Below are 53,578 nucleotides of genomic sequence, written 5' to 3' on the forward strand. Positions count from 1 at the left end.
CTCACCGGCCTGCGCCAGACCCAGCGTGAACAGCCAGCCATTGCTGCCACGGACCCGGAAAAGCAACGCCAGGCCAAGCAGAATCGCCGCCTTGACGAGGATGACCGCGACCGCAAGGGACACCACCATCCCCCATTGCTCAGACAGAATGTCGAAATTGATTCCGGCGCCCACGGTGATGAAAAACAGTCCCAGCAAAAGCCCCTTGAACGGCTCGATGTTCGCTTCCAGCTCGTGCCGGAACTCACTGTTCGCCAATACCACGCCGGCCAGGAAAGCCCCGAGCGCCGGAGACAGGTTCACCAGGCTCATCAGGGCGGCAATCCCGATCACCAGCATCAACGCAGTGGCTGTAAAAACTTCTCGCAAACCTGACTGCACCACATAACGAAACAGGGGCCGGCTCAGATAATGGCCGCCCACGATCACCGCTCCGATGGCCGCCACCACAACTAGCCCGTGGGCCCAGCCCGGAAGACTGTCTACTGGACTCAGGCTGGCGCCGTGGCCACCCGAGGTGCCCACTGCATCCATGAGCTCCGGCAACGCGAGCAACGGTATCAGCGCAAGCATGGGAATAACGGCGATGTCTTGAAACAACAGAACCGAGAAGGCACTTCGCCCGCCCTCGGTTCTGCCCAGGCCCTTCTCGTTGAGGGTCTGCAGCACAATCGCGGTGGAGGACAGAGCAAAGATCAGACCAACCGCAAGCGCCGTCTGCCACTGGAGACCGAACCATACCGCCACGGCCATGCCGGCTGCCGATGTCAGCACCACCTGAAGTCCACCAAGGCCAACCAGCCGAACCCGCATGGCCCAGAGTGCCTTGGGATCAAGCTCCATGCCGACCAGGAACAGCATCATCACCACGCCAAACTCGGCAAAATGCTGAATGGTATTGGCCTCCTGGCCAACCAGTCCTGTTACCGGGCCAATCACCACGCCCGCCACCAGATAGCCGAGCACAGACCCCAGACCAAAACGTTTTGCCAGTGGCACGGCGATCACCGCAGCAACCAGGTAGATAAAGGCCTGAACGAAATAGGCAGTCATTGAGTGCTTCCTTGATCTGTTGTCAGTCCGGCTGCCGCTCCTGATGGCAGTCGTCCCTGACGGTGTTATTCAGCGTAGACTCTGGAAAGCATCTTTCACATGAGAAGCAAGCGCGTCGTTAACGGGATTTGAACCCCGCCGTACCAGCGCCAGCTGATAGAAGCCGATTTCCGGCAGGGTATCACCGGCTACCTCTTTCAGAGGCGGACGGATCAGGCTTTGCGGAAACGGGGCCACGGCAAGGTCTGCCAGCATAGCGGCCTCCTGACCGGAACAATGCTCGCAGGTGTACGCAATCCTGTAGGGGATACCCGCTCTGTCCAGTGCCCGCAGCGTCATGCGCCGCCAGGCACAACCTTCATGGGCCATGGCAATCGGCAGCGGCGAACGCTGGTAGGCCGAAGACCCCTCCCGCCCGGCCCAGACCAGCGGTTCTTCGTGGACCACCTCACCCCGGGGAACACGCCCCTCATCGGCCACGGTCACCAGAGTCATATCCAGTTCACCGGCGTCCAGACGAGCCAGATTCTGTTTACTGGAGCCGACCACGACGTCCACAAGCACTGCTGGATAGGATCTGGCAAACTCTGCAAGGACTTCCGGCAGAATCCGGGTACCGACATCGTCAGAGGTGCCAATACCCACCTTCCCCTCAAGAGTCGGCGAAATGAAATACTGCACGGCTTCTTCATTCAGGCGCAATAACCGGCGCCCGTAGTCGAGGAGAACCTCCCCTTCTGCGGTCAGAGTGGCTCGCCTGGGTTCACGGATAAACAGGGTTTTCCCAAGGTTCTGCTCAAGCTGTTTAATCTGCATGCTGAGGGCCGAGGGTGTTCGGTGCACGGCTTTGGCGGCACTGGTAAACGTGCCATGTTCCGCAATGGCGACAAAACTCCGGAGCACATCGTTATCAAGCAGAGGCATATTCATCGGCGGACCTTACGGGTAGGTTTTTGGCCTGCAAGTGCCTTAAGCATAGCTGAACGAGATCTTAAATTCTTTTCGTTTGATTGAAAGGAAAGAGGATACGAAACTACGTCTTGTAGGCACCCGTAAGCGAGTTACACGACGTCTCCAAACGAGCTGCTGCAAGCCATTCATCAACAGTCGGGGCCGTAAACATGTTGAAGAGCACAGAGCATCACGCAAACTCTGCAATGCAGCCGATTACCTCCTGGCTTGAGGGATATTCCAGACGCCAGCAATTCCGGCGAATGGCGGAGTCATTGCTGAAAGAAAAAGATGATACGCTTTCGGATCTCGGCTACGACCGCCATGATCTGGAAGGCGCCCTGCACCTTCCAATCCGGAACGACGCCATGCAATACATCGAAGCACGTCGTTCCAAACGGGCCATGGAAGCACGCAAGACAAAAGGTCCCCGATTGGCCGGCTAATTGCCGGCCAACTCAGAGAACCGCACCAAGTTGTAGTCGCCCGTCAGTACATCGGCCAGCTGACAGATGTGCTCGGGTGTAATTTCACAGCAGCCACCCACAACTCTGGCACCATCTGCCAACCATTGTTTCACCTGCAATGCATAAGCCCCCGGAGAGACGTCCGGCCTGGTTTCCAGTTCGTCCACCAGAGCACCTCCGGCCATCGGCTCAACGGTTTTGAACGCGTTAGCGTATCCGCCAGTGCACGGAAACCGTCCCGCAAGCTCAGGTATTGCCCGCGAAATCACCTCAGGATCACAGCAATTGAGCATGATCGCTGTTGGCCCGAACGGTTTAACCGCTTCGACAGCCTCTCCAAGCGTTTCGCTTGAGCGAAGCTTGCCATCCGACTCCAGCCGGAACGCCACCCCAAAGGGCTTACCTGATTCACCGGCGGCGGCACAGGCGGCTTTCGCCTCAAGGGTGTTGGTCATGGTTTCAATGAGGAAGACATCTGCGCCGCCCTGCAGTTTTACCAGAATGTCGAACTCCGACTTCAATTCATCGAACGTCCGGGCGGGCTGGCCCCGATAGCTGCCAACCAGAGGCGGAAGGCAGCCGGCAATATCAACGTCTGCGCCGGTTATTGCGATGGCGCGTTCCAAAACCTCGAACGCTCGTTGATGTATGGCCCCTATCTCGTCGCCAAGCCCTTCTCTGGCCAGTCGCGAGGGCGTTGCCGCATAGGTGTTCAGTGTCAGGGTCCGGGCACCTGCCCTGATAAAATCAGCATGAACATCGGTAACAACGTCCGGCTGCTCTCGCATGACCGCCACCGACCAGAGCAGTGACGTAACATTTATGGCCCTGCGGTAGATTTCCTGGCCCAGGCCGCCATCGAGAAGTGCAACAGATTTCATAGAGTACTCGTCAGGGTGTAACGATATTGAACCGGCCCTGAGGCTTGTCCAACATACTGAAAAAGCCTATCAGGTCGAGCCTGCTTCCCTCAAAGCTGATCTCGTCACTGAACAGAAGTTCCTTCAGGCCGGCCCGGCCGATCAACAGATCTACAAACAGTGGTCGGGTCAATCTCAGTGTCGCGTCAGCGGGAGTGGCCTCACTAACCAGATGGTTGTGCAGTACCGAATGTTTCAGCGTCAGCAGATAACTTTCCTGCAGATCCGTAAAGGTAATCTTGATGGTGGTGCTCTCGCCTTCTGCGTCCTCGGCCTTCAGCCGCACCGCCATGCTGTCGAAGAAGAGCGCCACCGGAGTATTAAGCAGGACTTCTCTCATCATGGCGGGGCCCGCAATAACATTCTCGCCGGTCGCTTCTTCCTCAAAGCCTTTGGGCGCGATGATGCGCAATATTGCTCTCGATAAGGGACATGTTCGCCAGATCGTAACCCCGGATCTGGTAAAGGCCATCGGTGACTTTGAATAAACCGTGGATATTATTCAGGGCCGCCTGGCGCCAGAGGCTGGGGTTCACCGAAGCCGGTGCATTCTTCCCTTCACCATCGATGAAGGCATAGTCCGGCATGTTCCAGACCGCACCACCATTGAGATGATCAATCACCAGGTTCGGGTCCTGGGCAATCAGACCACGCCACGCATTCTCAAAATCGTGGCGGTTGGCAAAGGGCCGTTGACCAAGCACCTGCGAATTTGCCTGGACGGTTGCGGCCGTTGGCGCACTGTGCCCGGCGCGGTTGACGTGAGATGACGAATCCGGACCGGCATCACAGCCGGCGATGGCCAACAATATACAGAAAAGGGGAACAAGGTGAGCCTTGCGACATAAAACCATCAGAGAACCCATTGATCTGTTGTTATTGGTCGCCCCGCGTTTCCTTCAGCATCGGCAAACGTTCTGATTCCGTCAGGAAAAATAGTCGTAGATCCAGTCAAAGAGCTTTCCGGACGTCAAATCACTCAACGCCATCTGCTGAAAATCATCACCCACTTCATCTTCTATGGTCACGAACTGGTACAGAAGATTGCCGGGCTGCTCATCGTGAAGGATCAGCGTGATACGCCGGCGGGTGCGCAAACAATCGATGGTCATCACATCCGCTGGAATACCGGCGTCACGCATGCCCCGGCGAACCTCCACAACCGGATTGATGTGTTCGTGGGTTGCCTGAATACGGGCATGGGCATCACTGGCAAGGTCGGAAAGGGTCTTCAACGGATCGTCAGGCATGAGGGTAAGCTCACTCCGGTCATTCATAGACATCATGCAAAGTAAGCATTGTGAAGTCCGGGACCACGCCGAGTCCAGGCCGGTCACTGAGGGTCATCCGGCCGCCAGACACCTCCGGAGCGCCGGTCGCCAGCTGAGTCGTATTGTAATTGTGAAGGTCGGTCGTATTGAGCAGGGCTCTTGACGGCGTACTCGCCGCCAAGTGGGCATAGGCTGCAGTTGCGATTCCACTGCCCCAGGCGTCCTCAATGGTCATCGATATTCCCGCGTCCACGCACACATCCCGAATAACGCGGGACGGTGTCAGTCCACCGAACTTGCTAACCTTCAGCGCAATGGCGTCCATGGCGTCATCCCGCAGGGCGCGCTGAAGATCGCCGAGAGAGTTCAGGCTTTCATCGAGCTTGATCGGGTGGCGCACCCGGTGCCTCAACGACAGACACTCCTCATACCCCCTGCAAGGCTGCTCCAGATACAAATCCACAGATTCAACGGCCCGGGAAAAACGCAGTGCCTGATCCCGGCGCCAGGCGGCATTCATGTCGCCTATCCAGACCTCATCGGGCTGCTTGACGTTGCTCAGAGTCCGGACCAGGTCGATGTCCTCCTCAACTCCATGGCCGAGCTTGATCTGAATGTGGCGGAAGCCTTCCGATCGGTATTGGCACAGCGACTCCTGCATCTCCGCCGGGGTCGCCAGGGGAACAATCCGGTGCAGCGGCATGGAAGGCGTCTGAAGCCCCCCAAGTAGGGTATAAACCGGGAGGCCAGCTGCCTTACCGAGAATGTCCCAACAGGCGATATCAATCGCTGCCTTGGCAACGGCCTGACCGGTAAGTGCCTGATTCATCCGCTCGTGAATAGAGGAAATTTGCCTCGGATCTTCTCCGAGCACGGCGGGAGCCAGCATGGACAGACAGGCGGGAATTCCCTCGGCAAACGCTGGCATATAATTGGGACCGCAGGGGCACACCTCGCCATAGCCTTCCAGTCCCGAGTCCGTAGTTAAAACGACAACGGTGCTGGTGAATTCCTGATGGGAGCGGCCGCCTGCAAAGGCATAGGCCTTACCGGTATATTCAAGATCTGCAGTGTAGACAGCAATACTGGAGATACGCATGGTTCCCCTCGGGTTCTGCCCGTGAAAATAAGTTACGGAACATCCAGTCGAAGTGTAGCCCCTCAAACCCAATGTCGCGCTGAGCAATTAACTGTTGGAAAAGCCGGAATCCGATGGCAAGCTTCCCTGAACTCAGAAGGCTGCGCACAATCGCGCATAACAAGGAGAATTGAATGGGAAGTTCGAAACTGATCGGTATCGTTTTATTCGTGGTTGGCATTGGGCTGCTCTATTTCGGCTACCAATCAACGCAGTCTCTCGGCAACCAGCTGACCGAGACAGTCACAGGTCGCTTTACCGACGATACCATGTGGTACCTGATTGGCGGCGCCGCCGCGACTGCCGCGGGCGTTTTTCTGACATTCTTCAAGAAATAGATCTACCCGGGTTTTCCGGCAGATCCCCGCTAGCCCCTGTGGCGACTGGGCCTGACCAAGAACCAAGCGGCCAGGACCAGCGCCCCGAAAACCGTGTAAACCAGAATAAATACCCAGTCCGGGGCGCTGTAATACAGGATGGATTGCAGCCAGTACTGGATAAACGATCCCTCGTAGCCCGACTCACCGGCCTTTGCCCGAAGGGCCATCTCCCAGGCTGTGAGCGGGCATAGCACGCCCAACCAGGATTGCAGAACGACGATAGCGATTACAATCAGATGGCTCACGCGAAACCAGAAATTATGCACCCACCGCCATCCGAAGAAATACCCAGCCAAAGTTGTTACCAGTCCCAGGATCACGAAGGCCACCAGCATCGCGTGCAAGATCAGGAGCAGGTCCGCCGCCACCACAAGCCACTGGCTTTCCATAACCAATCTCCAAAACTGTCGTGTTCTCAGTTTTCGTCTATTGTAAAGGCACGTCAATCACTGCCAGTGAGAGAGCGATCAATGAGCCACGCATTACCTCCAGCCAGACTCGGATTCCTCTACCCAGGCCACGCGGCTGAGGATGATTATCCGCGGATGGCTTCCATGATAGAGCCACCGGCCCAGGTCACTCTTGTCCACACCGAGTTTCTGGAAGATGCTCACACCGTTGAGGCGCTCAGTGAAATGGGCAGTATCAGCCGACTTTCCAAAGGCGCCGAAGGCCTTGCCGGCTCGGGCATTGAATCGGTGGTGTGGACCTCCACCAGCGCCAGTTTCGTTCTTGGCCTGGACGGTATACGCCAGCAGATCGAAGCTCTTGAGAAACTTCTCGGTGTACCCGCATCCACCACAGCCATGGCGTTTGCCAGAGCGGTCAAAGCCATTGGCGCAAAGCGGGTGGCCATTGCCGCCACCTACCCGGAGGATGTTGCGCAGCGATTCCGGGCGTTCCTCAACCATTTCGATATTGAGGTGGTGCATCTTGCAAGCCGTGGCATCTTAACGGCGGCTGAGGTCGGCACACTGGGCAAAGATGACGTAATCGCCTTTGCGCAGGCAAACACCCGCAAGCACGCCGACGCTCTGCTCATTCCCGACACCGCCCTTCACTCCGCCGCCTGGCTGACCGATCTGGAAGAGGCCACTAAAGCACCGGTGCTGACGGCCAATCAGGTCAGTTTCTGGGAGGCCCTGCGCCTGTGCGGAAAGCTGGCGACCCAGACTGGACTGGGGCGGCTGTTTGAGTCGGTGCCGTGACCAGAGTTTGAGGCAGACTGGACTTACCCTTCGACCGGCCAAGAATTCGACCAAGTCAGCCAATTCATGATCCAATCTGCCTTAATAAGGCTATCCTAACCCATTGATGAACCAATAACGGAGGTTAGACCATGAAACTCGCGACGCTTTCCCATCCAGGGGGGCTGGAACAATTGCAGGTCATCAACGGCCCAGAGCCTTCAGAACCGGGCCCCGGGGAAATACGGGTCCGGATTCACGCCAGCTCCCTCAACTATCATGATTACGCCGTAGTCGCTGGCGCCATACCTACCGAGGATGGCCGCATCCCGATGGCTGACGGCGCGGGTGTGGTTGAAGCGGTCGGCGTCAACGTTAGCGAATTCCAGATTGGGGACCACGTCGTCTCTACCTTCTTCCCACAGTGGGAAAACGGCCCGGCACCCATCGACAACTTCACCACTACACCAGGCGATGGCCAGGACGGCTATGCCCGTGAGCAGGTCACCCGCCCAACAAACTGGTTTACCCACGCCCCTGAAGGCTACAGCCACGCGGAAGCCGCAACACTCACCACCGCAGGCCTTACCGCTTGGCGGGCTCTGGTCGTTAACGGCGGCTTAAAAGCGGGCGACACCGTGCTCACTCTCGGTACCGGTGGCGTGTCCATTTTTGCCCTGCAGTTCGCCAAAATGATGGGCGCTCAGGTGATATCAACCTCTTCATCCGACAAAAAACTTGAACGGCTGAAGACCTTGGGCGCTGACCACACCATCAACTACAAAGCCATACCCGCCTGGGGACAGCGAGTGCTGGAGCTCACCGGCGGCCTGGGGGTTGATCATGTGATTGAAGTCGGTGGCCCGGGAACACTGCCCGAATCCATTGACGCTGTGCGCATCGGCGGACATATCTCTCTGATTGGCGTCCTGACCGGACGCGCAGGTGAGGTTCCAACCGCAAAGCTCATGGCAAAACAGGCTCGCCTCCAGGGCCTTATCGTGGGAAGCCGGGCACACCAGCAGGAAATGATCCGTGCGTTAGAGGCAAACAACATGCACCCGGTGATCGACCGCGTCTTCCCCCTGGCGGAAATTGCGGATGCATTCCGCTACGAAGAGTCGGGCAAGCACTTTGGCAAAATCTGCCTGGAATTCTGAATAAACCCGACTTAGAAGACCAGTGTCAGGCCACCGGCAATAGCCCCTAACAGAATGGAGAGCCAGAGGACGGCCATCCACGGGAAGGACGGCGGCGGTGGCTCCACCGCCAGCTGCGTCTCCAGGTAGTTTCGCAGCAACCGGGTGTTGCGAATATTGGCTTTGTAAACGACATCAAAAGCATCGCCCACGACCGGCAGCAGGCCACCGACAAAATCGAGACCTATATTGCGCAAAATACGTAGCTTGACATCCTTGCTCGCTCCGGCCCGATGAGCCTCAACCAGAACGTAACCGGACAACACCAGGCCCGCCGCGTCTCCCACTACCGGCAGCAAACCGATAATCGACTCCGCGCCAATCCGGACTCTGGTAAAGGGTATACCCATACTGTTGTCGGTAAACCGACTGAACTTGTCCAGTCGCGCCAGTATGGCCCGCTGTCGGGCTTCGGAAGCTTTTGGCATTTCATCTCCCGTGCGCGACGCGGACTTCACTCAGACTTTGCCCCAATCTCCTCGAACGCCTGCACCAGGGCACTGGGCTCCTGAGCTCCGGAAATGAGGTATGTGCTGTTCACGATAAATGCCGGCACGGCTGAGACGCCCGCCTGCTGATAGGTGGCTTCGTCGTCCCGCACCATTCGGGCGTAATTATCAGAATTCAGCACTTCCCTGGCTTTGGCCGGATCCAACCCCAGACTCTCAACGCAGCCAACCAGAACATCGTGGTTGGAAACATCCTCTGCCCTGCCGAAATAGGCCTCGAACAGCGCCTGTTTCATCTCAGTCTGCCGGCCCTGCTCGCCAGCCCACTTCACCAGACGATGCGCATCGAAGGTGTTACAGGTGAATCGCTCCTGCATCTTCTCGAAGTGGAGGCCGAGATCCCTGGCGATTGTCATCATCTGGTTCTGGGTGGCACGCATCTCTTCCTCGCTGCGCCCATACTTTTGCGCCAAAGCCGGCAGGATAGGCTCACCCTCGCCGCTGTGGTCCGGATTCAGTTCAAACGCATGCCATTGAATGCTGAACTCATAGTCTGACGTGAGCTGACCCATGGCCTGCTCCAGGCGGGCGTAGCCTATTGCACACCAGGGGCATGCGATGTCGGAAACGATATCGATGTGCATCTTTTTCATAGAAGATCCTGTCAGTTGGAGCTCTTCGATTATCTGCGGCTCTTGTTGCCGGATTGCAAGAGATGGAGAAGTAGCCTAACACGATGGCTTGCGTAGACTCTTCCCCTGGCACATACGGGGGCTTAGCAAATACGGGGCAGCTGTTCGCCGGAGAGCCTGTCGATGACCCGGCTGGCACCAATCATGCTAGATGCGGTAACCAGGCCGGCGGCACCCTCGACAAAATGGCCGATTTCAACGGCCGCCTCGCTCACCGGATACCTCCGGAGCACATCCAATGCCCGGGCAACATCCTGTTCGGCCACGATGGCGATAAAGCGGCCTTCGTTGGCCACATGCAGTGGGTCCAGGCCCAGCAGCTCGCAAAAGGCAGACACATCTTCGCGAACCGGGATATCAGCCTCACGGATTTCCGCCGCCAGCCTGGCACTTTCCGAGACTTCCACCAGGGCACTGGCCAGGCCTCCGCGGGTAAGGTCACGGAGACAACGCACGTCTATTCCCGCTTCCAGCAACGCCAGGATAGGCGGCGCGACCGAAGCGCAGTCGCTCTCTATCGCCGATTCCAGGTCAAGCTTCTCCCGCGCAGTCATTACCGCAACGCCGTGCCGGCCCAGATCGCCACTGAGCAGAATTCGGTCCCCGGACTGCACCCTGGCGGGTTCCACCGGCTGAAGCGCCACAACCTGCCCGACTCCGGCGGTGTTGATGTACACGCCATCGGCTTTGCCGCGTTCCACCACCTTGAGGTCACCGGTGACGATGTGCACGCCAGCTTCGACGGCAGCGGCTGCCATGGAATCAACAACCCGGCGCAAGGTCGCCAGCGGCAAGCCCTCTTCGAGAATGAAGCCGGCACTCAGGTATTGCGGCCTGGCGCCGCACATGACGAGGTCGTTGACCGTGCCATGCACCGCCATGGCTCCGATATCAGAGCCGGGGAAAAACAGCGGCCGCACGACGTAGGAGTCCGTCGTAAACGCCAGCGCGCCGGGCATATCTACCACGGCACCGTCATGCTGCTTTGCCAGCCAGGGATTATCGAACGCCGGACGAAAAATACCATCCAGCAACTGAGCCATCGCCCGACCGCCACCGCCATGGGCCATTTTCACCACATCATGATCATCGTTCGTCGGCGGGCAATGACCGTCGCAGTCGTTATTCACGGGTTGCACCTCCATTCGGCCGCCGGTAACGGTAGTAGGCGGCGCAGGCGCCCTCGTCGGATACCATTGTCACCCCGAAGGGGCGTTCCGGAGTGCAGCGGGAGCCGAAGGCGGGGCATTGGTCTGGGCGGATTTCGCCCCGCAAAATCGCCCCGCTGAGGCACTCGCCCTGCGCCTCAGCCTCGCCGTTCACTGTGCCAAAACGGGTTTCGGCGTCGTAGAATCTGTAGGCAGGCGACAACCCCAGACCACTGTCAGGAATATCCCCCATGCCCCGCCATTGCCTGGGCACCACCTGAAAGACCGCCTGAATCACGTGCTGGGCCATGGCGTTCCCCGGGCGACCGACAGCCCGGCTGTACTGGTTTTCAACAAGGCTCTCACCCTGCTCCAGCTGACGCACACAGCGGTAGACTCCCTCCAGGATATCCAGCGGTTCAAAGCCGGTCACCACAATCGGAACACCGTGCGCCCGGGCAATGGGTTCATACTCTTCATACCCGGTGATCGCGCAGACATGGCCGGCAGCGAGGAAACCCTGAACCCGGTTACCCGGGCGCTGCAGCAAGGCGCGAATCGCCGGCGGCACCAGCACTTGTGAGACCAGCACCGAGAAATTCTCAAGCCCCTCCCTCTGGGCAAGGTAGACCGCCATGGCATTGGCCGGGGCTGTGGTTTCGAATCCGACGGCAAAGAAAACGACGTCATGCTCCGGGTTCTGCCGGGCCACCGTCAGCGCCTCAAGCGGCGAATACACCACCCGGACATCCGCCCCCTGCGCCCGGGCAGCGGCCAGGTCTGAGTGCGCCCCGGGCACTCGCAGCATATCGCCGAAAGTGCAGAGGATAACGCGCGGCAGCGCGGCTATTTCCAGGGCCTTGTCAATGTAGGCGATGGGAGTCACACACACCGGGCACCCGGGTCCGTGGATCAGGGTGATCGCTTCCGGCAGCAGCTGATCAACTCCGAAGCGCACGATGGCGTGGGTCTGCCCCCCGCATACCTCCATGAGAGTCCAAGGGCGGGTGGTAATACGGGCAATGGCATCGGCATACCCCCGGGCCGCGTCAGCCGTGCGATATTCGTCACGATACTTCATCGCGGCGCTGGCCTCCCTGATTCCGGGTCGTCCGTTTCCTGTTCGAGGGTCTCGAGATACTCGAAAACGCGTTCAGCCTCATGCGGGTCCACAATGGTAATGGCAAATCCCACATGCACCAGCACATAGTCCTGCTCTCGCACATCCGGCACGTAGGCCAGATTGACCGACTTGACGATGCCGCCGAAATCGACGCGCCCCTGACGCGTGAGTGGATCGTCACCGTCAATACTGATCAATCGCCCCGGCACGGCCAGACACATGGCGCCTCCCTGCCCTGAAGAACCCCGGCCGCCCAGGCCAGCTGACCCACCGCCAGACCGCCATCATTGGGCGGCAGCCGGCACGGCCAGAACACCTGGAACCCGGCGCCCTCCAGTGCTGTTATTGTCAGTTCCAGCAGGCAGGCGTTCTGGAAACACCCACCAGCCAACACAACTCTCGACAGCTTAGCCTGTTTTGCCACCGCCACAATGGCGTTGACCAATCCGTGATGAAAGCCCGACGCTATCCCGGATACCGGTCTCCCCTTCTGAACGTCTTCCAACAATGCGGAAATCGCCGGGGCCCAATCAATTTGCCAGGGGCCGGCAGCATCCGGTGCCGACAGCGCGAACCGGTATGGAACCCCGTCGTCTTCGGGGCCCAGCACTGCCTCCAGTTCGCCCGCTGCCTGCCCCTCGTAGCTGGTCTGCTGGCAGATCCCGGCCAGCGCCGCTACGGCGTCAAAAAGCCGGCCCACACTGGAGGTCTCCGGCGCGTTCAAGCCTGCCTTGAGGGATTGAATCAACAGACGTCTTTCCACTTTGGAAAAGCTGTTCATCGGGCGCACGGCCTCGCACTCCACAACCTGCTCACCCATCAACGCGTATAGCAGCCCGAAGGCGCAACGCCGGGGTTCTCTCATGGCCATCTCGCCACCTGGTAACCGGAAACGCCGCAGATGCGCTACGCGCTCGTAGCCTTGTGAGTCCAGGCGCAGGAATTCCCCTCCCCACAAGGTGTTATCGTCGCCAAGCCCACTGCCGTCCCACGCCACCCCGAGTACCGGCGCACTGACTCCATGCTCAGCCATTACCGCCGCTATATGGGCCACATGATGCTGGACAGCGCAGGTTTGCTGACCGCGGGCCTGGGCGTAGCGCGTTGTATGATAGTCCGGATGGCTGTCGTGCGCCCAGTGCCGGGGCAGGGTGGCAAACAGTTGCTGAAAATCAGCCATAGTGCGGTCGAGTGCTTGCCGGCTCAAGATACTGTCCATATCGCCCAGGTGCTGGCTCAACACCACCCCCGCGCCGGTGCTCAGGGCCACGGCGGTTTTCAGGTGACCTCCGGTGGCGCCCCAGCCGGGGGGCAGCTGAATGGGCAGGACCAGGTTGGGTGAATACCCACGTGCACGTCGAAGCAACTGCGGATGCCCCGCCACCACCCGGGCCACGGAATCATCCAGGGGACGCAAAATGGGACGATCGTGAACCAGAAACCCGTCCGCCAGGTCACCCAGTCGCACCAGCGCTTCCTCGTTGTCGATAGTAATTGGTTCGCCACTGCGGTTACCGCTGGTGGCAACAATGGGAAACCCCAGCTCGGCGAGCAGGAGATGGTGTAATGGGGTACAAGGCAGCATCACACCCAGATCTGCCCTGCCGGGTGCAATATTGGACGCCAGATCATGGTTAGGTGCATGGAGCAGGACAATGGGCCGCTCAGCCCCGGTGAGCAACAGGCTTTCAGGCTCAGAGACCGGGCACATCTGCTGGACAGCCGCCAGTGAACCGTACATGACAGCCAGCGGCTTTCGTGGCCGCCCTTTGCGCGCGCGTAATGTCTGCACCGAATGGCTGTTGCGGGCATCTGCAAGTAACTGAAATCCACCCAGCCCTTTAAACGCGATGATGTCCCCGGACCTCAGGCGGCGGACCGCCTCTGACAATGCGGCCTCACCTGCCGCCAGAATACGGCCGTCACGGTGACAAAATGCGATACGCGGACCGCATTCCGGGCAGGCATTGGGCTCAGCATGAAAGCGCCGGCTGTGCGGATCCCGGTACTCCGCCAGGCAACGCGAACACATTCGAAAATGCTTCATCGCCGTGCGGGCGCGATCGTACGGCAAACTCTCAATCAGGCTGAAACGGGGGCCGCAGTCGGTGCAGTTGATGAACGGATATCGGTAACGCCGATTATCGGGATCCTGCAGCTCTTCGGTACACTGACGGCAGGGCGCTGTGTCCGCAGGTAACCGGGTTGTTGCTGCGCCCTCCTCCTCACTCTGGCGTACGCAGAACGCCTGAAGCGCCTCTAGCCTGGCCAGCGGTTGGGCACAGACCTCCTCCACCCAGGCATTTTCCGGAGCCTGTTGCTTGAGCGCATAGACCAGGTTCTGCAATGCCTTCGGATGACCCTGAGCCTCAATGATCACGCCCTCCGGGGAATTACCGACCCATCCCGTCAATCCCAACCCTGTCGCCAGGCGGTAGACGAAAGGCCGAAAGCCAACGCCCTGCACCACACCGAAAACGCGAACACGCCAACGAACTGGCGAAGCCTGCGCCCGGCCTCTGTCATTCATGGGCCGGCCCCACTCTCCGTTTCCAGCTCCAGGCTCTGCAACAGGACATCCTGGGCATTGGGGTGATTGATGTCATCAGACGTTTCAATCCGAAGATGGGCCTGGTCAGCGCAAGTACCGGACGCCTCCTGACGGAAGTGATCGGTGAAATGTTCCGACGACATGTGGCACAGTGCGCCCAGCCATACCGCAACCTCCACCACCCGCTCGGCCTCTTCGTCCGCGCACAGCTGCTCCACCCTGTGAATCAGGTTCCGGACCAGCGCCGTTTCATGCATCACCACGCTCCCGTTCAATGGCATCAATCACCGCCCGAGTCACTCCAGTAATCGTGTCCGCAACGGGTTCTGACAGCCCCTCACCCGGCTCGAAGCTGGCCGCCTCCACCGCGAATACCCGGCATACCGGAGGCAGTACTTCGAGGGCGCGCGCCAGTTCGATCGCCTCAGACAACCCCAGCGCGTGGGACGAAAACGCACCGCCCAGGGCTGGCAGCGGCGCGGCGCTGGCATCGAACTCCCGCAGGTGCCCCGGCTCCAGCCCCATGACAGCAGCATCGACCAGATACACCGCTTCGGCGCCCGTCATCAGGTCCACGAGCCCGGCCACTTCACCGCTGTGCTCAGTCACGTCGACGGTTTCCGGCAAACAGTTGGCGAGGGCATTCGCCACCAGCGGCCCAAGGGCATCGTCCCCCCGATCCCGGTTGCCGATACCGATAACCCGGACAGGCGGAGGAACATTACTCATGGCGGACGTCCAGTTTGAGAAAGTGCGTTGCACAGGAGATGCAGGGGTCGTAGTTGCGGATAGTCTGCTCACAGCGTTCGCGGAGGGTATCGGCCGGTAAATCGAGCCAGCCACCCACCAGTTGCTTCAGGTCGGCCTCGATGCTCGGCTGGTTCTGTGCCGTGGGCGGAACAATCTGCGCCTCGAGGATGCCACCCTTGTCATCAAGCCGGTAACGGTGAAACAGCAGACCGCGTGGGGCCTCGGTGCAACCGAAGCCTTCCGAGGCCTTCGGCTCGGCCGGTTCGAACGGTCGCTCAGGTTCCTGGTATTCGGCAATCACCCGCAAAGCTTCATCGCAGGCATACACAACCTCGACACTGCGCACCACAATGCTCTGAAACGGGTTGTTGCAAGTGGCCCCCAAACCAGCCTCTTTCGCTGCTTCCCGGGCCAGTGGGGAGAGCTGGTCAAAATTGAGGCTGTAGCGGGCGAGGGGCCCGACCAGATAACACTCGTGCTCGCGCAAGTGTGAGTGCAGTGCCGTCGAGCGCTGAACGTGGGACTCCACAAAATGGCGATTGTAATCCGCTACAGCGATATCCAGCCCACGATTGGAAACAATACGCCCGAGGTTCATGGCGTACTCGCCCGGATGGTGCAGTGCGACCAGATGATAGTCCCGTTCAGCCTCTGGCATGTCCAGCCCGGCCGTCCAGCGCACGGTTTCCAGGGCGTCCTCCCGGGCCTGTTTCAGGGTTTCGGCCAGAGGCTGCAGCTCCTTGCGGGTCGGCGTTCGATAGAATCCGCCCACGCGCACATTGATGGGATGAATCTCTCGGCCGCCCACCAGGGCCATGATGGCATTGCCCGCCTTCTTCAGGGACAGACCCCGTTTGACAATGTCCGGATAGTCCCTGGCCATGTCCACCGCCCCGGCGTACCCCAGAAAGTCCGGGGCGTGCAACATGTAAATGTGCAAGGCGTGGCTTTCGATCCACTCCCCGCAGTACAACAATCGGCGCAATGCCCGCAGCGGGCCGTCCACCTCGATACCCAGCGCGTTCTCCATGGCATGGACCGCGCTCATCTGATAAGCCACCGGGCAGATACCACAGATTCGGGCCGTCACATCGGGCGCTTCCGCAAAGTCGCGTCCTCGCAGGAACGCCTCGAAAAAACGCGGAGGCTCAAAAATACGCAGTTCCGCCGCGCTCACCTTGCCATCCCGGACGGTCACATTCAGGGCACCTTCACCCTCGACCCGCGCCAGGTAGTCCACCTTGATGGTCTTACGACTCATGACGTTCACTCTCCTCCCGGAACGGGTCCGCCCAGGCGTTGAACGTCCGGTAAAAGCGAAGCCGCTCGGCCCGGCCCATACCCAGCTGATCCAGTCGGTCACTCAGCGCAGGCGCGTTGGGATTTTCCTTCGGCCCATAACAACCGTAACAACCCCGATCGTAGGAGGGACACAAGGCATTGCAGCCGCTGTGAGTCATCGGTCCGAGACAGGGCGTCCCGTGGGCCACCATCACGCAGACATTGCCCTTGAGCTTGCAATCCAGACACACGCTGTGGGCCGGCGTGACCGGTCGCCGCCCACAAAGAAACGCCGACACCACCTCGAGCAACTGATGCTTGCTGATGGGGCAGCCACGCAGTTCAAAATCCACGGCCACATGGTCGGAAATCGGTGTGGAGGTGGACAGGGTTTCAATGTACTCCGGGTGCGCGTAGACGGCGGCCAAAAAATCATCAATATCGGCGAAATTACGCAACGCCTGAATGCCGCCAGCCGTGGCGCAGGCCCCGATGGTCACCAGCGTTCGCGAGCGCTGGCGCACGTCCCGGATACGCTCGGCGTCATGGGCGGTCGTAATGGAGCCCTCCACCAGCGACAGATCGTAAATACCACGAATACTGCCGCGGGTGGCCTCCGGAAAATAGGCAATATCGACGGCCCCGGCGACCCGCAACAATTCATCCTCACAATCCAGCAAACTCAGTTGGCAGCCATCGCACGACGCAAACTTCCAGACGCCAAGCCGTGGCTTGTGATCCGGGCGCGCCATGTCAGAACTCCTTGAGGCTCAGTAAGCCGCGGAGCCGATCCAGCGATAGCACCGGTCCGTCTTTACAGACAAACGTCGCTCCGAACTGGCAGTGACCGCAGTGTCCGAGTGCGCATTTCATATTTCGCTCCATCGACAGATAAATCGCCTCGTCGTCAACGCCGGCATCCCGCAGTGCATTGACCGTGAAACGCATCATGATTTCAGGGCCACACACCATTGCCACGGTATCTTCAGGGTCGAAACCCAGGGTTGGCACCAGAGCGGGAACAACCCCGACCTTACCCTGCCAGCCGCTGCCGGCATGATCCACGGTTATATGGACCTCAAAATCCGAACGCTTGCGCCACTCCTCCAGTTGCGCGGAATAAAGGATATCCTGGGGACTACGGGTGCCATAGAGCAGGATAACCCGACCGTATCTCTCCCGATGACGCAAAACGTGATAAATGACCGGTCGTAAGGGTGCCAATCCCAGGCCGCCGGCCACAATCAGCAAGTCCGCACCCTCCCCTTGCGTCATTGGCCAGCCGGCACCGAATGGACCACGAAGACCAACGGTGTCCATCGTTTTCAAGGCCACCAGTTTCCTGGAAACCGGCCCCACCGCCCGCACCGTATGAACCAGCGCCTCCGTCTGTTCAGCGTCACCACTCAGACTGATGGGCACCTCCCCCACACCGAACACATAGAGCATATTGAACTGGCCCGGCAAACCAGGTCGTGCGCCGGCCGGCCCTGGCTCCAGCTCCAGTGTCCAGGTGGTTTCCAATTCCTGCTGCCGGCGCAGAACCCGAACCGGTCGGGGAACCATCGGATCGTCTGAAATCACTGGGGCGGCTCCGGAGCACCATAAACATCCAGAACCTGCATTTGTGTCGCGTGCAGCCGGCTGGTCAGAATGGGCAATAATCTTTTCAGGACTTCGTAACCCAGCACCGGATCATCGTCGCACTTCTTTCTCAGGCAATGGGCGTCAATCGCGATGGCCCGTGTCAGCGTGATGGCGCGTGCATCATAGGCCCAATGATAGGGGGGCAGAATCCAGGATACGCCCGCCAGGTCGCCGTCATGGAGTGTCTGAAAACTGACCGCAGGCTTGCCCGGCACAGTCATTTCCAGAGCCACCTGCCCATAGCGGATGAGGTACAGGTGATCGGCGTCTCCGCCTTCGCGAAACAGATAGTCCCCTGGATTGAACCTGACATTGCGGGCACAGCCACACACCAGATTGCAGAAATCGCTCTCCAGGCCCCGGAAGAACGGATGCTCGCACACGATCTGGGCAATGCTTTTCATTCCCTTTCTCCCGATGAAACATCATCGTGAATGGCGCGAACTTCCTCTGTGATATCGATGCCAACCGGGCACCAGGTGATGCAGCGGCCACACCCCACACAGCCTGAGGTGCCGAACTGATCCACCCAGGTAGCGAGTTTGTGGGTCATCCACTGGCGGTAGCGGGATAAGGTCGAGTTACGCACACTACCGCCGTGAATATAGGAAAAATCTGACGTGAAACATGAGTCCCACCGGCGACTGCGCTCTGCACTGGCGCCTTCCAGGTCCGACGTATCTTCCACCGTGGTGCAGAAGCATGTCGGACACACCATGGTGCAGTTCGCACAACTCAAACACCGGTCGGCCACTTCGGCCCAGCGCGGGTGTTCCAGGTTATCCATGAGTAAGGCAGGAATGGCGGTTTGTGGCATGCTCCGGCCCATCTGGCGCCGGGTGTTCTCCACCACGTCAGTTGCAACAGCGTGATGCGCGTCTGTCGCAGGCTGCCGCGGTAACCCGGCCAGAATTGCCGCGCCCGCCTCTGAGCCGGATCGAATAAGGAAAAGGTGTTTGTCGTCGGCCAGAAGCTCGGTGAGCACAAGGTCATACCCGTCTCTGACGTCAGGTCCGGTGCCCATGGAATCGCAAAAGCAGGTGCCTCCAGCGTCGGAGCAGTTGATCGCCACCATAAAAGCCCGCTCACGACGCGAGCGGTAATGGGGGTCGGCATAGTCGTCCCCCAGCAATACACGATCCTGGATTCCGATCGCTGCCAACTCACAGGCGCGCACCCCTAAGAACGCGTATCGGGGCGGATCATTTCGGACAGGAGCAAAGCGCAGTTCGTCTCCGTTACGAGTCGCCTGCCACAAGGAAACCTTCGGTGGGTGAAGAAAACGTTTCCAGCTATGGGGGCCCACGGCATAGCCGAACAATGCCTCATCCGGCCGCCGTTTCAGTCGGTAATGACCACCATCCTGTTCATCCGTCCAACCGGCGGGAAGCTCTTCGGTGCGGGCGAGCTCATCGTACACGATAGCCTGGTCGCGAACAGTCGGTCCTACAACGGTATACCCGCGCTCAACCAATGCATCCAGCAAACACTGCAAGCCTTCCCGTGTGATGACCGAGGCATCGCCAACATTGTCCATAAGGAAACCTTCCCTGATTGCCAATCAGCGAACAAAGAATCCACTGACTGCTCACTACAAGCTTTGGCAAGGGAGGGGGTTTTGTCAACGATGGGGAAGCGGCTATTTCGCCATGTGAGCCACGTACGCGGCGGTAAAGGCCGTTTCCTGAAAGGCCTTTAATCCGGTCTCCGCAAACGGGATGGGCAGCGGGTTGGCAGCCAGCGTGGATTTGATCAGCGCAGGTGGAAGCAACCTGACGTCCAACTCGGCGCCAGGAATCAGCTGAATGGCTGCCTCCAGCTTGAAGCTGATGGCGCCACCGGCAAACTTGCCCTTCGGCATCCGCTCCTTGATCGCAACGCTGCTCACCCCATGCTCAACCATCAATTCAGAAAATGCCGCCTGGAACTGTTTCAGGTCTTCACGGGTGTGGTTTTTGGCCAGCGACAGCTTGCGTACCTTGCACTCCGGCAAGCTGAACTGCCCTCGATCCAGTTTCAGCAGACACAGCACCGCATCGCTGCCGGTCAGTTCCACTCCACAAATAATCATGGTTTTGCGCTCCTTGCTCTCAATAGCCTGATCGCTGTCAGCCACAGCACTTCTTGAATTTAAGACCACTGCCGCAGCTGCAAGGATCATTTCGGGAGGGCAATTTCACCGTGGTAACTGTCGCCCCTTTATTCAGAAGTGCAGTCAATTCGGCGATGGATTCGACAGCCTCCTCGCGCGCATCAACCGTAATATTCGCATGCAGCTTGGCCTCGGCCACCAGGGCTTCAATCTCTTGCTTGCGCGCTTCACTGGTAACCACCAGCGTTAACGGGAACTTCTTGCTGCCACTCTTCTGACTGGCATTGGTCTGGAAACCGCCGTACGCGGTGTGGTGCTGGCGCGCATCCTGCCGGCCTTTGAAGAAAAATTTGTCTGACATGCTGAAATCTCTGATGAACGGAAGAGTGCCCGGGTGCTCAAAAAAGTCCGGGCAACCGCTGGGCGAGACGTTTTAGCATGCTTATGGAATTGGATATATAGGCAGAAGTGGATATTTCATGGCGCCCCCTAGTCCTCGCCTGGTAAGTCCCCCGCCAGTTCGTCATCAACTGCCTTCGCTGCAACAAGGGCCGGACGATTGACCAGCCTGGCCACATAGGTTTCAAACTCCGGCCGCCTGGGAATCGAACCAAACTCCATGCCCCACATAAGATGTGAGCCCACGTAAACATCTGCAGCGGTGAAACGGTCACCGGCCACATAGTCTGTTGCTGACACCGCAGTCGCCAGGGTATCAATGGTTCTTTCGTAGGTGCCGTAGCCAACCATCCGTTCCTGGTCCTTGCGAACGGTGACCTTCAGCACCCGATCCATAACGGCCGCTTCCAGGGGGCCGGCTGCAAAGAATAGCCAGCGATAGTAGGCTGCGCGGTCCGGCAAGTCTGGTGCCAGGCCCGCATCGGGAAAGGCATCCGCCAGATAGGCGCAAATGGCAGCGCATTCCGTTACTACCCGGCCCCGGTGGACAAGCGCCGGTACCTTACCCATGGGGTTTATGGCCAGGTAATCGCTGGCTTTCATCTGGGTGTCGTAGTCGACCAGAACCTGCCGATAGTCCACTCCCAGTTCCTCCAGCATCCAGCGAACGATCCGTCCGCGGGACATGGGGTTGGTATAAAACACGAGATCACGCTCGCCCGATTCGGTGATGGCCATGACAGCGCTCCTTGTCAGAGAAAATCATCCGTAGAGTCTAGTCGAAAATTGCCTGCTGCCCCGGGAACATAACCCGGGCAATGCCGCTCCCGCGCCAATTGGAGGCAAGCCATGACGGTCCATCAAAGATCCTATGACCGAAACTGGCGGTATCCCTCTAAGCTGATACGCTTAATTCGCCACAGAAATCTCTGCGGCGCGAAAATGCGAGTTGTTTCCAGGGAAAGATAAAAACAAATCAGCACGGAGCACCATTCATGTTAAAAACACAGCCAAGACGTTCACCTCTGGCCATAGCTGTGATCGCAGCTACGGCCGGCTTACCCGCCTACGCAGCTACCGGCGTCGAGACCTACACACTCCGGGAAGCCGTTACCGTGGAAGGGGTTAGGAGCCACCAGGCCGCCTTACAGGCAGCCGCGGATGCCCACAATGGAACCCGTGAGGCCTCCTCTCCCGGCTACCAGGCGTCCGTGGACTACGTAGTCGGGCAGATGACCGCTGCAGGGTACGACGTTACCATTCAGGAGTTCGACTACCCATTCTTCGAAGAGATCAGCCCCGCGACGCTGGAGCAGTTGGCGCCCACTCCAACCGTTTACGAGTACTTTGGCGACAATGGCTTTGCCACCATGACCTATTCCGGTAGCGGCGACGTAACAGCGGTTGCAGAAGGAGTGGATCTGGCCCTGCCCCCCGCCACAGACGCCAATACCTCAACCAGTGGCTGTGAGGCTGCCGATTTCTCCGGCTTCACGGCCGGAAACATTGCCGTGGTCCAGAGAGGTTCCTGTTCCTTTGCTCAGAAGGCCCAGAATGCCGAAGCTGCGGGTGCCAGCGGTGTGATCATTTTCAACGAGGGTCAGCCCGGGCGAAGAGACAACTTCCTGGGGACACTCGGGGGTCCGGGTATTACGGTACCGGTGGTCGGGGCCGCGTTCGAGGTCGGAGTTGAGCTCGCCGCCGGTGGCGTTGAAGTCAATCTGAGTGTGGATGCCAGCTCGGAGATCCGCACCACATCAAACGTCATCGCCAACTCGCCTGAGGGCCGTGATGATCGCGTGGTAGTGGTTGGAGCGCACCTGGACTCAGTAGCAGAAGGGCCAGGCATCCAGGATAACGGTAGTGGTTCGGCCGCCATACTGGAAACCGCGATCCAGATGGCAGAACAGCACATCAGCCCCAGAAACCAGGTTCGCTTCGCCTGGTGGGGAGCGGAAGAAGCTGGCTTGCTGGGCGCACAATACTATGTTGATCAGTTGAGTGATCGTGAAATCAAGGACATTGCGCTGAATCTCAACTTCGACATGATCGGCTCGCCCAACTTCGTCCGCTTCGTCTACGACGGCGACGGTTCAGATACCCCCCTGGCCGGCCCGAATGGCTCCAAAACCATCGAAAGCGTCTTCCTTGAGTACTTTGAGGAAGTGTCCTTACCGGTCGAGCCTACCGCGTTCGATGGCCGTTCCGATTACGGACCGTTTATTGCCGTTGGCATCCCGGCGGGTGGATTGTTCACCGGTGCGGAGGGGATCAAAACTCCGGACGAAGCCGCCCTTTACGGTGGCACTGCAGGTGAACAGTACGACCCCTGCTATCACCTGGCCTGCGACACCTTTGACAATATAAGTCTGCAAGCGCTTGATGAGATGTCCGATGCGGTCGCACACTCCGTGTTGACCTTCGCCATGACCACCTCTGCCGTGAACGGAACCGACAAAGGCAAAGGGCTTGGCAAGATCAAGAACGACATGGAATACCGTGGTTCGCGCCTCTTGAAATAACCCGAACCGTCAGGCAGAGCGATCAGGGACTGTCGCTCTGCCTTTTTGCAAGGGCCTAACCAAGCTTTTCCAGGTAGTCGAACACCGCCGCAAAATCATCACGGCCGTGGCCGGCGCGGTTGGCCTGTCCATAGACCGATTTGGCCAGACCGGCCAGGAACAGCGGCTGTTTCTGTTCGTAGGCGGTCACATCCAGAAGCTGCAAATCCTTGAGCATCAGCTCCAGCGGGAACTGGGCCTCGTAATTACCCTCCTTGATGAGCCCTGCCTTACCCTTCAGGAAGGGCGCTGTTACCGGCAGATTCGGCAAGGTATCCATCAGGAAATCCCGGCTGAATCCAAGTTTTTCCCCCAGCAGGGCAGTTTCGGCATACACCAGCATGCTCTGGGCAAGCAACGCGTTCACCAGCATCTTGAAGGCACTGCCCTGACCGGCCGGCCCAACGTGGAGAACTTTCTGGCCCATGTTCTCAAGCAACGGCCGAACCTGATCAATGTCGGAGGATTCCCCCCCAAGCAGGAACGTCAGATCACCCGTTTCTGCGGGCATTTTTGTCCCCGCCACTGGCGCATCAAGGAAGCGCAAGCCCCGGGCGCGGGACCGTTCATTGCATTCGCGGGTATAGGAAGGATTCACCGTGGAGCAATTAACCCAGAGCGCGCCCTCCCTCATGGCGCCGATAAAACCATCATCGCCAAAGGCAACCTTTTCGACCACTTCCGGAGCACTGAGCATGGTGAACACTACGTCCGCATCAGTCACCGCATCCCGGGCAGAATCCGCCGCCTTCGTCTCAACTTGGCGGTACCAACTGAATTGCATCGCAACTACGCAAGGCAACCCTGCAAGAAAGAAACCTGTCCCACTTCGGCATCCTGTTTGACAGGAATCAGGACCACTGCTAACCCATTAATAGGCATCTGATCAAAACTTGTACAGGGCTTGTCAGCCGGTGCTGTTCCGGCAATCGATGACGGACCCTGAGCATCTGGTGCAACGGATTGGCCGCAGTAAAAACAACGAGGGAATGAACTATGGCTAAGGATAACAGCACGGATGGACAGCTAGAACGAAGACAATTCCTCAAACGGTCCCTGGGCGTGATAGGGGCAGCCAGCTTACCTTTACCAATCAGTCAGGCACTGGCAGCGAGTGATGCAGGCGCAAACCGGGCACCCAATGTGCCGGAATGGAGCCTGGTACAGGGTGAACCTATCCTCTCACCATCCTATGGCCGGCCTTCCAGATTTGAGGACGGTGTCGTCCGTACACCCACGGACCTGACCCCCACCAAAACATCTTCCTGGAGTTTTACCCCCTTACAGGATCTGAACGGCACCATTACTCCCAATGGGCTGGTCTTTGAACGTCATCACGGCGGGGTTCCGGATATCGATCCGGAACAGCACCAACTGATGCTGCACGGTATGGTTGATAAGCCGATGATCTTCGACATGGCGGAGATCAAGCGTTTCCCCCAGGTCTCAATGAAACGTTTCCTGGAGTGTTCCGGAAACACTCTGACCGAATGGAAAAAACCCACCGGCAAGACGGTTCAGGACACTCATGGCCTGCTCAGTTGCTGTGAATGGACAGGTGTACCCCTGTCGACACTTCTGCGGGCCGCCGGTGTCCGGGATAAGGCCTCGTGGATTCTGGCAGAGGGAGCCGATGCCGCCGCGATGACCCGCAGCATTCCTATGGAAAAGGCCATGGACGATGCGCTGGTGGCCTATTCACAGAATGGCGAGGCCTTACGGCCCGAGCAGGGCTATCCTTTGCGGCTCATCCTGCCTGGCTTTGAGGGCAATACCCAGATCAAATGGCTGCGCCGGCTTGAAGTCAGTGACGCTCCTTATATGACCCGGGAAGAAACGTCCAAATACACCGATTTGATGCCGGATGGAAGCGCCCGTCAATTCACCTTCGTCATGGAAGCCAAGTCGGTTATCACCTTCCCCTCGGCGGGGCATACCCTTCCGGAAAAGGGCTTTTACGAAATCCGCGGGCTTGCCTGGTCTGGCCGAGGCAAGATTACCCGGGTGGACGTTTCCACCGACGGAGGTCGAAACTGGACTCAGGCAACAATCGAAGGACCGGTGGAGCCCAAGGCACTGACGTCATTCCGGCTGCCATGGCGTTGGCAGGGTGGCAGCGCGCTTTTGCAGAGCCGGGCCATTGATGAAACCGGGTACGTCCAGCCCACCCGTCAGGCGCTTATTGACGTTCGAGGTCTGAAGTCGGTTTATCACCTGAATGCCATACAGACATGGGAAGTCAGCTCTGATGGAGGGGTCAGCAATGTTCACGTATAAAACAATCGCATCTATCGTGCTTGTGTCCCTGGCCGGGACCGGCACGATTATGGCCCAGGATGAAGATTACGGACTGGGCCGGGAAGCCACCGATCAGGAAATAGCCGGCTGGAACATTGATGTGCCACCCAGTGGAGAGGACTTACCTGACGGCTCCGGAAGCGTGGCTCAGGGCAAAGAGGTCTTTCAGGCCCAATGCCAGAGTTGTCACGGTGCAGACGGTCAAAGTGGGCCGATGGACCGGCTGGCAGGCGGCCAGGGCACGCTGGCAGGTGAGTCTCCGGTCAAAACCGTGGGCAGCTACTGGCCCTATGCCACCACACTCTACGATTACGTCCACCGTGCCATGCCGTTTAACTCGCCACAAAGCCTCTCGCCCGATGAAACCTATGCGGTAACCGCCTATGTCCTTTATCTCAACGGCATTGTGAAGGAAGACGCGACCCTCGACGCCGACTCCCTTCCCGAAATCAAAATGCCCAACCGGGGTGGATTCACCCACCCAGATCCACGGCCGGATGTCGACGCTGAGGCCTGCATGAACAACTGTCAGAGTGGAGAGGGAGAAACAAGGTAAGCGGGAGTCTGTTTCAGAATAAACGAAATCAAAACGCCCCTGGTTTCAGAGGCGTTTTGGTGGGAATTTTGATGAGAGCCCTGCCCCGGTATTCCAGGACCACGATTGACCACCACCCGACAGAGCACGCAAACTGATGATCGAACCTCTTCAATAGTGAACACACATTCAATGCCAACAAACGTAACAACACGGATACTGTTTCATTCCAGGCGCCTGAACGTATACCTGGTTCGGTACCCGGAGGGTCACAAGGTGGTGCCCCACGTGGACATGATTTCCGAAGGCCGGCTGTACAAACTCAATTGTGTTTTGGTGAAGCCCAAAGCCGGTGGACAATTCGTCTGCGAGAAGAACATTTTTAACCTGTTCGGGCGGCTCTACCTGTTTCGCCCGGACCTCTACCAGCACCGGGTGTCGAAGATCGAGCGCGGAAATCGGTGGTTGCTGAGTTTCGCGTTAACCAGACACTGAGCCCGCAAGCCAAAACATACCTTACTCCAGATGATACCTGGATGGGTGCTGGAACTATTCTTGAAATGTGACGTTATACTTTCTGAGCAGCATTTCCTCGTCTTTGCCCTTCATCAACAAGCGCCCCTCGTCCCAAATTCTTATAAGTTCCTGCCTTTTTTCTTCGGCGATTTTTTTTGAAAAAATTGGCCTCTCAACCAGCTTCTTCTCCAAGCCGGGGCGTACGATTTTAAGATCACCATTCAGGTTCAGCCGATTTAAAACATGCTGAAGAACAAGCTCATTATCTGCGTATAAGTCGACTCTTTTGTCGTTAATCATATGAAAGATTCGATCAACCACGTCGTCATAACCTGCGATCACTTCAACGAAGCTCGAGTTTTTCGGATCATTGATATATTCCTGATAGTCAACGCTCATTGAGCTGTAATCCCAGCCTGGCCCTGTTGCGATACGCTTGCCTTTTATTGACTCAATTCCCTCATAGCGCCAGGGATCGTTTTGCCTGACGACAAAGGCGGTTGTGTATGAAAATGTCTCTTCAGCAGCGTATTCAAAGTACTTTTCCGAACTCTTTGAAAACAGGTATTCTGGCAACATATCACAAAGACCATCGGCTACCATATCCAGCCCTCTCGCCAGAGGAACTTCATAATATTCCGGTTCATAGCCTGCTGATGTGTAGATTTTATCCACCATATCTATGACCACACCCCGCCCGGGCGAACCTTCTGATGGGAAGATTGTCATCGGGGCCCACTGATCATAGCAAACCCTCAAAGTCCCGGTCCGACTGACATCGGCCATTCCGGTTTCTGTCAGCAAGAACATAAGTGAAAATATCAGGAATCCTTCTTTACATTTCGACACGATCCCGGCCCTTGTCTTTAGCGCCATAAAGTTTGACGTCGACCCGTTTGAACAGGTCGTCAATTGAATGATCTTGTAGCTCGGATGCCTCAACTCCCACGCTCACTGTGTAAGTGATGGCTTTACCGTCAACCTCGACCAGTGAATTTCTAATGGCCTTGCGCATTTTATCGGCAAGCCGGAAGGCGTCATCAATTCCTGTATCAGGGAGAAATATTGCAAATTCCTCGCCTCCAAGTCGACCGACAAGATCAGACTTTCTCAAAAATTTATTGATGGTTTTCGTAAAATGAATAAGTACTTGGTCTCCGATGAAATGACCATAGGTATCGTTGACCACCTTAAAGTGATCCAAATCCATCAACACAAAGGACGCAGTCGATTTTTGACGCTTGGAAAGAACAAGGAAGTGCTGCGCAGTTTCAAAGAAACTTCCCCGGTTTAATACGCCAGTCAAAGAATCCCTTGTAGCCAGATCTTTGAGTTTTTCATTCGAAATTTGTAATTCCTCTGTACGCTCTTTGACGGCGCTTTCTAACCAATTTCGCTTGGCCTGTTCGTCTTCCAGCAATCGGTTCCGGTCCCTCTCCATAGCAGATAGCATATTATTCATATGTTCCTGGAGTTGACGGAGTTCATTATTTTCAATGCTCGAAAGGTCAATCCGTTTACTGATATTTTTGCTTAGTTGAACCTCATTCACTTGCAACATCAGTTCTTTCAATGGGATTGCCAAATAGCGATCAAAGGCCCAAACAAAGAGCCAAAACAAAACAGACAACTTAATGATCGCCGTAATTGCAATCAAAGAAAAACCGAACCAGACTCGATCCAAAACCACTTCTGACGATGAATAAAGGGTCAGCGAACCAAGAAATATCTTTTTCCCGTTAAGCGTCCAATCTAGATCGGATTTGGTATCGAAGACCGACATGGGAGCTGAATCCGGAGCATAGGCTCTTTTGGAAATCATGTTTCTGGCGTGTTTATCTAAAACATCGATGCCCGAAATAATGGGCATTTTGACCAGCCCGGCGACAAGCGCATCCAGCTGATTCTGGTTGTATTGCCACAAACTGGTGGCAATAGGGACCTGGACCGTTTGCTCCAACTGCTTCATTTCATTAATAATTGAATCCTTCGTTTTCAAGTATTCAGTCAGGAACTGCATGCCTGTAATCACGCAGGCTACGCCCAAATAGATGGAAAAAATAACGCGCATCATTTTTTGGGACAGACTTTTGGGACGAAGAAAACTTACAAACACGAAAACGCCCCTACCCGGTAGACTTTTTATTGAAACCAATCTTAGGTTAGTCGCGTGCTCAATGGAACAGACTCGTGATGCCGATGGCGACGAAGTTACTGGCCATGTTTCAAGCTGCGGCTGCAGATCGAGCCAGGGCTGTTGATTGACACGCCCCGAACCGTTGGCACCACGATCCAGATTGTTGATGGAATTCGAAACTGGAGCCCCACCACCCGCTGGTGGAGGGTTTCCGATCTCTTGATAGCGGCCTGGACAGCCTCTTGGCTGTTTGCGGGTTTTGGAATAGAGGACGTTCGACACGGTTGAGAAATAAAGCTGTCCCGGCTATCCCCAGGATGATAGAACAAGGCAAAGAAATCCGATAAAGGCTCTGTATGATATTCGGAATCGCCTGGTTCGCCATGGTGTGGTTTGGACTGATCATGGTCGCGTTGATTGCTGTCGTGGTGTTTATCCTCCGCCGGAGTCGCAATGCCCGGGATGACGCCGAAGCATCCACCCGCGAGCAGCAAAATGAGGTTCACCAACAGGTGCTTGAAATGGTCAGGGGTATGCACGCCGCAGCTGAGGGCCTTCATGGCCGCGCTCGTGTAAAGGCCTTGCGAGACTATATGGACAGCATGAGCGATGGTCTGGAGCTGACCTCGGAAATCCTTTTCCCTGTCAGCGGCTCCCCCAGGGGAGAATGGGTCGTCGCGCCCGGTGCAAAACCTGAACGCCGCATTCTCTATATCCACGGCGGCTCCTGGATCGCCGGCAGCCCCAAAAGCCATCGCGCCATTACGGATCGGTTGTCGCGGCTTGCCCAGGCCAGCGTATTCGCTATCGATTACCGCTTGATGCCGGAGAACCGGTACCTGGACGGGATTATCGACTGCCGGCAGGCCTATCGCTGGATTCTGGACAACGGGCCGGACGGGAAGTCTCCGGCCGATTTCCTGGTGGTCGCGGGCGACTCTGCTGGCGGCAGCCATGTCCTGGGACTGCTCGCCTGGGCACGGGACCAGGGCCTAGAACTACCGACCGCCGCGATCGCCTTGTCACCCTCCACCGAACTGATGCTGACCTCACTGGGCAGACGGGAGAATCTGAATACTGATGCCATGCTGGGACCGACTGTGAAAAAGCTGGCTCGGATACCGCCGCCGTTGCTGTGGTGGGGAACCGTTCTGGGCTTGCGGGTATTGCCCACCAGCCCGATGGCATCACCCCTGCGTGGGAAATTACACGGTCTGCCGCCGACACTGATTCACGTCAGCGAGTCGGAACTCTTGCTGGAAAACGCCCAGCGGTATGTAGAGAAAGCGCGGGCGGCTGGCTCACCGGTGGAATTGAAAACCTGGCCTGACATGGTTCATGTTTGGCATCTGTTTACGCCCCTGTTACCGGAGGCGGAAGATGCGTTCGAGCATATCGGGGAGTTTCTGTCGCGAGTGGAAGCGGGCCCATCGTAGAGAAAGCTGATCTGGCACGGATTCGTCCGCTCAAAGGGGTCGAGTATTCGGCTCGACCCCTGAATTAGTCAAATCAGCAACAACTTATCAACGCACTTTTGAAAGGAATTTCTGGGTTAACGGGTTTTGCGGGTCCGTAATAACCTGTTTAGCCTCGCCAATCTCCGCAATAACGCCTTCATGAAAGTAAGCCACGCGATCAGACACATCGCGGGCGAAGCTCATTTCATGTGTCACGCAGATCATGGTCATCCCCTCATCCGCCAAAAGGCGCAAAGTATCCAGAACTTCTCCCACCAACTCGGGATCAAGGGCAGATGTAACCTCATCAAAAAGCATGTAATCGGGCTTCATGGCAAGGGCGCGGGCAATCGCCAGGCGCTGCTGCTGGCCTCCAGACATTTTAGTCGGGTAAACATCAAACTTATCCCCCAGACCAACATGCTCAAGTTCCTTTTTAGCGATTTCGATCGCTTCTTCCTTGCCCATTTTTTTGACGATTCGGGGTGCAAGAGCCGCGTTTTCCAGCACGGTCAGATGAGGAAAGGAATTCCATTGCTGAAAGACCATCCCCAGTTTCTGACGCAGTTTATCCTTGTTGGTTTCTTTGCTGTGGACATCAATATCATCCACGATGATCTTGCCCTTGTGGATTGTCTCTATGGCATTGATGCAGTACAGCAGGGTTGACTTACCACTGCCGGAGCCACCGATAATACTCAGCACTTCGCCATTGTCGACATCCAGACTGACGCCTTTAAGAACTTCAAGATCACCAAAGGATTTATGGACATTCTGGATACTAATCATATTGCCATTTTCCTCTCAACATACCGACCATATGAAGATAAGGGGTATGAAATAATAAAATAAAAGATACCAACACCGATCAGAATCTCCAGTGGTTGCTGGGTACGGGAGATAAGCTGCTCAGACGTGCGTAGCAGTTCCATATAACCAATCACAGAAACCAGGGCGGAGTCTTTGATCACACTCAGGGCAACACCCAGCCAGGAGGGAAAGACCGCGCGCAAACCAATAGGCAGGCGAATATGGAAAATTGTTTGCCAGCGGTTCATACCCAACGAACGAGCTGCTGTTTGCATGGATACAGGCACACTCTCGAAGCCACTACGAAAGACCTCACTCATGAAGGCCATGGTATACAGTGAAAGGACGATGGAGCCAGCCATAAACGGATCTAGCGGGTATCCTGCCGCGCCCACAAAGGTTGAAAAAAGAACCAGCTGAATAATCAGCGGTACGCTTCTAAGCATATCCAGCAGCCCACCAAACAGCGTGTTAACCAGCTTGTTGCTTTCAGCGCGAATAAAACCGACGATCAAACCGAGCAGGGTTCCCAACACAATAGCCAATACGGAGATGGTCACCGTATTCATGACACCGGTAAGAATAAAACCCGTATCGTTCCAGGACAGAGGCGTGAATAAGGAGTTCATCAGATTTCCCCCCTGAACAGCTTGCGGGAAATGAGTGATGAACTGATCAGCACCAGCTTGGTGATGATGAAGTACATAACCGCTGCCACAATGAAAAACTCGAGCGTCCGAAATGACAGTGACTGCAGCCTCTGGGTCGTTCCCGACAGCTCACTCATTCCAACCAGAATTCCCAGCGAGCTCATCAGGATGGACCAGACAAACTGGTTAGTCATCGGGTGATAGATACGCCTGAGCATTTGCGGAAGGATGATGTATCGATACACCTGGATGCTGGTCATACCCAGAGATTTGGAGGCACTGTACTGGGTGCTGGGGATCGACTGAAACCCACCCCGGAAAGTCTCGGTCAGGTACCCTGCGTTGATAAATACCAGGGCGCTCAGGACCGCTACATAGGGACTTAAATGAATGCCAAAAGCCCCCAGCCCGAAATACGCCATATAGATCTGAAAAAGTGCCGGGGTATTTCGGGCTATCTCAACCCATACCGTAGCAACATAGCAAAAGGGCTTACTGTTGTTCATCTTGGCAATGGCCAACAGTATTGCAATCACGATACCGAGGAGCATTGCGAGCACGGAGACGTGCAGGGTTACAAAAGCTCCGTTCAGCAACTCAGGCATTGTCTGGAACACGACGTTCCAGTGAAATTCATAATCCATACCTTGGCCACTTTCTGTGGTTTAAGAGGGCTCTGATGAGCGCCCAGTCAAGGCACCGGTCAGAGTACGAAGCACTGCCGCAAAGCTATTTGCGGCGCGCTTTTCGATAAGTAATTTGGACAACTGCCCTACAGGCGGCTGTCGATAGGCTGATTACTTATTATCTCTCAAGGCCTGAATCAGATCTGCAGGAGCGTCTGAGCCGAAGTGTTGGTTGTAACGCTTGTCCAGATTACCATCGCGAATCTGGTGAATCAGGAACAGGTTCAGGTAATTGATCCAGGCGCCTTCGCTTCTTTTTGCGATCAGGCCGACGACGTCGTCATACTTGGGCACAAAGGGACCTGCAACAAAATCTTCGAACTCTTCACTCTGAAGCTTGGTCGCGATATTGGTGTTGGTTGAGATGATCGCGTCCACTTTACCCTGATACAAGCCCAGGAATGCGTCGTTTTCAGATTTGAACGCTGTGTAATTGTCGGTTCCCCAACCGTTTTTTTCGGCATAGGCGAGGTATTCAGTTTCGTAGGTTGTCCCCAGTGCAGCACCCACTTTCAGGTTCTTGAGATCATCAAACGAACTGATTTGCTTATTTTTCGGAGAAATCACCTGGAACTTGAAGACGAAGTACGGGTAGGTAAAGCCGACGGATTTGGCGCGCTCCAGCGTATCGGAGGTTGAGCCGATAACCACATCGGTTTTTCCGGAAACGAGCGATGGGATTCGGTCACCCCAGGTAAGGTTAAGTACATTTACGTCCACACCCAGGGCGGTGGCCAGATCGTTACAATAATCTACATCGAACCCTGCAGGATTATTGTCTTTGTCGAAATAGCCCATGGGTGGAAAATCGAGAACCACACCGCAGTTCAATGTGCCTCGTTGGATCACCGTGTCCAGCTGGTCGGCTGAAGCATTCATGGAGCCTACCGCAACACAGGCGAGCACTACTGTTGCTAACTTCCTGATCATAGTTTGCCTCTCTTATTCTTGTTCGCGTCATTATTTAAACAACTTCCAAGCGTCTGGAAGAATGTATAAAAAGTGTACCCTAGATTTTTTAGTGAAAACTCTCAAACTTCCCAATGAGCTAGTTATTTTGGCCTTAATTTTTAGCTTTAACAGGAAATCGTCCCGCAAAATGTTCTTATTTTAGCCCGCAAAACCATTAAAAACATAAAAATACTTCTTTACATTGTTGAATTATAAGACTTTTAAAGCTTAAGCCATAAAGCAGAGACTGAATTGTCCGAAGATCTTGGATCAGAGGTGGGAAGTCAGCCTAGAAGGCACTCTTTGGCCTCATTGATACGAGCCGCCAGATAGTTGCTTCCGCCATGGTCCGGGTGCAGTTTCTGCATCATCCGGCGGTGAGCCTGGATGATCTCTTCACGGCTTGCACCGGCTTCCAGCCCAAGGATGTCCAGGGCTTCGCTCTCTGTCAGCGGCCCGCCGGCCTTACCGGAACTGCCACCCGCGCCAGACGTCCTGCCGGCAGCCTCGTCGTCAGCACGCCAGGAGTCTCCAAACCGACGGTCAAGGTAGGTTTCCAGTAGCCGGGCAGAGTCTTCATCATGCTCCCGGCAGTATCGCAACAGCTCAAGAAATTCGCTCTCGCCCAGATCCGCCAGCTCTCGCCCGGCCATAGGCCCTTTCAGGATCTTGCCGCTCATGGCTCCGGAGTCATGGTCCAGAGTCATCTCGAGAATCTCGCTGGAAACATGGGATTGGTTGCCCGGATTGGCTTTTGCGTCGCCCGTTCCGGCACCTGCCACACCCCCGCCTAGCAGAGATGGAAGCAGTCTTCGCAGCAGCGGGTAAAGAAACGCCAGCAAGGCAAACAGGACGTGCAACCGGCCAGTTAGGGCCATAAGGATCACTACCGCGATGCCGGCGATGAACGCTAGCTTTATGATAGCCGGTTTGCGTTGGCTGGGCGGCTGGTTGCGCAGCCAGACCCACGCGACAACCGACATGACGATAACCAGTAGCGTTAATGGCACTCAGATACCCCGGGCTCATCGGCCCATCGATGGCTTAATGATGGATTGAAACGAGCGCTATCTGATCTGCCGGGTCAGGCGCTTCACTTCCGGGGAGCTTCGGCTGGAAAAGTCTTGCAGGGCCTTGGCTCCCCCGGAAGCATAGACCGCAACAGCGGCCATAAGATCCTTGAGAACCTGGGGGCTGTTGCGATCAAAGGGCGCATAGGCGCCTCCAGACAGCTTACTGACCTGCTGGAACACTGCTCTGGCGTGGGCATCGGCGCCCTCATGGAACATGAACACCGGGGTTCTCAGCATTCCCAGCTCGCCGGCGGTATGGCAGAGCTCGTCCACCGGTTCCTCGCAGCAATCCCCGATAAACACCACAGCCTTGACGGCTTCGGCTCGGGTTTCTTTCACAGCATGCGCCAACACCCGGCTGATCTGGGTGCGGCCACCGAGACAGGAAACGCCGTTCATCAGATCCAGCAGCTGCCCCGTCCCGGTGACAAACTTCGTGGCTTTGAATTGGCCAAAACCTCGGTAGTAACACAATTGAATGGCCAGGCCGCCCAAATCCCGGGTCGCCATGAACAACTCACTCTGCAGGTGGCAAGCCTGATCCCACGTTGCCTCCCGGCTCGCTGTGGCGTCGAGGGCGAAGATCAGTCTGCCCTGCCCGCCGCCGTGCTTGGGCAAAGTGCGGACCTTGTTGATAAACTGATCAATCGCCTGTTTATCAGATTTGGTGCGTAACTCTTTGTCGGGCATAGTGGACGTTACAACTTTGTAAGTGCTTCAGACACCGGCGTGTCACCGGACACCACCTCAAAAACACGATTGTTGGTGTTCTCTGCATCCAGCACGGCCAGCAGGACTCGAGCAACATCCTGGCGTGGAATCTTGCCGAAACTCTCCAGCATCTCACTCACTGCAACCTTGCCCGTACCGTCATCATCGGTCAGCTGCCCCGGACGAACAATGGTGTAATTCAGGCCGCTGTGCTTCAGGTGCTCATCGGCGTTGTGTTTGGCCTGGAGGTAATGACGGAGTTTCGCCGGTCCCTTTTCCGGCGCTCCAGCCCCCATACTACTCACCATGATAAAACGCTTTATACCCGTGGCCCTTGCTGTATCCACCAGCCGGATAGCGCCGTCCTGATCCACATCGATGGTCTTATCCGGCCCGGAATGAGGACCTGAGCCGGCGGTAAAAATAACCGCATCGCAGCCTCTCATAGCCTCGCTGCAGTCTTGCTCCAGATCGCCCAGCACGGTTTCCGTCGCGCCCAACTGCTGCAATTCCGGCCCCTGGTCCGGGTGCCGGATCAAAGCCCGCGCCTCGTGATCGCTGTCTGCCATTTCCCGCAACAGGTGTTGCCCGATTTGCCCGTTGGCTCCTGCAATGAATACATGCATGGCGGATCTCCTGGTTAGCAAAAAGCACTTATATAAACAATTTATTGATAATTTACAGAAAAAATAACCACTTTATGCGAGCTTTTTTTGCACAACATTTTGACAGGTCCTTTTATGGCCGCTAGTTTGATCAATTAAAGCACAATATCTAGTAGTCAGTATGTGCCACTGGCGTCTCTCAGATGCCACAAACAAAAACCATAAACGACCTGCCCGGTTCACCCCCTTCCGGTGCAGAAAGGAGGAAACATGAAGATAAACGCTAAGCACATAGCTGCATTTATGCTCTCTGTGGTCATCGGGAACGCCCAGGCAGAGACCAATTGGGATATGCCGACACCTTACGGCGATTCCAATTTCCACACTGCCAACATTCTGGAGTTTGCCAAAGATGTAAAAGAAGCCACCGATGGTGAGTTGAACATAACCGTTCACAGTGGTGGGTCTCTCATCAAGCACCCCGAAATCAAGAACTCTGTTCGCCGCGGTCTCGTACCCATCGGCGAGCTGATCATGTCCCGACTGGCAAATGAGGACCCTTTGTTCGAGGTGGATTCGGTTCCTTTTCTGGCCAGCAACTACGACGAAGCCTGGAAACTTTACCAGGCGTCCCGTGATGTGCTGGCAGAGCGTCTTGAGCGCCAGCGTCTGAAATTGCTGTTTGCAGTGCCCTGGCCGCCGCAGGGCATTTACACTCGATTCCCGGTGGAAACTGGCGAAGAACTCCAGGGTGTAAAAATGCGCGCCTACAACAAATCGAGCGAACGCCTGGCTGAACTGTTGGGCGCCGTTCCAACTCAGGTTGAGGTGCCCGACATTCCGGTTGCGTTTGGAACCGGTCGGGTCGACGCCATGATCACATCCCCGTCAACTGGCGCCAACACTCGTGCCTGGGACTACTTGAGTCACTTCAACCATGCTCAGCTGTGGTTGCCGAAGAACATGGTTATCGTCAACTCAAAAGCGTTCGAAGGGCTTCCTGAATCCACACAAAAAGCTATTGAAACGGCCGCCGCAGAAGCTGAGAAGCGTGGATGGGATGCCAGCAAGGCCGAAACCGATGCCAAAATCGCAATCATGGAAGAGAACGGCATTGTCGTGTCTGAGCCCAGCGACGCATTGGTCAAGCGCCTCAAGGAAGTTGGTGCGACGATGGAGCAGGAATGGCTGGAGCGTGCCGGTAAGGACGGCAAAGCTCTCATTGAAGCGTATCGCGCACTCTAGCTCCTGAAAAGTCAGAAAAATAACCCGGAGCATCTCCATGCGCAGGTTTCTGGACTCACTGTATCGTTTCGGCGGGTACATCTCGGCACTGCAGCTGACGGCGATCATGGTTATGGTTGTACTCCAGGTGTCTGGACGAGTTCTCGACAAAGTCCTGCTGGCCCTGGGAATGGATTCCCTGGGCCTTCAGATTCCGGGGCTGGCTGAACTCGCGGGGTTTCTGTTGCTAGGCGCCACATTCACCGGACTGGCCTACACCCTGTCGGTTGGCGGGCATATCCGGGTTGACCTTTTGCACAGGGTCCTTCCGGAAAGCGTCCAGAAAGCCCTGGACCTCCTTGTAACGGGAAGCGCCTTGGCGATCACCGGCTACGCCATCTGGTTCAGCGTGCTATTGGCCTATGACAGCTATGACTTCGGCGATCTGTCGATTGGTATGGTTCCGGTTCCGCTCTGGATCCCGCAAGCAGTGATGGTTATCGGGCTCATCTGGCTTCTTGTTGCGCTACTCGATGTACTGGTCGGACTGATCACTGGCCGGCTTGCCCATATCAAAGACGAAGCCCCTCTGGAGTGACACCATGGACATGATCTGGATGAGCCTGGTGCTGCTGACCGGCCTTCTGATTCTGCTGGGCGCAGGGCTTTGGGTTGCCTTTGCTCTGACAGCAACCGGCCTGGCTGCCCTGTATTTCCTCAGCAACATTCAGATAGGCTATAGCCTGGCAACATCGTTTTACGGTGCCAGCGCGTCCTGGGAGCTGGCAGCACTGCCTATGTTTATCTGGATGGGCGAGGTACTTTTTCGTTCTCGGCTGTCTGAGGAAATGTTCAACGGTATTGCCCCGTGGGTCGGTCGCGTTCCAGGACGGCTGCTTCATACCAATATCATTGGTTGTGGAATTTTCGCTGCCATTTCCGGTTCGTCGGCGGCTACCGCGGCGACCATCGGGAAGATGTCCATACCGGAACTCACCCAACGCGGCTACGATCGCAAGCAGATCCTGGGCACTCTGGCTGGTTCCGCCACCCTTGGCTTATTGATTCCCCCGTCTATCATTCTCATTGTGTACGGCGTTGCTACCGAGCAATCCATCGCCAGATTATTCGTGGCCGGCATTCTGCCAGGCTTGCTATTGATGGTGATGTTCGCTGGCTACGTGGGCATCTGGTCCAAAATGAACCCCGCCGGTGTGCCAGTCGATGAGGAAGAATCCTTGCCGCTGGCTGAGAAGTTGCGGCGTAGCAGGCCACTGATCCCCGTGGTCTTGCTGATCGTCGGTATCATCGGTTCCATCTATGCCGGACTGGCATCACCAACGGAATCGGCGGCGGTAGGTGTGGCGTTGGCGCACCTGTTGTCCTGGCGTGGCGGCTCCCTGAGCCGGGCCAACTGCATGGATGCGCTAATGGGCACGGTAAAAACCTCCACCATGATCGCTTTCATTCTCGTGGGCGCCCACTTTCTTACCGTTTCCATGGGTTTTACCGGCATTCCCCGTAACCTGGCAGCCTGGATCAACACACTGTCACTGTCCCCATACATGCTGCTCCTGGCGCTGACGGCGTTTTTCATTCTCTTGGGGTGCTTCCTGGATGGCATTTCCGTTGTGGTACTGACTACCTCGGTGATCCTGCCGATGGTACAGGCCGCCGGGATCGACCTGCTGTGGTTTGGGATCTACCTGGTAATCGTCGTGGAAATGAGCCAGATAACACCTCCGGTGGGGTTCAACCTGTTCGTGATCCAGGGGCTTACCGGTGACAACATTCTCCGGATTGCGCTGGCCGCAATGCCGTATTTCCTGCTCCTGATGGCTGGGGTGCTCCTGATCACTCTCTTCCCGGAAATTGTTACTTATCTACCGAATCAAATGGGAAATTGATAATGCAGCATAACGATCAACCGTCAGGTGGAAAAAGTGTTGGCCCAATCGTGTCTTCATCGCATCTATCGGGGCGAGCGGCAGAGCTTTCAGAGCTGGAATTCGGGCTGATTGTTGCAGGAAACGCTTTCAGCCGCTGGATGGTGCGCTGCATGAACGCGGCGGGCCTCCCGGATCTGAGCCCTCTTGATATCCTCGTCTTGCACAGTGTGAACCATCGGGCACGACCAAAGAAATCAGGGGATATCTGCCTGGTACTCAATGTAGAAGATAGCCACACAGTCACCTACGCGCTCAAGAAACTCCTGAAGCACGAAGTCGTGATATCGGAGCGTCGCGGCAAGGAAACCTTCTACTCAATCACCGAAAAAGGTGAGGCAATCTGCCAGGCTTACGCCGAAATTCGAGAAAACTGTCTGGTCGATTCGTTACGGACATTGGGTTTCTCCAATACCGATCTCGGTTCGATTGCCAGTTTTTTGCGCGGCATCTCGGGGCTCTACGATCAGGCCGCTCGGTCCGCGGCATCGCTATAGGCAGGGGCATCCACCTTATGGAAACCGCTAACCTGATTTGGGGACTTATCTTCAGTTCCATTGGAATCGGTTATTTCATTTACGGGCGACGCCAGTCGAGTCTGGTCGCTCGTTACTGCGGCATCGCCCTGATGCTGTATCCCTATCTCGTGACCAACACTCTTGCTCTGGTGGGTGTCGGCATTGCGCTGATGCTAACCCCCCGGTTCATTGAACTTTAATCAACGCCGGATCTCAGTTCGCCAGCGCGGCCCGCACCTTCTTGCTCAGATGGCCCATGTCCACCCGTCCCAGCACCTGCGGCTTCAGCTCGTTCATCACTCGCCCCATATCCTGCATACCCTGGGCGCCGGTTGAGCTGATGGCCAACCGGATCAAACCGTCCAGATCATCCTCGGTCAGGGCCGACGGCATGAACTCCTCAATGATGACCATCTCGGCCCGTTCTTTATCGCCCAGCTCCTCGCGACCGGCATCATCGTATTGACTGGCGGCGTCGCGGCGTTGCTTGAGCATTTTGTCCAACACCTTCAGAACGTCCTCGTCACTCAGCTCGCGGCGCTCATCAATCTCGATCTGTTTGACCGCGGCCTGCGCCATACGCAGGGTGACAAGCCGGGTTTTGTCCTTGTTCCGCATCGCGTTTTTCACCGCGTCGTTCAGTTGTTCCTTAAGTGATTGTTCCGCCATGGTCTACCTCTGTTAAAATCATTCGGAGACTTCCCCTCTGAAACATCATCAGGCGCCCATGCATGAAACTCAACCCCTTTAACACCTGTATCGGTCTGGCCCTGGGGGGCGGTGCTGCCAAGGGTATTGCTCATATTGGCGTTTTGAAGGCCTTCGAGGACGAGCACATCCGGATTCACTGTATTTCGGGAACCAGTGCGGGGGCACTGATCGCCAGTTATTACGCCTTCGGCCGTCCCGCAGAGTCCATTCTTTCCATTTGTTCCACGCTGAACCTGTCGAAGATTATCAACTTTACCCTGGAGCGCGGTGGCCTGTTCAGCACGAACTCCATTCGGGAGATGATCCATCGGGATCTCGGGGATTGCCGGATCGAAGATGCTGATATTCCATTGGCCATTTGCGCAACCGATATCGAAACCGGCGAACAGCTGATTTTCAGGGAAGGAAACCTGGCGGACGCTGTCTGTGCCTCCATGGCGGTACCCGGCCTGTTTGTGCCGGTAGAGATCGATGGCCGGATTCTGGTAGACGGTGGGCTGGTTGAAAATGTCCCGATATCGCCGTTGGCGAAAATGGGAGCGGGTATTACCGTGGCCGTTGATCTGAGCCATGTCGGCCGGTACCCGAAACCGAAAGATATGCTTGATGTGATCAGCAACGCCATCAACATTGGCATCGACTTCAATACCCGCAAGCAGCTGAAAAAGGCAGACATAGCCGTGCCGCTGGATCTAAGCCGTTACAGCCTCACCAACAACGCCGACTGTATAGAAGAGCTTTACAGGGAAGGCTACCACCCCATGAAGCAAAAAATTCGCCGAGTGCTCTGGTACAAGCGGATGAATGTCGTTATTAGCCTTATAAAAGGGGCCAGGGACCTGCTGCCCTTCAAGGTGCCCGAGGTTCTCAAAAACCTTAGGCGCTCAACCTGAAGACCTGGAAAGAGTGGTCATTCACTGATTCACAAGGCGTCACCATCATGATCGATTTCCGCAGCGATACCGTTACCCGACCTACCGGGGAGATGCGCGAGGCCATGGCCAGCGCCGAAGTAGGAGACGACGTTTACGGTGACGACCCAACCATTAACAGCCTGCAGGCCTACGCTGCCGAACGGCTGGGTTTTGAATCGGCCCTGTTTGCCGCCACTGGCACCCAGGTCAACCTCCTGGCAATCATGAGCCACTGTGGCCGGGGCGACGAATACCTCTGCGGCCAATCTGCACACAACTATCGTTATGAAGGCGGTGGCGCCGCCGTACTGGGCAGCGTTCAACCGCAACCGATCGAGAACGAAACTGACGGCAGCATCAACCTCGAAAAAGCCCGAGCAGCCATCAAGGCCGATGACTTCCATTTTGCCATGACACGCCTGCTCTCGCTGGAAAACACCATCGGCGGCAAGGTGCTGTCGCTGGACTACCAGCGCCAGGCCCGCGCCTTCTGCGACGACCATCAACTGCTGCTGCACCTTGATGGCGCGCGGGTGTTCAACGCGGCTGTAAAATCCAACTGTGATGTGACCGAGATTACCAAACACTACGATTCGGTCAGTGTCTGTCTTTCGAAAGGGTTGGGCGCGCCGGTCGGATCGTTATTGCTGGGCTCTGAAGCCTTTATCGACCGGGCAACCCGTCTGCGGAAAATGGTCGGTGGTGGCATGCGCCAGGCCGGCATATTGGCCGCCGCCGGGCGAATCGCCCTGGAGCAGGGGCCGCTCCGGCTGGCTGAGGATCATGAAAACGCCCAGTACCTGACGGCCGGCCTGGCCGGAATTCCCGAACTCGAGATCAACCCGGCGAGCACCCAGACCAACATCGTCTACGCCCGCTGCCGCTCCGGCAAAGCGGACAGGTTGCGCGACTACCTGGCGGACCAGGGCATGCTCATCACGGCGGGAGACCCCATCCGCTTCGTGACACACCTGGATGTAAACCGGGACGATATAGGCCAGTTGTTAAGCGCCATCCGGCGGTTCTATCAGGCTTGATGGCCATCCGGGACGGTTTTCACCGGTGGGCTTGTTTCAGCCACTTACGGCGAAGACAGACCCTATGCTGTTCTTGCCTCTACTCAGAGGTCAGCCAGGTCAAGACCGAGCAGCACAAAGGTTGAAGGTTCGTACACCGAAATAATACCTTACTGAAGTTCAGACGTTATTAAATACACACTGACCAAAACCCGTTGCGAGGTTACCGCAAACGCCATGGAAAGGGATGACAGAGGATGTCGGCGCTCTATTTTCGAAGGGATTATTCTTCTTTTGCTTACTGCTGCCTTATTTTCGGATGGCAAAGCCCGGGAGAAACAAAGTTTGGATAATGGCATCGGAGAGAACTTCCCGGCCGTGCAAATAAAAGATATTTCAGACTTTAAACAATACGCTCATCCCATATTACTGATTGTCGCAAAAAAGATGGGCGTAGAGCTTGGCAATGAGATCCCAGCGCCACTGATATTAATTGACGTCGAATTGACGGAGCGAGAGTTCAATCTTTGGCTAGGAAACACCGGAGAGCCGTTCCATGCCATGTTCCCTTACTATTTCCCCGAAAATAATACAATCGTGGTTGTTGGAACAAGCAGACTGGATAGTCTTGCTCACGAGTTCGTGCATTACCTTCAAGTACAATATGAGCATATAAACATCGACTTTTCAGATGCTCACCAACTGGAATTAGAGGCCGTAGAGATTCAGCACTGGTTCAAACAGAACTATATGTATTAACTGAGGCGCTGAGAGCGCCGCGTAAGCGAAGCGGCCGATACAGATCACGTAAAGCCGGTTTGTCCTGGTTGTCCGTTACCTCCTTTTCCGGACTTGTACACCGCAAGCACCAAAGTCGTTATTAAATAGTGACGATTTTCTTAACGTTATGTGAGGAACCCTCCCTGGGATGGGTGGAAGCTACACTTGGCCCGCCGGTCTACTTCCAGTGCCCTTTACTTCCTGTGAAATGAAGTAAAACAGAGAGTGGACGGAGTCAATCAACCCGCTCTCTGCTTACTGAGACCGCTGTATTTTAGCTCTGGATTGGCTAAACTTTAACCAGGTCCAGTGCACGGAGGATGTGCTCATGGAACATTCTCCTGGCTTTACGCCATACCTTTCTAAACGTCTTTTATCTCCAGGTCCGAGTCACGGGCTTTTATGGCTGGTGATGCTTCTGGCCATCCCTTATTCCACTCACCCACTCGCTGATGAACAGTCTCCACTGCCCATGGCGCTGGATGGTAAATCCTTTCAGAGCCGGCTCGGGCCGGTGGGGCAACGCGCTGATGTTGATGACCTGCTGGTGTTTGAAGACGGCTATTTCGTATCCAGGGAGTGCGAGCGGCGTTGCGGTTACGCGAAGGTCGAGTACTGGCTGAGGGCCCGGGAAGACGGCATTGAGATGCGAGCAGAAGTGCCGTGCACCGATTCGGGTGCCATGATGTACTGGCGGGGTACCGTCCGGGGCGACGAGATCGAAGGCTCGTTCACCTGGGTAAACAAGCGCTGGTACTGGACCTTTGAGAAAGATTTCTGGTTCGAGGGTCGGTTGGTGGGGGCCGACAATCCATGACCCGGTCTGTCATGCCAGCCAGACGACATATGGCAGGGCTGCTAAAGCTCGCCATTCTGATCGCCATCATTGTGGCAGGTAACCTGCTGACAAGGGGCATTATTGATGGCTTGGACATGGACATCCGACCATCGAACGAGCCCATGCTGCACCAGATCATCATGACCTCCATGGTCGCCTACATCTTGCTGATGGCCATTCCCTTTGTGCCTGGTGTTGAAATCGGGCTGGCACTGATGATGATCCTCGGGCCCAAGATTGTGCCCCTGGTGTATGGGTGCACCCTGATTTCCCTGAGTCTCGCCTTCATGGCCGGACGACTGCTACCGGAAAAAAGCATCACTCGTTTTTTGCGTGAAGTGCACCTCGTAAAGGCCGCGGCATTTCTGGAGAGCTGCCACGGGCTTGGCGCTGAGCAACGACTGGCACGGCTGGTGGACAAATCGCCCCGGCGATGGGTGCCGTGGCTTTTGAAGCACCGCTATCTGACCCTGATGCTTGCCATCAACCTTCCAGGCAATATGGTTGTGGGCGGCGGTGGCGGGCTGGCGCTGATGGCTGGCATGAGCAGGATGTTTTCCATTCACCGATACATACTCACGGTCGCCGTTGCGATTTCCCCCATCCCTCTCTTTCTGGTGATATTCGGAGACAGAATTGCCAACTGGCCGATCTGAGTTGATGCTCGTTCAACACATATCAATCCGTCTCCGGCTTTCGTACCTAAGGCTTTGATGGTCAGAGAACAACCCGGAGTTCTTCACCAGAATCCCACGGTTTTTCAGGACCTTTTCCGCAATGTCTGGCTCGCCCGCGGCCGCCGCCAGCGTGGTATAGATGTCCATGTGGGTCTGAATTCCGCTAAGCACTCTGTTGGCGGGGATCTTACCGGGCCAGCGAACCATCATCGGAACCGGCACACCACCCTCACAGGTGGTCATCTTTTCGCGAATTTCCTCTGCATGAACAGTCTTTGTGCGTTTTGCCAGGGCTCGCAAACCTCAGCCAGTTATTAATTCAACAAACGCCAGAGGATTGCCTAATTTTTAACCGGCGCGCTCTTGTCAAAGGAGGCCAAGACCAAAACGTCCAGCCTTCTTGTACCGGTCGGGTTCCCGGCATTTTAAGTCATCCACAGGCACGTCGGTGAACCAAAAAGCCATTTGAAGCCTACTCTGATAACCTGCCTCCTCTTTTGCTGCAAACGGAGTTTTTGCATGATTACAGTTCATCACCTCAACAATTCCCGCTCACAACGCGTTCTCTGGATGCTGGAAGAGCTGGGATTGCCCCACGAGATCCAGCATTATGAGCGGGATCCCAAAACCATGCTGGCCCCGGCAAGTCTCAAGAAAATACACCCGCTGGGTAAATCACCGGTGATCACCGACGGCGATCTGGTGGTGGCGGAGTCCGGCGCTATTATTGAATACCTGGCCCACACCTATGGCAAAGACACCATGCTGCCGGCGAACGGCGGCCAGGCGTGGCTGGATTACACCTACTGGCTGCATTACGCTGAAGGCTCTCTGATGCCGCCGCTGGTAATGCGCCTGGTGTTTGAAAAGGTCAAAACCAGCCCGATGCCATTTTTCGTCAAGCCAGTGGCAAAGGGCATTGCCGATAAAACCAATGAAACCTTCATCGGGCCGATGATCAAAACGCACCTGGACTTTGTCGAATCCCATCTGGCGAAAAACACCTGGTTTCTCGGGGATACCCTCAGCGCTGCGGATATTCAGATGAGCTTTCCGCTGGAAGCCTCAGTAGCTCGGGGCATCGTCGGGAAGAACCGGCCTCATATCACCGCCTGGGTGGAGCGAGTGCATGCCAGGCCGGCTTATCAGAAGGCGCTTGAAAAGGGCGGAAAATATGATTTTGCCTGAATAGAGAACCTGCGGACAACAAAGGTCAGCGCTCTGTGGCATCCAACCGCCGGGCGGCGACCCCGATTGCGGGCGCCGGATCTACCAGGCTAACCGCCGGATATTTTTACACCTTTCGATTTACCAGAAATCCAGGCCATTGATTCCTCAGGTTTCAGTTTCCCTGGCCTGAAAAATGCTAATTCCATATTGAGCCCATCATATGGAAGATTTGCTATGAAATACGTAATCACTGGACTGATTCTCTCAACGCTTTCCGCGACTGCACTGGCAGGTACAGCACCAGTATCGGTTCCCGAGCCCGGCATGCTGGGTTTGTTTGCAATCAGCGTGGCTGCACTATTCATCGCCAAGAAATTCCGAAAATAGTACGGCTTCGCAAAAAAAGCCATGACAGGTAACAGGGACAAGGAAGCAGGGACGCTGCAGTTCAAAAACGCCTGAATAAAGTGCTATGGCCACCTACCAGATTCTCTACCTGATCAGCATTCCGCTGATTATTGCGGCGGAGTACCGTTTCGCCCGGAATAAGCTTTTCCAGGATCGTTACGACCGCTGGTTCAACAATCTGAGCCTGGGCTTTATCAACGAAGCCGTTCTGCTGGCGTCTCCGGTATTGATTCCCCTGTTGCTGCTACCAGAATTGCCTTCTTCACACCCGCGCCCTTTGTTGGGGGCTTTGGCTGCTTTCCTGATCCTGGATCTGGCTGGCTACTGGCTCCACCGTGCATACCACCATATTCATGCGCTTTGGCGTCTGCACCGCGTTCACCATTGCGATCTCGAATTGGATTATTCAACCACCTTCCGCCATCACCCAGGGGAAGTCGTGGTCAGTTTGCTTGTCATCTATCTGGTGATGGCAACACTGGCACTGACGCCACCTCAGGTCATCCCGTATGTATTTGCGGTCAAGGCGGCCCAGCTTTTGGCGCACTCGAATATCCGGCTGGGTGCCCGTGCCGAGTCCCTGATTAACCTTCTTTTTGTTACGCCGGGCACCCACCAGTTCCATCATTCCAGAAAACAGCCCCAGACCGATTCCAACTTCGGAGAGGTTTTGACGATATGGGACCGGCTGTTTGGTACCTACACCTGTCCTCGGAGTACGCCAGAACCTGCAGCGTTTGGCCTGGATGAATTTTCAGAGGCCAGGGACCAGCGCCTTGGCGCGTTACTGACGCTTCCGCTGCGATCCTTCGGAAAATAGATGTGGTGAGGTTGTCGCTTCACACTCCTCAAGTTAATGGTTTCAAGTCTATTACTATTGCGTCGAAAATTTTTACACCTCTTTTTCCTAAACCTGTAAACCTAATTTTCAGGTCACAGATTTAGAAGGCGAAACGTCGCTTTGGCTCTGATATTGCCAGTATCCAAGGAGGCGACTTTCCGCGGGACATTGTCCCCAAGTTCGCTTGGAGGAGGTCCGAAATGACTAAAAAGATGTCTGATCCAGGTCTCGCAGCGACCATGTTATGTGCCAGTTTAATGTTGAGTGCCTGTGGTGGTGGTGGTGGTGGTGGTGGTGGTGGTGATCCGGGAAGCTCAGGTAGCTCCGGCGGCAATCTCAGCACACTGAAAGCCGGTCTTTACACGGCAAATGTGATCTACACGAATACCACCATCTCAAAAACCGCGACCACTTACCTCAGCCCGACAGGGCAGCTCGCAATCGTCTTCGGAAAAAGCTCAGGGCTTTCTTTCGGAACGCTCACATTTGATAGCATCAAAATCAGTGGCACCAGTCACGACTACCGCCAGGTGGATCCGGGAAGCCCGGACCCTAAAGGCTTCCTCGAAGATAAAGGCATTCAGGAAGGAACAATAAAAGGGACCATCATCTCGCAAGGGTCCGCAACGTTTTCCACCTCTGACCCTGCGGGCCAGGTGAACACAAACGTTACCCTGCAACGGCAAAATGCGCTCAGCGATTTGAGGCTTTCTCTGTCGCGGGCGTCTGGTACTTATGGGTCGTCTGATGTAACCCTGGACGTGAACGCAGACGGTTCCGTATTCTCCCAGTATTATACCGGGGCAACAGGCTGCCAACTGGTGGGGACCGAAAGTCTCTCGGTGCCCGATCCGTCGATTAACGTTTTTAACATCGCCTATACGATGTCCAACTGCTTCGACGTTGATCGCAACGGCGAGTACTCCGGCGTCGGCTTTTTCGGCCCGACAAAAGATCAGCGCATGCAAATGATATTCGCAGCCCATAACGGGAAGGTCGCGATGAAGTTCGAAGGCATCAAACAATAGGCTCCCGTTAGAACCTGTGACACCGCCTGTTTTCACTCAGCTGAAGGTAGGGCTTCCATGTTTAAGTCAAACAACAGTCAGAAATGAGAAGGACGCACCATGAAACGCAACGCAAGCGCACACTGGGAAGGCAGCCTGAAGGATGGTAAGGGTACGGTTTCCACGGAAAGTGGCGCACTTTCAGAGCAGCAGTATTCCTTTAAAACCCGTTTTGAGAACGGCCAAGGAACCAACCCGGAAGAACTTCTCGGCGCCGCCCACGCAGGCTGTTTTTCCATGGCCCTGTCCATGATTCTGGGTGAGTCCGATTATGTACCTGACAGCATTGATACCAAGGCCAGTGTCACCCTGTCCGAAGGGAGCGACGGCTTCGAAATATCGGCCATCCATTTTGACGTAACCGCAAAAGTACCTGGCATTGACCAGTCAAAATTCCTCGAGGCCGCCAACACCGCCAAGATGAATTGCCCGGTATCAAAAGCCCTGAAATCCGACATCACTATGGACATTCACCTGGACGAATAGGAGAAATGTCTCAACCGTGAATAAAACAGCTAATCCACCAGGCAGCAAAGCCCGAAGGCAAGCACATTTTTTTGATATGGGTCTGAGGCAGTTCAAGAAATCCCTGGAGGTGAAGCATGGCCAGATCCGACAACTGGTCGCAGAAAGTGACTGAATCCAGCGATGCCTTGAAGCTGGAGCACGGTGTATTCTCGCTTGAAGACCCGAAAGAAATTGCCCTGTCACTGAAAAAATCTGCCGAAGAGAGTACGCGGCGCAAATCGGATCCATACCGGTCCGCCATGTCTATGCTGACGTTTTACATCAATCGTGCGGGTAAACAGCTCTCAGCGGAGCAGAAAGAACGGCTGGAGGCCGCCAAGGATGAGTTGCGAGCCCTGTTCGGCAAAGCTCGTAAAAATCAGTAACGGAAACCTGATCGCGGTAGATGAGTCGTTCCGTGCCGCGAGTCATCCTTTCCTGTCCACTAAACGCCTTCATTCAGCACTCTGCAATTCCGCCACATCATCAATGGCGAAGTATTGCATCTGAACACCAAACCGGCGCAAAGTCAGACGATGACAAAGCTTCATCAGCTACTAGCCCTCATTGTCCTCGCTGCCGTGGCCCAGACCAGCCTGAGCGCGCTTCGGTGCGGCAGCTCGCTGGTCAGCGAAGGTGCCTGGCCCATCGAGGTAGAAGAAAGCTGCGGGCCGCCGGACTATGTCGCTGAATACCCGACCGCGACGATTCCCGGGCTGGGCGTGATTCAAACGGAAGAACACTGGTATTACAACCCGGGGCCCCAGCATTTCATCCGGCGTGTGGTCTTTCGTAACGGCAAGCTAGCCCGCGTTGACAACCTGGGCTATGGGTTCCACGTCTCTGATTCCCCCAGCTGCAACCTCAGTACCCTCAGGCACGCCAAAACTGAATACGAGCTGATAGCCCGCTGCGGCGAGCCTGCATCCAAACGGGTGGAGTGGCAGACACCTTCAATTCAGAGACACTCGAAGACCTGGCAAACCCTGCAACCGGTGCTCGTTCAGGAGTGGCTGTACGACTTCCCACGCAATCAGTTTCGACAGGTTGTCACCCTGAAAGACGGACAAGTCGTGAACATTACATCTCGCCCTGGCAAATGAATCGGATTCAGAAGGAGCGCCTGAAATAACCTCGGCTGGAATTCCGACGGTTGGGAATCAACCCCGCTCCTCCCGTTCTTCTCGCAACTTGGCCCTCACATTCATCAACACGTGCCCGTAACGGTTTTCACCCAGACGGTCACGGCCACAGCCCCAGAAGTAATCATAATTGCTGTTTTCAACAATTTTCTGCTCACCGGTATCAAGCAGCGCCTCCGCCAGCTCCGGGTTGGCGCGGCAACGCACGTACAGGCCCCGCGTCATCACGGTTTCACGCATCTGCTTCCAATCCGGCCGCAGGCTCTTGTGGCGCTTGCGGCCGAGTTTCCCCGCCCTCGCGGGTGTATCCGCTGTCCTCACCTTTTCCTGCCGGTTATCATCGGTGAATTTCATACCCTGGAAGTAGTGCTCCAGGGTGGGCCAGACCTTACCCTCCAGCTCAAAGCTGAAGGGTATATGGGTTCCCAATGGGTTTTCTGGATCCGTTCGTGACATGAACAGGTCATTCTCGCCGTTGTCGGCCGCAAAAAGAGACATGGTTACGATCCTTCAAAAAAACAGTAGTGTTCACATACCACCAAGTATCACTGAGTCAGAGCCAATGGTCACGCCGCCGCCAGAAATAACTCCCGAACACCATGTCTCCGAAATTGAGATAGAGCAGGCAATCCGCACAGGCATCGAGCGCTACTTTGACGACTGCCGGGCACGGGTACCGGCGTTTATTGACCGTCATTTCCATTACCCAGGTGCCATCGCGACCAACCGGATGGCACTGGGATGGGACATGTTGCGGGCCCCCATCAATCTACTGTGGGCGCCGGTGTACGCCCTGGCATCCCTGGTAAAATTCCTGACGCCCAATCGAACTGGCTTGATGTGGCTGCACGGCTTGGCAAACCGTGTCCCCGCCGGGTTTACCACACGCGTACAACAGCACATCTCGCACCTGATCCTGGTGGACCTGTTGAACAATGGTCAGGAAGACCCACTGCTGGAGAGCTATCTGATTGCGGAGCTGGAAGCGGTCTATGAGCGCCATTCCTGCGAGCCTGTCGATCACCAGCGGTTTAACAAGCTGATTGAACCGTTGGTGACGGACACTCTCAGTCAGTACCGAGTAACCCGAACGGCGTCTGCCGATATCACCAACAGCATTACCTGCACAGTGTTGGGCGCGTTTGCGTTCCAGAAGTTTACTCCGGGAGGCATCGGGCTCGGAATTGTACTCGCGTCCATGCTCGCAAAAACCCTGGCCGCCAGGGACTTTGTCCTGGGTGAAACCATCGGCAGATGGTACTACAGCGTATTTCCACCGGAGCCGTCACTGGCGACAACGGCCAGTGTTATGGTTGCTGTCATGGTCACATTGGCGGCATTTGCGGCCTTGTCCGGTGTAATTTTCGACCCCGTTCAGGCGGCAGTCGGCTTGCATCGTCGGCGCCTGCACAAGCTACTGGATCACCTGCAGAGGGACGTGACACTCAGCACCCAAAGCAGCTTTCGCCCGAAAGATCAGTTTGTGGCGCGGGTTCTGGACACATTCGACATGATCAGATCGGGTTTACTTTAGCTCACGCCGCTCAACAAATACCGGTTAGCCGCAGGCAGGACAGATCTGCGCAAATAATTGAAAGCTTTGCTATGCAATGCCTCTTAATTAGCGTACTGTCTCGGTCGTTGGAAAGATTTAGCAAAGCATTTCACGAATAAGACCTTTTGTGTTGTCAAACCTATTGTCCTGTTTTTGATCCTGCACGTTTCTTTATTATTTCCCGCATATCGCTGATCAAAGATCACAACGATCTTTCGACGGCACATTAATGATTAAATTCAGGGTATTTATTATGTCTACTATTAAAGGCAACGTTAAGTTCTTCAATGAAGCAAAAGGTTTTGGCTTTATTACTCGTGAAGGCGGAGCAGACGTTTTTGTTCATTACAGCTCTATTCAGGGCGGCGGATTCAAGACTCTGGCCGAAGGCCAGGAAGTTGAGTTCAGCGTGACCGAAGGCCAGAAAGGCCCGCAGGCAGAGAACGTTATTGGCCTGTAAATAACAGCCAATACGTGATGAAAAAAGGCAGCCTCCGGCTGCCTTTTTTATTGAAAATTGAAAAACCGGACCAGCCATTAGCCAGCCGCAAGCAAAAGATCCGGATTAAAGCCCATGACCACCGCACCCCAGTGCTTGCCGTTCACATACACAGGGACGGAAAGGTCATTCAGAATTTCTCCCGTATCCCGAATATAAGTCTGCAGCAGGAACCGCTCCGTGTGGTTGGCCCGCCGCTTTTCAGTCTCGTTGCTGTTATAGAGCCGCTGATCGCGGCTGTAGAGAAGGTCTTTGTCATGGTCGCCGGTAATCGGCTGCGACGTGGTTTTATGGTGAACGGGTATGTAGCCATTGGCGTCCACCAGCAGGCTATAGACCGTACCATCAAAGCGTTCTTTGCTGCGATCTGTCAGATCCTGGAACACTTGCTTGAACCGATCGACGAACCGGGTCCGGTACTTTTGTGGCCAGGTATTCGGAACCGGTTCGTAGCGGCGATCAAAGACGTCAACACCCTGCTCGGCCAGCTCGGTGAGCCTGCCCTCGAATTCGGCCGCCAGCGTCAGGCGTTCCTCCAGGATTTCCTCAAAAGCGCCCCGGCCGATGCGGTAACGGGCCAGCAGCGCCATAGATGACTCGGTGGCTTTGCGCAGTTGCTCGGAGTAGGCGTCCGATTCGGCAATTTCCCTCGCCAGCTCGCGACCAAGCTGATGGATCTCGTTGCCGTGCTCATGCACCTGACGATTGGTAATACTCACTTCCTCTACGGAAGAAGTGATCGACAGAAGCTCCTCGTGCGCCTGCTCAATGTATTGGAGCATGTCGTCGAACTGGGACGCGGTTGAGGTCACCTCCTCACGGGCCTGGCCGGTTTGCTCAAGCAGCTGCTCCGTGTCCTTTTCGGTACGACTGACCCGGGAATCCATATCGCTAATGATCTGATTCACATCGCCCGTCGCCGACGCAATCTTCTGGGCCAGTTGGCGCACTTCATCCGCCACCACGGCGAAACCGCGACCGGCCTCGCCAGCCCGCGCCGCCTCGATGGCGGCATTCAGGGCCAGCAGGTTGGTCTGGTCCGAGAACCCCTGCACCATCTCCAGAATCTTGCCGATCTTGCCCGAGCTCTCGCTGAGCCCAGCGACAGTCTCGCGGAAGCTCAGCAGCTGGTCGTTAGCCTGCCGGATTCGCTCGGCCGCCTGGGACAACGCCTGATTAGACTCCCGCACCCCGTCAAGATTTCGGGAATTGAGCTCCGAGACCGATCCGGTACGCTGGGTAATGTCCTCCAGGGCCGTGGCACCCTCACCACTGGACTGGGCAATCAGCTCCGACACCTCTTCCTGCTTACGGGCGCTCTGCTGCGCCTCGCCGGTAAGCTTGCGCAGCCTGGCCGACTGCACCGCCACCTGCACCGCATGATGGCGAAGATCTGACAGGGCGCCTCGCATGCTGACCAGCAGTTCATTATGCTCTCTGGCAATTCGCCCGGCTTGGCCGGAGCCGACCGGCTGATCCGTTGAAATATCCAGCACCCCCTGACCATGGCCCGCACCGGATTCGGTCTCTGTTTCGGCACTGGCCACCCGATCTCGGCCCAGCCACCAGGCCAACGCCGTTATCAGAACAGCCAGTCCGAGCCCGACCAGGGCAAATTCCGGCACCACCACGGCCAGGACGAACAGGGCCAGAACCAAAACATTACTGACGCGGCATATCAAAGGTTGCCGTGGACCACTTTCTAAAGCGACTGCATTCATTGTTGTTAGCGCTCTCTGCAGGAAACGGTATTCTGGAGTTATCGGCAGAGCTCACCGAAACTTCAGCGTATTGTCGTCCCGCATCACCTGCGCACCCCAATCAACGCCTACCCACTTATTCAACCGTGATCGTTATCTGCTCAGAGACAACCGGCGGGCTGTGCGGCACATGGGCATAGTTGCCAAGCAACAGCTGCAAGGTGTGCTCGCCAGGCGGCAGCGTAATCTCCGTTTCGGTCTGTCCGCCGCCGAAATGCTTGATGTGGTCGGTCGCCGGAAGCGGCTTGCTCAAATCGGACGGCACCTCGGCGTCGATCAACAAATGGTGGTGGCCGGTACCCGCTTTCTCTACTCCC

67 protein-coding genes (2 of these 67 cut by a window edge) are annotated in these 53,578 nt (G+C 56.1%); 28 read left to right on the forward strand and 39 right to left on the reverse strand.

What is annotated here, in order from left to right:
* Together ACN0XM_RS08690 and ACN0XM_RS08695 are read right to left on the reverse strand one after the other, a co-directional pair.
* Positions 1-1,053 carry the 5' portion of a monovalent cation:proton antiporter-2 (CPA2) family protein gene (locus ACN0XM_RS08690; RefSeq protein WP_417566530.1) on the reverse strand. Its footprint begins 831 nt before the window's first position, so only the first 1,053 of its 1,884 coding nucleotides appear in the window; the start codon lies at positions 1,051-1,053; its stop codon lies beyond the left edge, outside the window.
* Positions 1,054-1,122: 69 nt separating this feature from the next.
* Positions 1,123-1,983, reverse strand: coding sequence for a LysR family transcriptional regulator (locus ACN0XM_RS08695; protein WP_417566531.1), 861 nt, complete (start codon positions 1,981-1,983; stop codon positions 1,123-1,125).
* A 191-nt stretch (positions 1,984-2,174) separates the two neighbouring features.
* Between ACN0XM_RS08695 and ACN0XM_RS08700 the strand changes: the two genes are divergently transcribed.
* Positions 2,175-2,450 (forward strand): hypothetical protein, encoded by a 276-nt coding sequence (locus ACN0XM_RS08700; RefSeq protein ID WP_417566532.1) that lies wholly within the window; start codon positions 2,175-2,177, stop codon positions 2,448-2,450.
* Here ACN0XM_RS08700 and ACN0XM_RS08705 read toward each other — a convergent pair.
* The 5 genes from ACN0XM_RS08705 to ACN0XM_RS08725 all read right to left on the reverse strand — a co-directional run bounded on the left by ACN0XM_RS08705 (position 2,447) and on the right by ACN0XM_RS08725 (position 5,761).
* Positions 2,447-3,352 (reverse strand): homocysteine S-methyltransferase family protein, encoded by a 906-nt coding sequence (locus ACN0XM_RS08705; RefSeq protein WP_417566533.1) that lies wholly within the window; start codon positions 3,350-3,352, stop codon positions 2,447-2,449. The genes ACN0XM_RS08700 and ACN0XM_RS08705 overlap by 4 nt on opposite strands.
* A gap of 10 nt (positions 3,353-3,362) precedes the next feature.
* A complete protein-coding gene (locus tag ACN0XM_RS08710) occupies positions 3,363-3,803 on the reverse strand; it encodes an alkyl sulfatase C-terminal domain-containing protein (protein WP_417566534.1) in 441 nt (146 codons plus the stop codon).
* Positions 3,775-4,095 carry a hypothetical protein gene (locus ACN0XM_RS08715; RefSeq protein WP_417566535.1) on the reverse strand — a complete coding sequence of 107 codons (321 nt, stop codon included), beginning with the start codon at positions 4,093-4,095 and terminating at the stop codon, positions 3,775-3,777. Before ACN0XM_RS08715 ends, ACN0XM_RS08710 begins: the two co-directional genes overlap by 29 nt.
* A gap of 222 nt (positions 4,096-4,317) precedes the next feature.
* A complete protein-coding gene (locus ACN0XM_RS08720) occupies positions 4,318-4,641 on the reverse strand; it encodes a hypothetical protein (RefSeq protein WP_417566536.1) in 324 nt (107 codons plus the stop codon).
* A gap of 19 nt (positions 4,642-4,660) precedes the next feature.
* Positions 4,661-5,761 (reverse strand): mandelate racemase/muconate lactonizing enzyme family protein, encoded by a 1,101-nt coding sequence (locus ACN0XM_RS08725; RefSeq protein ID WP_417566537.1) that lies wholly within the window; start codon positions 5,759-5,761, stop codon positions 4,661-4,663.
* A 173-nt stretch (positions 5,762-5,934) separates the two neighbouring features.
* Between ACN0XM_RS08725 and ACN0XM_RS08730 the strand changes: the two genes are divergently transcribed.
* Positions 5,935-6,138, forward strand: a complete 204-nt coding sequence (locus tag ACN0XM_RS08730; RefSeq protein WP_417566538.1) for a DUF3185 family protein — start codon at positions 5,935-5,937, stop codon at positions 6,136-6,138.
* 29 nt (positions 6,139-6,167) lie between these two features.
* On the opposite strand, the gene ACN0XM_RS08735 is transcribed toward ACN0XM_RS08730, so the two are convergent.
* Complete coding sequence (locus ACN0XM_RS08735; protein ID WP_417566539.1) at positions 6,168-6,569, reverse strand: DUF2784 domain-containing protein; 402 nt, start codon at positions 6,567-6,569, stop codon at positions 6,168-6,170.
* Positions 6,570-6,725: 156 nt separating this feature from the next.
* Here ACN0XM_RS08735 and ACN0XM_RS08740 point away from each other — a divergent pair, with 156 nt between their 5' ends.
* Positions 6,726-7,388 carry a maleate cis-trans isomerase gene (locus tag ACN0XM_RS08740; RefSeq protein WP_417566540.1) on the forward strand — a complete coding sequence of 221 codons (663 nt, stop codon included), beginning with the start codon at positions 6,726-6,728 and terminating at the stop codon, positions 7,386-7,388.
* 131 nt (positions 7,389-7,519) lie between these two features.
* Positions 7,520-8,527, forward strand: coding sequence for a zinc-dependent alcohol dehydrogenase family protein (locus ACN0XM_RS08745; protein ID WP_417566541.1), 1,008 nt, complete (start codon positions 7,520-7,522; stop codon positions 8,525-8,527).
* An 11-nt stretch (positions 8,528-8,538) separates the two neighbouring features.
* On the opposite strand, the gene ACN0XM_RS08750 is transcribed toward ACN0XM_RS08745, so the two are convergent.
* From ACN0XM_RS08750 to ACN0XM_RS08825, 16 genes are all read right to left on the reverse strand, one after another.
* Complete coding sequence (locus tag ACN0XM_RS08750) at positions 8,539-8,994, reverse strand: DUF4112 domain-containing protein (protein ID WP_417566542.1); 456 nt, start codon at positions 8,992-8,994, stop codon at positions 8,539-8,541.
* A 26-nt stretch (positions 8,995-9,020) separates the two neighbouring features.
* Positions 9,021-9,668 carry a DsbA family oxidoreductase gene (locus ACN0XM_RS08755; protein ID WP_417566543.1) on the reverse strand — a complete coding sequence of 216 codons (648 nt, stop codon included), beginning with the start codon at positions 9,666-9,668 and terminating at the stop codon, positions 9,021-9,023.
* A gap of 122 nt (positions 9,669-9,790) precedes the next feature.
* On the reverse strand, positions 9,791-10,777 hold the full coding sequence (hypE, locus tag ACN0XM_RS08760) for a hydrogenase expression/formation protein HypE (protein ID WP_417566610.1): 987 nt from the start codon (positions 10,775-10,777) through the stop codon (positions 9,791-9,793).
* 52 nt (positions 10,778-10,829) lie between these two features.
* On the reverse strand, positions 10,830-11,936 hold the full coding sequence (gene hypD, locus ACN0XM_RS08765) for a hydrogenase formation protein HypD (protein ID WP_417566544.1): 1,107 nt from the start codon (positions 11,934-11,936) through the stop codon (positions 10,830-10,832).
* On the reverse strand, positions 11,933-12,199 hold the full coding sequence (locus tag ACN0XM_RS08770; protein WP_417566545.1) for a HypC/HybG/HupF family hydrogenase formation chaperone: 267 nt from the start codon (positions 12,197-12,199) through the stop codon (positions 11,933-11,935). Before ACN0XM_RS08770 ends, hypD begins: the two co-directional genes overlap by 4 nt.
* Positions 12,172-14,508 (reverse strand): carbamoyltransferase HypF, encoded by a 2,337-nt coding sequence (gene hypF / locus ACN0XM_RS08775; RefSeq protein WP_417566546.1) that lies wholly within the window; start codon positions 14,506-14,508, stop codon positions 12,172-12,174. The genes ACN0XM_RS08770 and hypF overlap by 28 nt, the downstream gene beginning before the upstream one ends.
* Entirely contained in the window at positions 14,505-14,786 is a 282-nt protein-coding gene (locus ACN0XM_RS08780) for a hydrogenase/urease maturation nickel metallochaperone HypA (protein ID WP_417566547.1), read from the reverse strand. The genes hypF and ACN0XM_RS08780 overlap by 4 nt, the downstream gene beginning before the upstream one ends.
* Complete coding sequence (locus ACN0XM_RS08785; protein ID WP_417566548.1) at positions 14,779-15,258, reverse strand: hydrogenase maturation protease; 480 nt, start codon at positions 15,256-15,258, stop codon at positions 14,779-14,781. Before ACN0XM_RS08785 ends, ACN0XM_RS08780 begins: the two co-directional genes overlap by 8 nt.
* Positions 15,251-16,540: a Ni/Fe hydrogenase subunit alpha gene (locus ACN0XM_RS08790; protein WP_417566549.1), complete on the reverse strand. Its 1,290-nt coding sequence runs from the start codon at positions 16,538-16,540 to the stop codon at positions 15,251-15,253. Before ACN0XM_RS08790 ends, ACN0XM_RS08785 begins: the two co-directional genes overlap by 8 nt.
* On the reverse strand, positions 16,530-17,312 hold the full coding sequence (locus ACN0XM_RS08795; RefSeq protein ID WP_417566550.1) for an oxidoreductase: 783 nt from the start codon (positions 17,310-17,312) through the stop codon (positions 16,530-16,532). The genes ACN0XM_RS08790 and ACN0XM_RS08795 overlap by 11 nt, the downstream gene beginning before the upstream one ends.
* A gap of 1 nt (position 17,313) precedes the next feature.
* Positions 17,314-18,144: an FAD/NAD(P)-binding protein gene (locus ACN0XM_RS08800; RefSeq protein ID WP_417566551.1), complete on the reverse strand. Its 831-nt coding sequence runs from the start codon at positions 18,142-18,144 to the stop codon at positions 17,314-17,316.
* Positions 18,141-18,611 (reverse strand): cyclic nucleotide-binding domain-containing protein, encoded by a 471-nt coding sequence (locus tag ACN0XM_RS08805; protein ID WP_417566552.1) that lies wholly within the window; start codon positions 18,609-18,611, stop codon positions 18,141-18,143. Before ACN0XM_RS08805 ends, ACN0XM_RS08800 begins: the two co-directional genes overlap by 4 nt.
* On the reverse strand, positions 18,608-19,744 hold the full coding sequence (locus ACN0XM_RS08810) for a 4Fe-4S dicluster domain-containing protein (RefSeq protein WP_417566553.1): 1,137 nt from the start codon (positions 19,742-19,744) through the stop codon (positions 18,608-18,610). Before ACN0XM_RS08810 ends, ACN0XM_RS08805 begins: the two co-directional genes overlap by 4 nt.
* 102 nt (positions 19,745-19,846) lie before the next feature.
* On the reverse strand, positions 19,847-20,278 hold the full coding sequence (locus ACN0XM_RS08815; protein WP_417566611.1) for a DUF3010 family protein: 432 nt from the start codon (positions 20,276-20,278) through the stop codon (positions 19,847-19,849).
* Positions 20,279-20,315: 37 nt separating this feature from the next.
* The gene (locus tag ACN0XM_RS08820; protein WP_417566554.1) at positions 20,316-20,660 is read right to left on the reverse strand and encodes a PBPRA1643 family SWIM/SEC-C metal-binding motif protein; all 345 of its coding nucleotides are present in this window, start codon (positions 20,658-20,660) and stop codon (positions 20,316-20,318) included.
* A gap of 128 nt (positions 20,661-20,788) precedes the next feature.
* Entirely contained in the window at positions 20,789-21,436 is a 648-nt protein-coding gene (locus tag ACN0XM_RS08825) for a glutathione S-transferase family protein (RefSeq protein ID WP_417566555.1), read from the reverse strand.
* Positions 21,437-21,693: 257 nt separating this feature from the next.
* On the opposite strand from ACN0XM_RS08825, the gene ACN0XM_RS08830 reads away from it, so the two are divergent.
* Positions 21,694-23,220: a M28 family metallopeptidase gene (locus ACN0XM_RS08830; protein WP_417566556.1), complete on the forward strand. Its 1,527-nt coding sequence runs from the start codon at positions 21,694-21,696 to the stop codon at positions 23,218-23,220.
* Positions 23,221-23,275: 55 nt separating this feature from the next.
* On the opposite strand, the gene ACN0XM_RS08835 is transcribed toward ACN0XM_RS08830, so the two are convergent.
* Positions 23,276-24,043: an NAD(P)-dependent oxidoreductase gene (locus ACN0XM_RS08835; protein WP_417566557.1), complete on the reverse strand. Its 768-nt coding sequence runs from the start codon at positions 24,041-24,043 to the stop codon at positions 23,276-23,278.
* 212 nt (positions 24,044-24,255) lie between these two features.
* On the opposite strand from ACN0XM_RS08835, the gene soxC reads away from it, so the two are divergent.
* From soxC to ACN0XM_RS08850, 3 genes are all read left to right on the forward strand, one after another.
* Positions 24,256-25,536, forward strand: coding sequence for a sulfite dehydrogenase (soxC, locus tag ACN0XM_RS08840; RefSeq protein ID WP_417566558.1), 1,281 nt, complete (start codon positions 24,256-24,258; stop codon positions 25,534-25,536).
* Positions 25,523-26,113: a c-type cytochrome gene (locus tag ACN0XM_RS08845; protein WP_417566559.1), complete on the forward strand. Its 591-nt coding sequence runs from the start codon at positions 25,523-25,525 to the stop codon at positions 26,111-26,113. The genes soxC and ACN0XM_RS08845 overlap by 14 nt, the downstream gene beginning before the upstream one ends.
* A 171-nt stretch (positions 26,114-26,284) precedes the next feature.
* On the forward strand, positions 26,285-26,587 hold the full coding sequence (locus ACN0XM_RS08850) for a 2OG-Fe(II) oxygenase (RefSeq protein ID WP_417566560.1): 303 nt from the start codon (positions 26,285-26,287) through the stop codon (positions 26,585-26,587).
* Between the two features lie 54 nt (positions 26,588-26,641).
* On the opposite strand, the gene ACN0XM_RS08855 is transcribed toward ACN0XM_RS08850, so the two are convergent.
* Complete coding sequence (locus ACN0XM_RS08855; RefSeq protein ID WP_417566561.1) at positions 26,642-27,394, reverse strand: substrate-binding periplasmic protein; 753 nt, start codon at positions 27,392-27,394, stop codon at positions 26,642-26,644.
* Between the two features lie 49 nt (positions 27,395-27,443).
* Positions 27,444-29,027 carry a GGDEF domain-containing protein gene (locus ACN0XM_RS08860; protein ID WP_417566562.1) on the reverse strand — a complete coding sequence of 528 codons (1,584 nt, stop codon included), beginning with the start codon at positions 29,025-29,027 and terminating at the stop codon, positions 27,444-27,446.
* A gap of 74 nt (positions 29,028-29,101) precedes the next feature.
* Between ACN0XM_RS08860 and ACN0XM_RS08865 the strand changes: the two genes are divergently transcribed.
* On the forward strand, positions 29,102-30,181 hold the full coding sequence (locus ACN0XM_RS08865; RefSeq protein ID WP_417566563.1) for an alpha/beta hydrolase: 1,080 nt from the start codon (positions 29,102-29,104) through the stop codon (positions 30,179-30,181).
* 87 nt (positions 30,182-30,268) lie between these two features.
* Here ACN0XM_RS08865 and ACN0XM_RS08870 read toward each other — a convergent pair whose 3' ends face one another.
* The 7 genes from ACN0XM_RS08870 to ACN0XM_RS08900 all read right to left on the reverse strand — a co-directional run bounded on the left by ACN0XM_RS08870 (position 30,269) and on the right by ACN0XM_RS08900 (position 35,709).
* The gene (locus tag ACN0XM_RS08870) at positions 30,269-30,991 is read right to left on the reverse strand and encodes an amino acid ABC transporter ATP-binding protein (protein WP_417566564.1); all 723 of its coding nucleotides are present in this window, start codon (positions 30,989-30,991) and stop codon (positions 30,269-30,271) included.
* Positions 30,988-31,641 carry an amino acid ABC transporter permease gene (locus tag ACN0XM_RS08875; RefSeq protein WP_417566565.1) on the reverse strand — a complete coding sequence of 218 codons (654 nt, stop codon included), beginning with the start codon at positions 31,639-31,641 and terminating at the stop codon, positions 30,988-30,990. The genes ACN0XM_RS08870 and ACN0XM_RS08875 overlap by 4 nt, the downstream gene beginning before the upstream one ends.
* Complete coding sequence (locus ACN0XM_RS08880) at positions 31,641-32,306, reverse strand: amino acid ABC transporter permease (protein WP_417566566.1); 666 nt, start codon at positions 32,304-32,306, stop codon at positions 31,641-31,643. Before ACN0XM_RS08880 ends, ACN0XM_RS08875 begins: the two co-directional genes overlap by 1 nt.
* Before the next feature lie 153 nt (positions 32,307-32,459).
* The gene (locus tag ACN0XM_RS08885) at positions 32,460-33,278 is read right to left on the reverse strand and encodes a transporter substrate-binding domain-containing protein (protein WP_417566567.1); all 819 of its coding nucleotides are present in this window, start codon (positions 33,276-33,278) and stop codon (positions 32,460-32,462) included.
* 305 nt (positions 33,279-33,583) lie between these two features.
* Entirely contained in the window at positions 33,584-34,309 is a 726-nt protein-coding gene (locus ACN0XM_RS08890; protein WP_417566568.1) for a molecular chaperone DnaJ, read from the reverse strand.
* A 57-nt stretch (positions 34,310-34,366) separates the two neighbouring features.
* Entirely contained in the window at positions 34,367-35,062 is a 696-nt protein-coding gene (locus ACN0XM_RS08895) for a VWA domain-containing protein (RefSeq protein ID WP_417566569.1), read from the reverse strand.
* An 8-nt stretch (positions 35,063-35,070) separates the two neighbouring features.
* Positions 35,071-35,709: an SDR family oxidoreductase gene (locus ACN0XM_RS08900; RefSeq protein WP_417566570.1), complete on the reverse strand. Its 639-nt coding sequence runs from the start codon at positions 35,707-35,709 to the stop codon at positions 35,071-35,073.
* A 249-nt stretch (positions 35,710-35,958) separates the two neighbouring features.
* On the opposite strand from ACN0XM_RS08900, the gene ACN0XM_RS08905 reads away from it, so the two are divergent.
* From ACN0XM_RS08905 to ACN0XM_RS08925, 5 genes are read left to right on the forward strand one after another with little or no spacing between them, the layout of a single operon-like run.
* Positions 35,959-36,933 carry a TRAP transporter substrate-binding protein gene (locus ACN0XM_RS08905; RefSeq protein WP_417566571.1) on the forward strand — a complete coding sequence of 325 codons (975 nt, stop codon included), beginning with the start codon at positions 35,959-35,961 and terminating at the stop codon, positions 36,931-36,933.
* 37 nt (positions 36,934-36,970) lie between these two features.
* Complete coding sequence (locus ACN0XM_RS08910; protein ID WP_417566572.1) at positions 36,971-37,510, forward strand: TRAP transporter small permease; 540 nt, start codon at positions 36,971-36,973, stop codon at positions 37,508-37,510.
* 4 nt (positions 37,511-37,514) lie between these two features.
* Positions 37,515-38,819 (forward strand): TRAP transporter large permease, encoded by a 1,305-nt coding sequence (locus ACN0XM_RS08915; RefSeq protein ID WP_417566573.1) that lies wholly within the window; start codon positions 37,515-37,517, stop codon positions 38,817-38,819.
* Between the two features lie 2 nt (positions 38,820-38,821).
* Positions 38,822-39,355 carry a winged helix DNA-binding protein gene (locus tag ACN0XM_RS08920; RefSeq protein WP_417566574.1) on the forward strand — a complete coding sequence of 178 codons (534 nt, stop codon included), beginning with the start codon at positions 38,822-38,824 and terminating at the stop codon, positions 39,353-39,355.
* 17 nt (positions 39,356-39,372) lie between these two features.
* On the forward strand, positions 39,373-39,576 hold the full coding sequence (locus ACN0XM_RS08925) for a hypothetical protein (RefSeq protein ID WP_417566575.1): 204 nt from the start codon (positions 39,373-39,375) through the stop codon (positions 39,574-39,576).
* A gap of 13 nt (positions 39,577-39,589) precedes the next feature.
* On the opposite strand, the gene ACN0XM_RS08930 is transcribed toward ACN0XM_RS08925, so the two are convergent.
* Positions 39,590-40,045 carry a GatB/YqeY domain-containing protein gene (locus ACN0XM_RS08930; protein WP_417566576.1) on the reverse strand — a complete coding sequence of 152 codons (456 nt, stop codon included), beginning with the start codon at positions 40,043-40,045 and terminating at the stop codon, positions 39,590-39,592.
* Positions 40,046-40,107: 62 nt separating this feature from the next.
* On the opposite strand from ACN0XM_RS08930, the gene ACN0XM_RS08935 reads away from it, so the two are divergent.
* The 5 genes from ACN0XM_RS08935 to ACN0XM_RS08955 all read left to right on the forward strand — a co-directional run bounded on the left by ACN0XM_RS08935 (position 40,108) and on the right by ACN0XM_RS08955 (position 44,291).
* Complete coding sequence (locus ACN0XM_RS08935) at positions 40,108-40,980, forward strand: patatin-like phospholipase family protein (RefSeq protein ID WP_417566577.1); 873 nt, start codon at positions 40,108-40,110, stop codon at positions 40,978-40,980.
* A 47-nt stretch (positions 40,981-41,027) separates the two neighbouring features.
* Positions 41,028-42,038, forward strand: coding sequence for a low-specificity L-threonine aldolase (gene ltaE, locus ACN0XM_RS08940; RefSeq protein ID WP_417566578.1), 1,011 nt, complete (start codon positions 41,028-41,030; stop codon positions 42,036-42,038).
* Between the two features lie 216 nt (positions 42,039-42,254).
* The gene (locus ACN0XM_RS08945) at positions 42,255-42,776 is read left to right on the forward strand and encodes a hypothetical protein (protein ID WP_417566579.1); all 522 of its coding nucleotides are present in this window, start codon (positions 42,255-42,257) and stop codon (positions 42,774-42,776) included.
* A gap of 349 nt (positions 42,777-43,125) precedes the next feature.
* Positions 43,126-43,614, forward strand: coding sequence for a hypothetical protein (locus tag ACN0XM_RS08950; RefSeq protein ID WP_417566580.1), 489 nt, complete (start codon positions 43,126-43,128; stop codon positions 43,612-43,614).
* Positions 43,615-43,625: 11 nt separating this feature from the next.
* Positions 43,626-44,291 carry a hypothetical protein gene (locus ACN0XM_RS08955; RefSeq protein WP_417566581.1) on the forward strand — a complete coding sequence of 222 codons (666 nt, stop codon included), beginning with the start codon at positions 43,626-43,628 and terminating at the stop codon, positions 44,289-44,291.
* A 12-nt stretch (positions 44,292-44,303) separates the two neighbouring features.
* On the opposite strand, the gene ACN0XM_RS08960 is transcribed toward ACN0XM_RS08955, so the two are convergent.
* Positions 44,304-44,555 (reverse strand): hypothetical protein, encoded by a 252-nt coding sequence (locus ACN0XM_RS08960; RefSeq protein ID WP_417566582.1) that lies wholly within the window; start codon positions 44,553-44,555, stop codon positions 44,304-44,306.
* A 276-nt stretch (positions 44,556-44,831) separates the two neighbouring features.
* Between ACN0XM_RS08960 and ACN0XM_RS08965 the strand changes: the two genes are divergently transcribed.
* The 7 genes from ACN0XM_RS08965 (at position 44,832) to ACN0XM_RS08995 (ending at position 49,408) form a co-directional block, all read left to right on the forward strand.
* Positions 44,832-45,500: a glutathione S-transferase family protein gene (locus tag ACN0XM_RS08965; RefSeq protein WP_417566583.1), complete on the forward strand. Its 669-nt coding sequence runs from the start codon at positions 44,832-44,834 to the stop codon at positions 45,498-45,500.
* Between the two features lie 306 nt (positions 45,501-45,806).
* A complete protein-coding gene (locus ACN0XM_RS08970) occupies positions 45,807-45,869 on the forward strand; it encodes a hypothetical protein (RefSeq protein WP_417566612.1) in 63 nt (20 codons plus the stop codon).
* Between the two features lie 85 nt (positions 45,870-45,954).
* Positions 45,955-46,710: a sterol desaturase family protein gene (locus ACN0XM_RS08975; RefSeq protein WP_417566584.1), complete on the forward strand. Its 756-nt coding sequence runs from the start codon at positions 45,955-45,957 to the stop codon at positions 46,708-46,710.
* 221 nt (positions 46,711-46,931) lie between these two features.
* Positions 46,932-47,759, forward strand: a complete 828-nt coding sequence (locus ACN0XM_RS08980) for a hypothetical protein (RefSeq protein ID WP_417566585.1) — start codon at positions 46,932-46,934, stop codon at positions 47,757-47,759.
* 99 nt (positions 47,760-47,858) lie between these two features.
* Positions 47,859-48,284 carry an OsmC family protein gene (locus tag ACN0XM_RS08985; protein ID WP_417566586.1) on the forward strand — a complete coding sequence of 142 codons (426 nt, stop codon included), beginning with the start codon at positions 47,859-47,861 and terminating at the stop codon, positions 48,282-48,284.
* A gap of 116 nt (positions 48,285-48,400) precedes the next feature.
* On the forward strand, positions 48,401-48,691 hold the full coding sequence (locus tag ACN0XM_RS08990) for a DUF3175 domain-containing protein (protein WP_417566587.1): 291 nt from the start codon (positions 48,401-48,403) through the stop codon (positions 48,689-48,691).
* Between the two features lie 150 nt (positions 48,692-48,841).
* Entirely contained in the window at positions 48,842-49,408 is a 567-nt protein-coding gene (locus ACN0XM_RS08995) for a DUF2845 domain-containing protein (protein WP_417566588.1), read from the forward strand.
* Positions 49,409-49,465: 57 nt separating this feature from the next.
* On the opposite strand, the gene ACN0XM_RS09000 is transcribed toward ACN0XM_RS08995, so the two are convergent.
* Complete coding sequence (locus ACN0XM_RS09000; RefSeq protein ID WP_417566589.1) at positions 49,466-49,945, reverse strand: NADAR family protein; 480 nt, start codon at positions 49,943-49,945, stop codon at positions 49,466-49,468.
* A 64-nt stretch (positions 49,946-50,009) separates the two neighbouring features.
* Between ACN0XM_RS09000 and ACN0XM_RS09005 the strand changes: the two genes are divergently transcribed.
* Positions 50,010-50,981: a DUF6635 family protein gene (locus ACN0XM_RS09005; RefSeq protein WP_417566590.1), complete on the forward strand. Its 972-nt coding sequence runs from the start codon at positions 50,010-50,012 to the stop codon at positions 50,979-50,981.
* Between the two features lie 274 nt (positions 50,982-51,255).
* A complete protein-coding gene (locus tag ACN0XM_RS09010) occupies positions 51,256-51,462 on the forward strand; it encodes a cold-shock protein (protein WP_044383919.1) in 207 nt (68 codons plus the stop codon).
* Positions 51,463-51,539: 77 nt separating this feature from the next.
* Here ACN0XM_RS09010 and ACN0XM_RS09015 read toward each other — a convergent pair whose 3' ends face one another.
* Positions 51,540-53,159 carry a methyl-accepting chemotaxis protein gene (locus tag ACN0XM_RS09015; RefSeq protein ID WP_417566591.1) on the reverse strand — a complete coding sequence of 540 codons (1,620 nt, stop codon included), beginning with the start codon at positions 53,157-53,159 and terminating at the stop codon, positions 51,540-51,542.
* A gap of 178 nt (positions 53,160-53,337) precedes the next feature.
* Positions 53,338-53,578, reverse strand: the 3' portion of a protein-coding gene (locus tag ACN0XM_RS09020; protein WP_417566613.1) for a DUF4399 domain-containing protein. Its footprint extends 119 nt past the window's final position; only the last 241 of its 360 coding nucleotides appear in the window; the start codon falls outside the window, past its right edge — the gene reads right to left on this strand; the stop codon is at positions 53,338-53,340.

This window comes from Marinobacter sp. (genome assembly GCF_048269445.1).
In the GTDB taxonomy this organism is placed as follows: Bacteria; Pseudomonadota; Gammaproteobacteria; order Pseudomonadales; family Oleiphilaceae; genus Marinobacter.

Excerpts from the sequence above, each read along its gene's own strand:
- ACN0XM_RS08780 (WP_417566547.1), bottom strand. The coding sequence starts at position 14,786 with ATGCATGAAACGGCGCTGGTCCGGAACCTGATTCACAGGGTGGAGCAG.
- ACN0XM_RS08855 (WP_417566561.1), bottom strand. The coding sequence starts at position 27,394 with ATGGCCGATGTCAGTCGGACCGGGACTTTGAGGGTTTGCTATGATCAG.
- hypD (WP_417566544.1), bottom strand. The coding sequence starts at position 11,936 with ATGAAGTATCGTGACGAATATCGCACGGCTGACGCGGCCCGGGGGTAT.
- ACN0XM_RS08950 (WP_417566580.1), top strand. The coding sequence starts at position 43,126 with ATGGAACATTCTCCTGGCTTTACGCCATACCTTTCTAAACGTCTTTTA.
- ACN0XM_RS08720 (WP_417566536.1), bottom strand. The coding sequence starts at position 4,641 with ATGCCTGACGATCCGTTGAAGACCCTTTCCGACCTTGCCAGTGATGCC.
- ACN0XM_RS08730 (WP_417566538.1), top strand. The coding sequence starts at position 5,935 with ATGGGAAGTTCGAAACTGATCGGTATCGTTTTATTCGTGGTTGGCATT.
- ACN0XM_RS08750 (WP_417566542.1), bottom strand. The coding sequence starts at position 8,994 with ATGCCAAAAGCTTCCGAAGCCCGACAGCGGGCCATACTGGCGCGACTG.
- ACN0XM_RS08850 (WP_417566560.1), top strand. The coding sequence starts at position 26,285 with ATGCCAACAAACGTAACAACACGGATACTGTTTCATTCCAGGCGCCTG.
- ACN0XM_RS08985 (WP_417566586.1), top strand. The coding sequence starts at position 47,859 with ATGAAACGCAACGCAAGCGCACACTGGGAAGGCAGCCTGAAGGATGGT.
- ACN0XM_RS08875 (WP_417566565.1), bottom strand. The coding sequence starts at position 31,641 with ATGAACTCCTTATTCACGCCTCTGTCCTGGAACGATACGGGTTTTATT.
- ACN0XM_RS08810 (WP_417566553.1), bottom strand. The coding sequence starts at position 19,744 with ATGGACAATGTTGGCGATGCCTCGGTCATCACACGGGAAGGCTTGCAG.
- ACN0XM_RS08915 (WP_417566573.1), top strand. The coding sequence starts at position 37,515 with ATGGACATGATCTGGATGAGCCTGGTGCTGCTGACCGGCCTTCTGATT.
- ACN0XM_RS08755 (WP_417566543.1), bottom strand. The coding sequence starts at position 9,668 with ATGAAAAAGATGCACATCGATATCGTTTCCGACATCGCATGCCCCTGG.
- ACN0XM_RS08880 (WP_417566566.1), bottom strand. The coding sequence starts at position 32,306 with ATGGATTATGAATTTCACTGGAACGTCGTGTTCCAGACAATGCCTGAG.
- ACN0XM_RS08825 (WP_417566555.1), bottom strand. The coding sequence starts at position 21,436 with ATGGCCATCACCGAATCGGGCGAGCGTGATCTCGTGTTTTATACCAAC.
- ACN0XM_RS08740 (WP_417566540.1), top strand. The coding sequence starts at position 6,726 with ATGGCTTCCATGATAGAGCCACCGGCCCAGGTCACTCTTGTCCACACC.
- ACN0XM_RS08885 (WP_417566567.1), bottom strand. The coding sequence starts at position 33,278 with ATGATCAGGAAGTTAGCAACAGTAGTGCTCGCCTGTGTTGCGGTAGGC.
- ACN0XM_RS08990 (WP_417566587.1), top strand. The coding sequence starts at position 48,401 with ATGGCCAGATCCGACAACTGGTCGCAGAAAGTGACTGAATCCAGCGAT.
- ACN0XM_RS08770 (WP_417566545.1), bottom strand. The coding sequence starts at position 12,199 with ATGTGTCTGGCCGTGCCGGGGCGATTGATCAGTATTGACGGTGACGAT.
- ACN0XM_RS09005 (WP_417566590.1), top strand. The coding sequence starts at position 50,010 with ATGGTCACGCCGCCGCCAGAAATAACTCCCGAACACCATGTCTCCGAA.
- ACN0XM_RS08955 (WP_417566581.1), top strand. The coding sequence starts at position 43,626 with ATGCCAGCCAGACGACATATGGCAGGGCTGCTAAAGCTCGCCATTCTG.
- soxC (WP_417566558.1), top strand. The coding sequence starts at position 24,256 with ATGGCTAAGGATAACAGCACGGATGGACAGCTAGAACGAAGACAATTC.
- ACN0XM_RS08920 (WP_417566574.1), top strand. The coding sequence starts at position 38,822 with ATGCAGCATAACGATCAACCGTCAGGTGGAAAAAGTGTTGGCCCAATC.
- ACN0XM_RS08700 (WP_417566532.1), top strand. The coding sequence starts at position 2,175 with ATGTTGAAGAGCACAGAGCATCACGCAAACTCTGCAATGCAGCCGATT.
- ACN0XM_RS08845 (WP_417566559.1), top strand. The coding sequence starts at position 25,523 with ATGTTCACGTATAAAACAATCGCATCTATCGTGCTTGTGTCCCTGGCC.
- ACN0XM_RS08965 (WP_417566583.1), top strand. The coding sequence starts at position 44,832 with ATGATTACAGTTCATCACCTCAACAATTCCCGCTCACAACGCGTTCTC.
- ACN0XM_RS08815 (WP_417566611.1), bottom strand. The coding sequence starts at position 20,278 with ATGATTATTTGTGGAGTGGAACTGACCGGCAGCGATGCGGTGCTGTGT.
- ACN0XM_RS08930 (WP_417566576.1), bottom strand. The coding sequence starts at position 40,045 with ATGGCGGAACAATCACTTAAGGAACAACTGAACGACGCGGTGAAAAAC.
- hypF (WP_417566546.1), bottom strand. The coding sequence starts at position 14,508 with ATGAATGACAGAGGCCGGGCGCAGGCTTCGCCAGTTCGTTGGCGTGTT.
- ACN0XM_RS09010 (WP_044383919.1), top strand. The coding sequence starts at position 51,256 with ATGTCTACTATTAAAGGCAACGTTAAGTTCTTCAATGAAGCAAAAGGT.
- ACN0XM_RS08895 (WP_417566569.1), bottom strand. The coding sequence starts at position 35,062 with ATGCCCGACAAAGAGTTACGCACCAAATCTGATAAACAGGCGATTGAT.
- ACN0XM_RS08745 (WP_417566541.1), top strand. The coding sequence starts at position 7,520 with ATGAAACTCGCGACGCTTTCCCATCCAGGGGGGCTGGAACAATTGCAG.
- ACN0XM_RS08785 (WP_417566548.1), bottom strand. The coding sequence starts at position 15,258 with ATGAGTAATGTTCCTCCGCCTGTCCGGGTTATCGGTATCGGCAACCGG.
- ACN0XM_RS08790 (WP_417566549.1), bottom strand. The coding sequence starts at position 16,540 with ATGAGTCGTAAGACCATCAAGGTGGACTACCTGGCGCGGGTCGAGGGT.
- ACN0XM_RS08995 (WP_417566588.1), top strand. The coding sequence starts at position 48,842 with ATGACAAAGCTTCATCAGCTACTAGCCCTCATTGTCCTCGCTGCCGTG.
- ACN0XM_RS08925 (WP_417566575.1), top strand. The coding sequence starts at position 39,373 with ATGGAAACCGCTAACCTGATTTGGGGACTTATCTTCAGTTCCATTGGA.
- ACN0XM_RS08975 (WP_417566584.1), top strand. The coding sequence starts at position 45,955 with ATGGCCACCTACCAGATTCTCTACCTGATCAGCATTCCGCTGATTATT.
- ACN0XM_RS08900 (WP_417566570.1), bottom strand. The coding sequence starts at position 35,709 with ATGCATGTATTCATTGCAGGAGCCAACGGGCAAATCGGGCAACACCTG.
- ACN0XM_RS08960 (WP_417566582.1), bottom strand. The coding sequence starts at position 44,555 with ATGACCACCTGTGAGGGTGGTGTGCCGGTTCCGATGATGGTTCGCTGG.
- ltaE (WP_417566578.1), top strand. The coding sequence starts at position 41,028 with ATGATCGATTTCCGCAGCGATACCGTTACCCGACCTACCGGGGAGATG.
- ACN0XM_RS08735 (WP_417566539.1), bottom strand. The coding sequence starts at position 6,569 with ATGGAAAGCCAGTGGCTTGTGGTGGCGGCGGACCTGCTCCTGATCTTG.
- ACN0XM_RS08725 (WP_417566537.1), bottom strand. The coding sequence starts at position 5,761 with ATGCGTATCTCCAGTATTGCTGTCTACACTGCAGATCTTGAATATACC.
- ACN0XM_RS08905 (WP_417566571.1), top strand. The coding sequence starts at position 35,959 with ATGAAGATAAACGCTAAGCACATAGCTGCATTTATGCTCTCTGTGGTC.
- ACN0XM_RS08835 (WP_417566557.1), bottom strand. The coding sequence starts at position 24,043 with ATGCAATTCAGTTGGTACCGCCAAGTTGAGACGAAGGCGGCGGATTCT.
- ACN0XM_RS08865 (WP_417566563.1), top strand. The coding sequence starts at position 29,102 with ATGATATTCGGAATCGCCTGGTTCGCCATGGTGTGGTTTGGACTGATC.
- ACN0XM_RS08705 (WP_417566533.1), bottom strand. The coding sequence starts at position 3,352 with ATGAAATCTGTTGCACTTCTCGATGGCGGCCTGGGCCAGGAAATCTAC.
- ACN0XM_RS08935 (WP_417566577.1), top strand. The coding sequence starts at position 40,108 with ATGAAACTCAACCCCTTTAACACCTGTATCGGTCTGGCCCTGGGGGGC.
- ACN0XM_RS08980 (WP_417566585.1), top strand. The coding sequence starts at position 46,932 with ATGACTAAAAAGATGTCTGATCCAGGTCTCGCAGCGACCATGTTATGT.
- ACN0XM_RS09000 (WP_417566589.1), bottom strand. The coding sequence starts at position 49,945 with ATGTCTCTTTTTGCGGCCGACAACGGCGAGAATGACCTGTTCATGTCA.
- hypE (WP_417566610.1), bottom strand. The coding sequence starts at position 10,777 with ATGGCCCATGGCGGTGGCGGTCGGGCGATGGCTCAGTTGCTGGATGGT.
- ACN0XM_RS08795 (WP_417566550.1), bottom strand. The coding sequence starts at position 17,312 with ATGGCGCGCCCGGATCACAAGCCACGGCTTGGCGTCTGGAAGTTTGCG.
- ACN0XM_RS08695 (WP_417566531.1), bottom strand. The coding sequence starts at position 1,983 with ATGAATATGCCTCTGCTTGATAACGATGTGCTCCGGAGTTTTGTCGCC.
- ACN0XM_RS08910 (WP_417566572.1), top strand. The coding sequence starts at position 36,971 with ATGCGCAGGTTTCTGGACTCACTGTATCGTTTCGGCGGGTACATCTCG.
- ACN0XM_RS08805 (WP_417566552.1), bottom strand. The coding sequence starts at position 18,611 with ATGAAAAGCATTGCCCAGATCGTGTGCGAGCATCCGTTCTTCCGGGGC.
- ACN0XM_RS08830 (WP_417566556.1), top strand. The coding sequence starts at position 21,694 with ATGTTAAAAACACAGCCAAGACGTTCACCTCTGGCCATAGCTGTGATC.
- ACN0XM_RS08945 (WP_417566579.1), top strand. The coding sequence starts at position 42,255 with ATGGAAAGGGATGACAGAGGATGTCGGCGCTCTATTTTCGAAGGGATT.
- ACN0XM_RS08870 (WP_417566564.1), bottom strand. The coding sequence starts at position 30,991 with ATGATTAGTATCCAGAATGTCCATAAATCCTTTGGTGATCTTGAAGTT.
- ACN0XM_RS08820 (WP_417566554.1), bottom strand. The coding sequence starts at position 20,660 with ATGTCAGACAAATTTTTCTTCAAAGGCCGGCAGGATGCGCGCCAGCAC.